The sequence below is a fragment of the Ruegeria sp. AH3 genome (assembly GCF_056536265.1).
The window spans coordinates 398,065-454,472 of sequence record NZ_JBQFJL010000001.1 but is presented as its reverse complement, the minus strand read 5'-3'; the positions used below and the strand labels follow the sequence as shown (position 1 = coordinate 454,472).

The 56,408-nt window shown below is 58.3% G+C and carries 58 protein-coding genes (2 of these 58 only partly in view); 26 read left to right on the top strand and 32 right to left on the bottom strand.

Going from position 1 to position 56,408, the window contains the following annotated elements:
- Both ptsP and ACR3EM_RS02210 read right to left on the bottom strand, forming a co-directional pair.
- Positions 1-71, bottom strand: the beginning of a protein-coding gene (gene ptsP / locus ACR3EM_RS02215; protein WP_480469189.1) for a phosphoenolpyruvate--protein phosphotransferase. 2,173 nt of this gene lie to the left of the window's left edge; 71 of the gene's 2,244 nt are visible here — the first part of the coding sequence; its start codon is at positions 69-71; its stop codon lies beyond the left edge, outside the window.
- Between the two features lie 46 nt (positions 72-117).
- Complete coding sequence (locus ACR3EM_RS02210) at positions 118-1,356, bottom strand: aspartate kinase (protein ID WP_480469188.1); 1,239 nt, start codon at positions 1,354-1,356, stop codon at positions 118-120.
- 165 nt (positions 1,357-1,521) lie between these two features.
- On the opposite strand from ACR3EM_RS02210, the gene ACR3EM_RS02205 reads away from it, so the two are divergent.
- Positions 1,522-1,878, top strand: a complete 357-nt coding sequence (locus tag ACR3EM_RS02205) for a hypothetical protein (protein ID WP_480469187.1) — start codon at positions 1,522-1,524, stop codon at positions 1,876-1,878.
- Here the strand turns inward: ACR3EM_RS02205 and ACR3EM_RS02200 are convergent.
- The 5 genes from ACR3EM_RS02200 to ACR3EM_RS02180 form a co-directional block, all read right to left on the bottom strand.
- Positions 1,872-2,510, bottom strand: a complete 639-nt coding sequence (locus ACR3EM_RS02200) for an SDR family NAD(P)-dependent oxidoreductase (protein ID WP_480469186.1) — start codon at positions 2,508-2,510, stop codon at positions 1,872-1,874. The genes ACR3EM_RS02205 and ACR3EM_RS02200 overlap by 7 nt on opposite strands.
- A gap of 3 nt (positions 2,511-2,513) precedes the next feature.
- On the bottom strand, positions 2,514-2,969 hold the full coding sequence (locus ACR3EM_RS02195) for a DUF1178 family protein (RefSeq protein ID WP_480469185.1): 456 nt from the start codon (positions 2,967-2,969) through the stop codon (positions 2,514-2,516).
- Positions 2,970-3,038: 69 nt separating this feature from the next.
- Positions 3,039-3,524 carry an NUDIX hydrolase gene (locus ACR3EM_RS02190; protein WP_480469184.1) on the bottom strand — a complete coding sequence of 162 codons (486 nt, stop codon included), beginning with the start codon at positions 3,522-3,524 and terminating at the stop codon, positions 3,039-3,041.
- Positions 3,525-3,620: 96 nt separating this feature from the next.
- A complete protein-coding gene (locus ACR3EM_RS02185; RefSeq protein ID WP_480469183.1) occupies positions 3,621-4,370 on the bottom strand; it encodes an EcsC family protein in 750 nt (249 codons plus the stop codon).
- A 53-nt stretch (positions 4,371-4,423) separates the two neighbouring features.
- On the bottom strand, positions 4,424-4,918 hold the full coding sequence (locus tag ACR3EM_RS02180) for a GNAT family N-acetyltransferase (RefSeq protein WP_480469182.1): 495 nt from the start codon (positions 4,916-4,918) through the stop codon (positions 4,424-4,426).
- A gap of 73 nt (positions 4,919-4,991) precedes the next feature.
- On the opposite strand from ACR3EM_RS02180, the gene ACR3EM_RS02175 reads away from it, so the two are divergent.
- Positions 4,992-5,597, top strand: a complete 606-nt coding sequence (locus ACR3EM_RS02175) for a flavin reductase family protein (RefSeq protein WP_480469181.1) — start codon at positions 4,992-4,994, stop codon at positions 5,595-5,597.
- Positions 5,598-5,738: 141 nt separating this feature from the next.
- On the opposite strand, the gene ACR3EM_RS02170 is transcribed toward ACR3EM_RS02175, so the two are convergent.
- Positions 5,739-7,373 (bottom strand): SulP family inorganic anion transporter, encoded by a 1,635-nt coding sequence (locus tag ACR3EM_RS02170; protein ID WP_480469180.1) that lies wholly within the window; start codon positions 7,371-7,373, stop codon positions 5,739-5,741.
- Between the two features lie 205 nt (positions 7,374-7,578).
- On the opposite strand from ACR3EM_RS02170, the gene ACR3EM_RS02165 reads away from it, so the two are divergent.
- On the top strand, positions 7,579-8,451 hold the full coding sequence (locus ACR3EM_RS02165) for an S-methyl-5'-thioadenosine phosphorylase (protein ID WP_480469179.1): 873 nt from the start codon (positions 7,579-7,581) through the stop codon (positions 8,449-8,451).
- A 2-nt stretch (positions 8,452-8,453) separates the two neighbouring features.
- On the opposite strand, the gene ACR3EM_RS02160 is transcribed toward ACR3EM_RS02165, so the two are convergent.
- On the bottom strand, positions 8,454-9,311 hold the full coding sequence (locus tag ACR3EM_RS02160) for an alpha/beta hydrolase (protein ID WP_480469178.1): 858 nt from the start codon (positions 9,309-9,311) through the stop codon (positions 8,454-8,456).
- A gap of 223 nt (positions 9,312-9,534) precedes the next feature.
- On the opposite strand from ACR3EM_RS02160, the gene ACR3EM_RS02155 reads away from it, so the two are divergent.
- Complete coding sequence (locus ACR3EM_RS02155) at positions 9,535-10,551, top strand: DUF418 domain-containing protein (protein WP_480469177.1); 1,017 nt, start codon at positions 9,535-9,537, stop codon at positions 10,549-10,551.
- 52 nt (positions 10,552-10,603) lie between these two features.
- Positions 10,604-11,233: a LysE family translocator gene (locus ACR3EM_RS02150; RefSeq protein WP_480469176.1), complete on the top strand. Its 630-nt coding sequence runs from the start codon at positions 10,604-10,606 to the stop codon at positions 11,231-11,233.
- 2 nt (positions 11,234-11,235) lie between these two features.
- On the opposite strand, the gene ACR3EM_RS02145 is transcribed toward ACR3EM_RS02150, so the two are convergent.
- Positions 11,236-11,409, bottom strand: a complete 174-nt coding sequence (locus ACR3EM_RS02145; RefSeq protein ID WP_480469175.1) for a hypothetical protein — start codon at positions 11,407-11,409, stop codon at positions 11,236-11,238.
- 323 nt (positions 11,410-11,732) lie between these two features.
- Between ACR3EM_RS02145 and ACR3EM_RS02140 the strand changes: the two genes are divergently transcribed.
- Together ACR3EM_RS02140 and ACR3EM_RS02135 are read left to right on the top strand one after the other, a co-directional pair.
- The gene (locus tag ACR3EM_RS02140) at positions 11,733-12,272 is read left to right on the top strand and encodes an adenine phosphoribosyltransferase (protein WP_480469174.1); all 540 of its coding nucleotides are present in this window, start codon (positions 11,733-11,735) and stop codon (positions 12,270-12,272) included.
- Between the two features lie 170 nt (positions 12,273-12,442).
- Positions 12,443-12,925, top strand: a complete 483-nt coding sequence (locus tag ACR3EM_RS02135) for a fasciclin domain-containing protein (protein WP_480469173.1) — start codon at positions 12,443-12,445, stop codon at positions 12,923-12,925.
- 36 nt (positions 12,926-12,961) lie between these two features.
- On the opposite strand, the gene ACR3EM_RS02130 is transcribed toward ACR3EM_RS02135, so the two are convergent.
- From ACR3EM_RS02130 to coxB, 11 genes are all read right to left on the bottom strand, one after another.
- On the bottom strand, positions 12,962-14,377 hold the full coding sequence (locus tag ACR3EM_RS02130) for an FAD-binding oxidoreductase (protein ID WP_480469172.1): 1,416 nt from the start codon (positions 14,375-14,377) through the stop codon (positions 12,962-12,964).
- Between the two features lie 38 nt (positions 14,378-14,415).
- Positions 14,416-15,234, bottom strand: coding sequence for an MBL fold metallo-hydrolase (locus ACR3EM_RS02125; protein ID WP_480469171.1), 819 nt, complete (start codon positions 15,232-15,234; stop codon positions 14,416-14,418).
- A gap of 101 nt (positions 15,235-15,335) precedes the next feature.
- Positions 15,336-15,920: a GNAT family N-acetyltransferase gene (locus tag ACR3EM_RS02120; protein WP_480469170.1), complete on the bottom strand. Its 585-nt coding sequence runs from the start codon at positions 15,918-15,920 to the stop codon at positions 15,336-15,338.
- Entirely contained in the window at positions 15,920-17,182 is a 1,263-nt protein-coding gene (locus ACR3EM_RS02115; protein ID WP_480469169.1) for a M16 family metallopeptidase, read from the bottom strand. Before ACR3EM_RS02115 ends, ACR3EM_RS02120 begins: the two co-directional genes overlap by 1 nt.
- On the bottom strand, positions 17,179-18,567 hold the full coding sequence (gene thrC, locus ACR3EM_RS02110) for a threonine synthase (RefSeq protein ID WP_480469168.1): 1,389 nt from the start codon (positions 18,565-18,567) through the stop codon (positions 17,179-17,181). Before thrC ends, ACR3EM_RS02115 begins: the two co-directional genes overlap by 4 nt.
- Complete coding sequence (locus ACR3EM_RS02105; RefSeq protein ID WP_480469167.1) at positions 18,564-19,241, bottom strand: SURF1 family protein; 678 nt, start codon at positions 19,239-19,241, stop codon at positions 18,564-18,566. The genes thrC and ACR3EM_RS02105 overlap by 4 nt, the downstream gene beginning before the upstream one ends.
- A gap of 157 nt (positions 19,242-19,398) precedes the next feature.
- The gene (locus ACR3EM_RS02100) at positions 19,399-20,214 is read right to left on the bottom strand and encodes a cytochrome c oxidase subunit 3 (RefSeq protein WP_480469166.1); all 816 of its coding nucleotides are present in this window, start codon (positions 20,212-20,214) and stop codon (positions 19,399-19,401) included.
- Positions 20,215-20,236: 22 nt separating this feature from the next.
- The gene (locus ACR3EM_RS02095) at positions 20,237-20,812 is read right to left on the bottom strand and encodes a cytochrome c oxidase assembly protein (protein WP_480469165.1); all 576 of its coding nucleotides are present in this window, start codon (positions 20,810-20,812) and stop codon (positions 20,237-20,239) included.
- Positions 20,812-20,973 (bottom strand): hypothetical protein, encoded by a 162-nt coding sequence (locus ACR3EM_RS02090; protein WP_480469164.1) that lies wholly within the window; start codon positions 20,971-20,973, stop codon positions 20,812-20,814. The genes ACR3EM_RS02095 and ACR3EM_RS02090 overlap by 1 nt, the downstream gene beginning before the upstream one ends.
- Entirely contained in the window at positions 20,970-21,926 is a 957-nt protein-coding gene (cyoE, locus tag ACR3EM_RS02085) for a heme o synthase (RefSeq protein ID WP_480469163.1), read from the bottom strand. Before cyoE ends, ACR3EM_RS02090 begins: the two co-directional genes overlap by 4 nt.
- A gap of 73 nt (positions 21,927-21,999) precedes the next feature.
- A complete protein-coding gene (coxB, locus tag ACR3EM_RS02080) occupies positions 22,000-22,911 on the bottom strand; it encodes a cytochrome c oxidase subunit II (protein ID WP_480469162.1) in 912 nt (303 codons plus the stop codon).
- A gap of 176 nt (positions 22,912-23,087) precedes the next feature.
- Here coxB and tldD point away from each other — a divergent pair, with 176 nt between their 5' ends.
- The 5 genes from tldD to ACR3EM_RS02055 all read left to right on the top strand — a co-directional run bounded on the left by tldD (position 23,088) and on the right by ACR3EM_RS02055 (position 30,106).
- Positions 23,088-24,509 carry a metalloprotease TldD gene (gene tldD, locus ACR3EM_RS02075; RefSeq protein WP_480469161.1) on the top strand — a complete coding sequence of 474 codons (1,422 nt, stop codon included), beginning with the start codon at positions 23,088-23,090 and terminating at the stop codon, positions 24,507-24,509.
- A 240-nt stretch (positions 24,510-24,749) separates the two neighbouring features.
- The gene (dprA, locus tag ACR3EM_RS02070; protein WP_480469160.1) at positions 24,750-25,874 is read left to right on the top strand and encodes a DNA-processing protein DprA; all 1,125 of its coding nucleotides are present in this window, start codon (positions 24,750-24,752) and stop codon (positions 25,872-25,874) included.
- A gap of 181 nt (positions 25,875-26,055) precedes the next feature.
- Positions 26,056-28,683: a type I DNA topoisomerase gene (gene topA, locus ACR3EM_RS02065; protein WP_480469159.1), complete on the top strand. Its 2,628-nt coding sequence runs from the start codon at positions 26,056-26,058 to the stop codon at positions 28,681-28,683.
- A 92-nt stretch (positions 28,684-28,775) separates the two neighbouring features.
- Entirely contained in the window at positions 28,776-29,480 is a 705-nt protein-coding gene (locus ACR3EM_RS02060; protein WP_480469158.1) for a CoA transferase subunit A, read from the top strand.
- Complete coding sequence (locus ACR3EM_RS02055) at positions 29,480-30,106, top strand: 3-oxoacid CoA-transferase subunit B (RefSeq protein WP_480469157.1); 627 nt, start codon at positions 29,480-29,482, stop codon at positions 30,104-30,106. The genes ACR3EM_RS02060 and ACR3EM_RS02055 overlap by 1 nt, the downstream gene beginning before the upstream one ends.
- A gap of 46 nt (positions 30,107-30,152) precedes the next feature.
- Here ACR3EM_RS02055 and ACR3EM_RS02050 read toward each other — a convergent pair whose 3' ends face one another.
- Complete coding sequence (locus ACR3EM_RS02050) at positions 30,153-31,025, bottom strand: lytic transglycosylase domain-containing protein (protein ID WP_480469156.1); 873 nt, start codon at positions 31,023-31,025, stop codon at positions 30,153-30,155.
- Between the two features lie 351 nt (positions 31,026-31,376).
- On the opposite strand from ACR3EM_RS02050, the gene ACR3EM_RS02045 reads away from it, so the two are divergent.
- The 14 genes from ACR3EM_RS02045 (at position 31,377) to pdeM (ending at position 46,479) form a co-directional block, all read left to right on the top strand.
- Positions 31,377-31,622 carry a Flp family type IVb pilin gene (locus ACR3EM_RS02045; RefSeq protein ID WP_480469155.1) on the top strand — a complete coding sequence of 82 codons (246 nt, stop codon included), beginning with the start codon at positions 31,377-31,379 and terminating at the stop codon, positions 31,620-31,622.
- Positions 31,623-31,884: 262 nt separating this feature from the next.
- Positions 31,885-32,766 carry a Flp pilus assembly protein CpaB gene (cpaB, locus tag ACR3EM_RS02040; RefSeq protein WP_480469154.1) on the top strand — a complete coding sequence of 294 codons (882 nt, stop codon included), beginning with the start codon at positions 31,885-31,887 and terminating at the stop codon, positions 32,764-32,766.
- Between the two features lie 194 nt (positions 32,767-32,960).
- Positions 32,961-34,367 (top strand): type II and III secretion system protein family protein, encoded by a 1,407-nt coding sequence (locus ACR3EM_RS02035; RefSeq protein ID WP_480469153.1) that lies wholly within the window; start codon positions 32,961-32,963, stop codon positions 34,365-34,367.
- A gap of 18 nt (positions 34,368-34,385) precedes the next feature.
- Positions 34,386-35,009 carry an OmpA family protein gene (locus tag ACR3EM_RS02030; protein WP_480469152.1) on the top strand — a complete coding sequence of 208 codons (624 nt, stop codon included), beginning with the start codon at positions 34,386-34,388 and terminating at the stop codon, positions 35,007-35,009.
- A gap of 201 nt (positions 35,010-35,210) precedes the next feature.
- The gene (locus tag ACR3EM_RS02025; RefSeq protein ID WP_480469151.1) at positions 35,211-36,446 is read left to right on the top strand and encodes a CpaE/TadZ family protein; all 1,236 of its coding nucleotides are present in this window, start codon (positions 35,211-35,213) and stop codon (positions 36,444-36,446) included.
- A gap of 18 nt (positions 36,447-36,464) precedes the next feature.
- Positions 36,465-37,904, top strand: a complete 1,440-nt coding sequence (locus tag ACR3EM_RS02020) for a TadA family conjugal transfer-associated ATPase (RefSeq protein ID WP_480469150.1) — start codon at positions 36,465-36,467, stop codon at positions 37,902-37,904.
- Positions 37,905-37,916: 12 nt separating this feature from the next.
- The gene (locus tag ACR3EM_RS02015) at positions 37,917-38,885 is read left to right on the top strand and encodes a type II secretion system F family protein (RefSeq protein WP_480469149.1); all 969 of its coding nucleotides are present in this window, start codon (positions 37,917-37,919) and stop codon (positions 38,883-38,885) included.
- 10 nt (positions 38,886-38,895) lie between these two features.
- Positions 38,896-39,870, top strand: coding sequence for a type II secretion system F family protein (locus tag ACR3EM_RS02010; protein WP_480469148.1), 975 nt, complete (start codon positions 38,896-38,898; stop codon positions 39,868-39,870).
- A gap of 73 nt (positions 39,871-39,943) precedes the next feature.
- Positions 39,944-40,486 (top strand): tetratricopeptide repeat protein, encoded by a 543-nt coding sequence (locus tag ACR3EM_RS02005; protein WP_480469147.1) that lies wholly within the window; start codon positions 39,944-39,946, stop codon positions 40,484-40,486.
- A gap of 13 nt (positions 40,487-40,499) precedes the next feature.
- Complete coding sequence (locus ACR3EM_RS02000) at positions 40,500-41,351, top strand: tetratricopeptide repeat protein (protein ID WP_480469146.1); 852 nt, start codon at positions 40,500-40,502, stop codon at positions 41,349-41,351.
- A 3-nt stretch (positions 41,352-41,354) separates the two neighbouring features.
- A complete protein-coding gene (locus ACR3EM_RS01995) occupies positions 41,355-41,900 on the top strand; it encodes a prepilin peptidase (RefSeq protein ID WP_480469145.1) in 546 nt (181 codons plus the stop codon).
- 116 nt (positions 41,901-42,016) lie between these two features.
- Entirely contained in the window at positions 42,017-43,324 is a 1,308-nt protein-coding gene (locus ACR3EM_RS01990; protein ID WP_480469144.1) for an ATPase, read from the top strand.
- Positions 43,325-43,363: 39 nt separating this feature from the next.
- Entirely contained in the window at positions 43,364-45,775 is a 2,412-nt protein-coding gene (locus ACR3EM_RS01985) for a ligase-associated DNA damage response DEXH box helicase (protein WP_480469143.1), read from the top strand.
- 65 nt (positions 45,776-45,840) lie between these two features.
- Positions 45,841-46,479 carry a ligase-associated DNA damage response endonuclease PdeM gene (pdeM, locus tag ACR3EM_RS01980; protein ID WP_480471881.1) on the top strand — a complete coding sequence of 213 codons (639 nt, stop codon included), beginning with the start codon at positions 45,841-45,843 and terminating at the stop codon, positions 46,477-46,479.
- Between the two features lie 3 nt (positions 46,480-46,482).
- Here the strand turns inward: pdeM and ACR3EM_RS01975 are convergent, their stop codons facing one another.
- From ACR3EM_RS01975 to tolB, 10 genes are all read right to left on the bottom strand, one after another.
- Entirely contained in the window at positions 46,483-47,220 is a 738-nt protein-coding gene (locus ACR3EM_RS01975; RefSeq protein WP_480469142.1) for a LytTR family DNA-binding domain-containing protein, read from the bottom strand.
- Between the two features lie 227 nt (positions 47,221-47,447).
- A complete protein-coding gene (gene folD / locus ACR3EM_RS01970) occupies positions 47,448-48,338 on the bottom strand; it encodes a bifunctional methylenetetrahydrofolate dehydrogenase/methenyltetrahydrofolate cyclohydrolase FolD (protein ID WP_480469141.1) in 891 nt (296 codons plus the stop codon).
- A gap of 52 nt (positions 48,339-48,390) precedes the next feature.
- The gene (locus ACR3EM_RS01965) at positions 48,391-48,696 is read right to left on the bottom strand and encodes a chorismate mutase (RefSeq protein ID WP_480469140.1); all 306 of its coding nucleotides are present in this window, start codon (positions 48,694-48,696) and stop codon (positions 48,391-48,393) included.
- Between the two features lie 58 nt (positions 48,697-48,754).
- Positions 48,755-50,431 carry a formate--tetrahydrofolate ligase gene (locus ACR3EM_RS01960; RefSeq protein ID WP_480469139.1) on the bottom strand — a complete coding sequence of 559 codons (1,677 nt, stop codon included), beginning with the start codon at positions 50,429-50,431 and terminating at the stop codon, positions 48,755-48,757.
- Between the two features lie 143 nt (positions 50,432-50,574).
- Positions 50,575-51,162, bottom strand: coding sequence for an MOSC domain-containing protein (locus ACR3EM_RS01955; protein WP_480469138.1), 588 nt, complete (start codon positions 51,160-51,162; stop codon positions 50,575-50,577).
- A 91-nt stretch (positions 51,163-51,253) separates the two neighbouring features.
- Positions 51,254-53,170, bottom strand: a complete 1,917-nt coding sequence (ftsH, locus tag ACR3EM_RS01950; RefSeq protein ID WP_480469137.1) for an ATP-dependent zinc metalloprotease FtsH — start codon at positions 53,168-53,170, stop codon at positions 51,254-51,256.
- 77 nt (positions 53,171-53,247) lie between these two features.
- Positions 53,248-54,501, bottom strand: coding sequence for a tRNA lysidine(34) synthetase TilS (gene tilS, locus ACR3EM_RS01945; protein WP_480469136.1), 1,254 nt, complete (start codon positions 54,499-54,501; stop codon positions 53,248-53,250).
- Positions 54,498-55,322: a tol-pal system protein YbgF gene (gene ybgF, locus ACR3EM_RS01940; RefSeq protein ID WP_480471880.1), complete on the bottom strand. Its 825-nt coding sequence runs from the start codon at positions 55,320-55,322 to the stop codon at positions 54,498-54,500. The genes tilS and ybgF overlap by 4 nt, the downstream gene beginning before the upstream one ends.
- A gap of 4 nt (positions 55,323-55,326) precedes the next feature.
- Entirely contained in the window at positions 55,327-55,833 is a 507-nt protein-coding gene (pal, locus tag ACR3EM_RS01935) for a peptidoglycan-associated lipoprotein Pal (RefSeq protein WP_480469135.1), read from the bottom strand.
- Positions 55,834-55,920: 87 nt separating this feature from the next.
- Positions 55,921-56,408, bottom strand: partial view of a Tol-Pal system beta propeller repeat protein TolB gene (gene tolB, locus ACR3EM_RS01930; protein WP_480469134.1) — the 3' end only. The gene runs 832 nt beyond the window's last position; the window shows 488 of its 1,320 coding nt (coding positions 833-1,320); its start codon lies off the right edge, out of view — the gene reads right to left on this strand; its stop codon occupies positions 55,921-55,923.

Genomic DNA, 56,408 nt, shown 5'->3' with positions numbered 1-56,408 from the left:
GCCTCGCTGGCCATCTCCTCGCGTAACCGCCCGAGCAGCTTGCGGGATTCTGTTTCCGTACCGTCCGCCATGGCCCAACCGTTTTATGGTGTCAGGCGTGACCCTTGGCTGAAACGCTCAGGCCGCCTTGTCCAGTTCAAACGCATCATGCAGCGCCTGAACCGCAAGTTCCATGTATTTCCTGTCGATCAACACGGAAATTTTGATCTCGGAGGTTGTGATGACCTTGATGTTGATCCCTTCATCCGAGAGGATTTTGAACATCTTCGCCGCAACACCGGATTGCGAGCGCATGCCGATCCCCACGACCGAGACCTTGCAGACGTCTTCGTCCGCAACCAGTTCGGCATAGTTCAGCTCACCCTGTTCCTTGATCGCCAGCAACGCTTTTTCAGCGCGGGTCACCTGATTGGTGGGGCATGAGAAGGTCATGTCCGTGCGCCCTTCGTCCGAGATGTTCTGGACGATCATGTCGACGTTGACGCCTTCATCGCTGAGCGCGGTAAAGATGATCGAGGCGATGCCCGGGCGGTCGGCCACGGATACGACGGTCATCTTGGCTTCGTCGCGGGAATAGGCCACACCGGCCACAACATTGGATTCCATGATATCCTCCTCGTCGCAGACCAGTGTACCGGCCTCGTCGGATTGTTCTTCAAAACTTGAGAGAACGCGCAGTTTCACCTTATAACGCATCGCCAGCTCGACCGAGCGGGTTTGCAGCACCTTGGCCCCCAGCGAGGCCAGTTCGAGCATTTCCTCGAACGAAATCCGGTCCAGCTTGCGCGCCTTTTCGCAGATGCGCGGGTCAGTGGTATAGACGCCGTCTACGTCCGTGTAGATATCGCAGCGCTCGGCCTCAAACGCGGCGGCAAAGGCCACCGCCGTGGTGTCCGAACCACCCCGGCCCAGCGTGGTGATGCGTCCTTCGGGGCTGATGCCCTGAAAGCCTGCGACCACCGCGACACGCATGCCTTCGCCGAACTTCTGATTGATGTTTTCAGGCGGGATCTCTTCGATCCGGGCTGCCGAATGCGCGCCATTGGTGATCAGCGGCACTTGCCAGCCCTGCCAGCTGCGCGCCGGGATATCCATTTCCTGCAAGGTCAATGCCATCAGACCCGCGGTGACATTCTCGCCCGAGGACACCACGGCATCATATTCACGCGCGTCATAAAGCGGTGAGATCTCGTCAACCCAACCGACCAACTCATTGGTTTTACCCGACATGGCCGAGACGATGACGATGACGTCATACCCCTTGGCAACCTCAACACCCACGCGCTTGGCAGCGCGGCGGATACGGTCAAGATTAGCGACCGAGGTGCCGCCGAATTTCATCACAAGTACGGGCATGGGGGCAAAAGTCTCCGCGCCAGGGATTTCTGATCCCGTGCCTCTTATGCGAGGGGGGACGCAAGGGCAAGGGCGCAAAGAAGTTTCACCTGCGGCGCAGGGCCGCTTTACATTGCAGCCTGCCGGTGCCAGCCTGCCGGCATCTGTTCGACCATGAGGATTTCCATGTATCGTTTTGCCGCCGCCCTGACCCTGATCTCAACCGCTGCCCACGCGCAGGTCGCGACCCTGTCGGGCACCGATGGCGAGAATTCGCTGGGTACCGTGCCCTGCGCCGCACTTTCGGGCGAGCCGATGGGCAGCTGCCCCGCCGAATTGCGCAAGCGTGAAGATGGAACCGCGACGCTGGCCGTTCAGTTGAAAACCGGAGAGGTACGGCGGATCTACTTTACAAACGGAATACCTGATTCCAGCAGCTCGACCGCGAAGCTGACCTATGAGACGCCGGATGACATCATGGTGATCTTCATCGAACCCGGTGAGGTCTACGAAATTCCCAAGGCAGCATTGGCCAATCAATAGGGATGCGCGCGACCGTCCCAGGTTTCGAAACAGCCTGTGGTCTCAATCGATAGCGCATCAAACCGTTCGAGCAGGCCCTTGGCGGACTGATCGACGGTGATATCTGCGGCATTCGTGCCCATATCTGTCTGGACCCAACCAGGGTGGTAAATGCCGACCGCGATGCCATCACCGCGCAGGTCGGTCGCCAAATTGCGCCCCAGATTCAGCGCAGCGGCTTTGGAAGCCCGATAGATGTAACTGCCCCCCGGCGCGTGGGTGTGCGACGCCATCTGAGACGACAAAATCGCGATTCTGCCCTTTGCTGCACGCAGATTGGGCAGCAAAGACTGAATGGTCAGAAACACGCCGGTCACATTGGCTGAGAAAGTCTGGTCCCACATCTCTGCCGGGTAGCCGTCCAGATCATGGCCTTTGTCCAGATAGACGCCTGCGTTGCAGACCAGCAGATCGACGGGCTGGTCCCGCAATTGTTCAGACATTGCCTGCTGTTGCGCCGGGTCAGAGACATCCAGCCGAACCTCGGCACTGCCGTCGCGGGCCGTGCCGGTAACAGCGTGACCATTGGCACGATATTGTTCTGCAAGGGTTTTTCCGATCCCACGCCCTGCGCCTGTAATCACGATATGCATTGATCAGTTGGTCTTTCGCGAGGGGACAAAAGGCAGGGGAGCCACCGGCACACCGTCTTCGACCAATGCGCGGGCTTCCTCGGGCTTGGCTTCGCCATAGATCGCACGTTCAGGCGCGTCGCCCAGATGTATCTTGCGGGCTTCCTTGGCGAAATCCTGACCGACGTAATCCGAATTCTCTTCGACCTTGCGGCGCAATTCGGACAGAACCTGTTCGACGTCAGGCGACGGGGTAGACATGCTGATCTGATCAGAGTCCGGGCTGGTCGGAACCTGTTCGGCAACCGCCGTGCGCGCAGGCCGGACCCGCGGCGTCATGATCGCCTTTTCCACGTTCTTGCAGCCACAAACAGCGCAGGTGACCATCCCGGCAGCCGACAGTTTGTCGTAAGCGGCTGCGGACTGAAACCAGCTGTCAAAGCTGTGGCCGTTGCTACATTTCAATGCGTATTGAATCATCACAGGTCCAGAATACGGTTGCCGAATAGATACCGACCAACATGGCAAGATCAAGACTTGATATTGCCTCTATTGCGCGAGATGTCCGAATCCCCGCAAGAGTGAAGCCAGTTCAGGCGACCCCACCCGCTGTGCAGCCTTTTTGGGCGACAGCCATTTGCGCCTGCGTTCTCCGGCCTCGGGGAAATGTGTCGCCATCTGCCGCACATGCAGCGGAAACACATCAACCAGACACAACGCCGACGCCTTGTTGGGCCTGTTCTTGACATAGGCGAAACGCCCAAGCCTCTCGGTGCCGCAAACGCCCAGCACACCAGCCTCTTCCCAGGCCTCGCGGGCGGCTGTCTGTGACGGGCTGATCCCGTTGATCAACCACCCTTTGGGAATGATCCAACGCCGCGCCCTGCGTGTCGTTACCAGCAATATCTGAGGCTGGCCCGCATCGACCCGGTAACACAAGGCCGCCGCCTGAGAGTAGATCGGCAGCGCCCCGGAAAGCGAGAGGCTTTCGGTCGAAAGCCCGTCTGTCGTCGCGCGACTGCGCCCATCAAACACGGTCCATACTCACTGCTCGCTCCGCTTATGTTGCGGTTTATACAGTGAAAAATACCACATACGGGGACATAAGCCAAGCTCTTTGCGCGGCTTGCCTCAGGCAGTCATGCGCCCCGAAAGACGTCTCACCAGATCATCATGCGGGATATCCGCGTCGATTGCCAAACGCCGCAGCCCAAAATGGACATGCGCGATCTGCTGATAATACCGCGTGTAAATGAAGTTCGTGCCCCCTCCGGCCAGCGCGCCCAAAAGCGGAACAGACTGAGCCGCAAGTTTCTGCCCAAGAACAACGGACAGACGCGGCGCCACCATGGCAATCAGGCGTTGCATAGCAGGGCCAGTCAGCGTCAGACGCATCGAAAAGAACCCCAGATCAGCGCCATCATCCTTCTCTAGCGGCCCGGCGGCGGACAGCACCCGGATCGAGTCGAATTTCACATTCTCGGCCGTCGGATCAAATCCTTCCCGCGCCGCAGCGCCCTGTATCGCACGCAGGATCATCGCCGTGGTGGCGGGCAACTCGATCAAGGCAGTCGACACGCCCCCAAGGCCCCCGGCGGCACCCATCGCCGTAGTCAACGCCGTATTGATCCAAGGTTTTTGATCCGGCACGGCACGACGCGAGCCCTCGGCGGCATGCATCGCAAGCCAAAGCGCCTGCTCGGTGGCCTCGGTCAGGCCAAGCCGCACCGGTTCGGGCAGCTGTTCCAGCAAAGACTCCGCCGATCCGCCCAGCTTGTTCAATAAAGTAACCCCGGAGCCTCCGGCAGAGGCATAAAGCTGCGCCAAGCGGTCAAGCTCGGCCTCGGGATCAAGTTTTTCGACAAGAACTACGTCCTGCATCAGTGCCCTCCTGTCTTAAAAACATCGGCACTTTGCAGAGGCTTTTCAATAGCTCAATGGCTCCAACGAGTGACAAGCCCTTGAATTCCAGACCAAACCCCGGGGTTGAGCTCCAGCCCTAGTACCCGCTCCGGGTTTGTAGGCGGCGGCATCTCAACACCTGTGAGCCGAGAGAAACCAAACCGCGCATAATAGGGTGCATCGCCCACCAGCATGACGCGATCCCAGCCTTTGGCGCGCCCGGCCTCGACACCCTGATGGATCAGATAACCGCCCAGCCCCTCCCCCTGATGGGTCGGATGCACGGCGACAGGGCCCAGCAATAACGCGTCGTGTTCACCCACATGCACAGGCCAGAACCGGATTGCGCCCGCCAGAATACCCTGCCCGTCGCGTGCGACCTGCGAAAGGCCCGCGACAGGCGGCACATCATCGCGCAAACGGTAGGATGACAGCGCCTCGCGCCCGGGCGCAAAGCACAGGTCATAAAGGGCCTCGACCTCCCACCAATCATCCGGCGCCTCCGGCCTGATCCTGAATTGCTGCACGCGCGCCCTCTTTTCCTTGCTGGAATTCGCCCTAGCACTTCGATACGCCTTGGGCAAATGCTTGGAGACCTTGATGTTCTATCGCCCCGAAGACGGCCACGGCCTGCCGCACAACCCTTTCAACGCCATCATAACGCCCCGTCCGATCGGCTGGATATCGACGCGCGATGCTGAAGGGATCAATAACCTGGCCCCCTATTCCTTCTTCAACGGGGTCGCCTATACACCGCCGCAGGTGATGTTTGCCTCAACCGGCACGAAACACGATCAGAATGGCGGCAAGGACAGTATCGCCAATATCGAGGCCACGGGCGTATTCTGTGTCAACATCGTGGCGCACGCGCATCGCGACGCCATGAATGCCAGCTCGGAAGGTCTGCCGAAGCATATCGATGAGTTCGCCCATGCAGGGCTGACACCGGTTGAATGTGAAACCATCAGTTGCGCGCGGGTTGCAGGGGCACCCGCGGCGCTGGAATGCAAGCTCACGCAGATCGTCACGCTTCCCGGTGAGGCCAACCGGGTGGTGTTCGGAGAGGTCACCGGCGTGCATCTGCACGACGATCACATCATCGATGGCAAGTTTGACGTCACCTCGTTCAACCCCGTCGCCAGATTGGGCTATCGGGATTATTCAGTTGTGACGCAATTGTTCTCGCTCAACCGTCCCGACGATTGAAAGGTTGGAAATGGGGGCTCTGCCCCCGCCGCCCCTCGGGCGTCTCCCCCGAGATATTTATAGCCAGATGAAGCGGGGGATCCGTTCTTCATCTGGCCCCAAAATATCTCGGAGCGCGAGGCAGAGCCTCGCAAAATATCATCAATGGCCGCCCAAAATGCCGGTTCGGACAGAATAATCAACAGCCAGTTCGTAATCCGGGTCGTCATCGCTGTCGACCATCAGGTGGCCGGCCTTGTTCAGCAGCTTATGACAGTCGCGGCTCAGGTGCCGCAGCATGACGCGCTTACCGGCCGCCTCGTATTTGGCGGCAATATTCTCGATGGCCTGAAGGGCGGATTGGTCGACCACGCGGCTGGCTGCAAAGTCGATGATCACGGTTTCAGGGTCATTGGGTACGTCAAACAGTTCCACAAACCCTTCGGACGAGCCAAAGAACAGCGGACCCTGGATTTCGTAAACCTTTGCGCCCTCTTCGGTAGCGGAGTCCCGAGTGACGGCGTGGATGCGTTTGGCGTTGTTCCATGCATAGGCCAGGGCCGAGACAATCACACCAACCACAACGGCGACAGCAAGGTCTTCCATCACCGTCACCACAGTCACCAGTACGATCACGAACGCGTCTGTCAGAGGCACTTTGCGCAGGATATTCAGAGAGTTCCAGGCGAAGGTTCCGATCACAACCATGAACATCACACCCACCAGCGCGGCCAGCGGGATCTGTTCGATCAGGGATGACCCAACGAGGATGAACAGCAGCAGGAATAGCGCCGCAGCGATGCCTGCGATACGCGTGCGCCCGCCCGATTTCACGTTGATCATCGACTGACCGATCATCGCGCAGCCGCCCATGCCTCCGAAGAAGCCGGTAACCACATTGGCGGTGCCCTGCGCGATGCACTCCTGCGAGGCACCTCCGCGTTTGTTGGTAATCTCACCCACGAGGTTCAGGGTCAGCAGGGATTCGATCAGGCCAATGGCAGCGAGGATCAGGGCATAGGGCAGGATGATTTCGAAAGTTTCCCAGTTCAGCGGCACCATCGGGATGTGGAAACTTGGCAAGCCACCCTCGATCGAGGCCAGATCGCCAACGCGCGGAACGTCCAGCCCGACGCCGATGACCAATGCGGCCACGACCACAATGCCAGCCAGAGGCGCTGGGATGATGCGGGTGATGCGGGGCATGACCCAGATCACTGCCATGGTCAGCGCGACCAGACCCAGCATGGTATAAAGCTGCATGCCCGAGAGCCATTCTCCGCCGCCCATACCGTGGCCCGTGTTTTCCATGGTGCCGGGGACTTTGAACTGACCCAACTGCGCCAGAAAGATTACAATCGCCAGGCCGTTCACAAAGCCCAGCATCACCGGATGCGGAACAAGGCGTATGAAGCGGCCCCAATGCATCGCCCCCGCGATGATCTGCATGATCCCCATCAGCACTACAGTCGCGAACAGGTATTCGACCCCGTGCTGCGCGACCAGAGCGACCATGACCACGGCCAGCGCGCCGGTTGCGCCTGAGATCATGCCCGGACGACCACCAATCAGCGCCGTGATCAGGCCCACCAGAAAGGCGGCATACAGGCCGACCAGCGGGTGCACCCCAGCGACAAAGGCAAAAGCCACGGCTTCGGGTACGAGCGCCAGAGCAACGGTAAGACCTGACAGCAGCTCGATCCGCAGGCGGGAGAAGGTCAGCCCTTCGTCAGGCACCCAGCGCAGATCGGGTATGGCTAGGCGATTGGCAAAGCTTGCCAGCAAGGCTCGGGGCATGGATCAGTCCTGTCGGTCGGTTATGTTCGCGCGAAAGGGGCCTTCTAGCGGCCAAAAGCATCTTGAGATACTGCGTCTGGCGGGACCCAGACATGCGCCAGACGCATAGCTTGCACGAAATACGCGCAAACCGTTGAAGCCACTTGTCAAAAACGGCTGTGGCCCGCAGAACTCTGTCAGCAGGAATTTTCAATGGAGAACGATTGTGACCCAAACAAAAATCGCCGTCATCGGAGGATCGGGCATCTATGACATCGATGGTCTGGAAAATGCCGAATGGGTTACGGTGGAAACGCCTTGGGGCGCGCCGTCGGATCAGATCCTGACTGGATCACTGGGCGGGGTTGAGATGGCGTTCCTGCCGCGTCATGGGCGTGGCCATGTGCACTCCCCTACCGAGGTGCCTTATCGCGCCAATATCGACGCGCTGAAGCGGTTGGGGATGACGGATGTGATCTCGGTCTCGGCCTGCGGATCGTTTCGCGAACATATGGCACCGGGCGATTTCGTGATCGTGGATCAGTTCATCGACCGGACCTTTGCGCGGGAAAAGAGCTTTTTTGGAACCGGCTGCGTTGCACATGTCAGCGTGGCGCATCCCACCTGCCCGCGCCTGTCTGATGCCTGTGAGACTGCGGGCAAGGCCGCCGGCATTACCATCCATCGCGGTGGCACTTATCTGGCGATGGAGGGGCCGCAGTTTTCCTCGCTGGCGGAATCCAAGATGTATCGCGAGCAATGGGGGTGTGACGTGATCGGCATGACGAACATGCCCGAAGCGAAGTTGGCCCGCGAAGCCGAGCTTTGTTATGCCTCAATCGCCATGGTCACCGACTATGACAGTTGGCACCCGGATCACGGCGAGGTCGACGTGGCCGCCATCATCGCCACGCTGACCGGCAATGCCGAGAAAGGCCGGGCGCTGGTCAAGGGCCTGCCCGCCTTACTGGGGGCCAAGCGTGAGCCCTGCCCGCATGGCTGTGACCGGGCATTGGAATATGCCATCCTGACCGCCCCTGAAAAACGCGACCCGGCTTTGCTGGCCAAGCTGGATGCGGTGGCTGGGCGGGTGCTCTAACCTCAGTTTTGCGATAGGGTTTGCTGTACGTTATCCCACAGGCCATGTGACCAGAGGTCGTTATGGGTGCCGCCGGGGATCACATAAAGCTGCGCGGTGTCGGACATCTCGGCCAGGGCTTGTCCGTGGTGCAGAGGGATGGTCTCGTCCATGGTGCCATGGAAGATCAGCGTTGGCACTGTGATCTTTTCGATCAGATTGCGCGTTGCAAATTGATCTTTCATCAGCGCTGAGACCGGCAGCAGCGGGTAACGTTCAGCCGCGACGTCGACGGTTGCGGTGAACGGAGCCTCAAGTATTAACAATTCTGCGCCGGGCCGTTGCTGGGCTACGGCAGCAGCGATGCCGGTGCCGAGGCTCTGACCATGCAGGACCACTTTCTCGCCTTCTCCGATCAGCCTATCGTAAAGCTGAATACCGTCAGAGATCAGAGCCAGTTCAAAGGGTTCGCCCTCGCTACCCGGAAATCCGCGATAGCTGGGCGCAAGCAGTCCGTATCCTGAGTTGAGGATCTCACGCAGCCGGTCGGCCCGGTCGCCCAGATTGCCGCTTTGACCGTGGAAGAACAGAACCGTCGGCGCATCAGCGATTGCAGCAGGAGCAGCCCAGACAGTCAGCACGGTGCCATCGGCCATTGGCAGCGACAACGCATCGACATCCGCCAACCCGACAGAAGCCGGATCAGGCAACTCGCCATCGGGCTTGTATAGCAGCGATTGCTGGTTGAAATACATATAGCCAAGGACAGAGGCATAGATAACGGCCCCGGCCAGCAGGAGGCCAAGCAAAACGCGTTTCGCGCGCCCGACACCGAAATGGACGTTGCCCAATCTCGCATCTGAATACTGCGTCTCTGCCATCGCCTCTTCCTTTGGGTTGCACTGCGAGTCTGGGGGCTCATAGGGAGGTTTCAAGATATATGAATCAAGCTTCATCCAGTCTTAAGCCTATTGCGCTGGTGTCAGAACACCCGGCTATTGCGCTCGTAAAAGGTTGAATTGGCCTCATGCCTTGCCATGTTGATGCTGAATATCAGAGAAAGAGCAGGCACTTAGCCGCCCACCACCAAATTTGCGAGGTCTGATGAAACGATTAGAGGCGTTGGACGCGGCCCGGTTTTTGGCCTTTTGCGGCATGGTTTTGGTGAATTTCCGCATCGCCGCTGAGGTTGCACCAGGCACAGATTGGGCCTCGATCCTGATCAATGCACTTGAAGGGCGCGCAGCGGCTTTATTTGTTGTTCTGGCGGGGATCGGCATCGGGTTGTCGCGCATCCCGGCGGGAGTGCTGCTGTGCCGTGCTGCGTTTCTGTTTGTAATCGGCCTGATCAACATGACAGTGTTTGATGCCGATATCCTCCATTTCTACGCGCTCTATTTTGTGGTGGGGGCGATGTTTCTGACAGCCTCGCAACGCGGGTTATGGCTGGGCGCGCTGGGGATCGTTATGCTCGCGGTGATCGCCAATCTGGTTCTTGACTATGACCGGGGCTGGGATTGGCAGGCACTGGTTTATACCGACCTCTGGACCCTGCCCGGTTTTCTGCGCAACACAATGTTCAACGGCTGGCACCCGGTGCTGCCTTGGGCCGCTTTTCTGCTGATCGGGATGGCGATTGCGCGATCCGATATCCGGACGCTTTGCATTCAGCATCGGTTGATCATGTGGGGCTTTGGCGCTGCGGTGCTGGCGCTGTTTCCACAGATGATGACATCAGACCCTGAATTGGTCGCCTATCTGGGAACCGCATCCATCCCACCCGGACCGTTCTATATCGTGGCGGGGACCGGCACAGCCTGCGTCGTGATCGGTCTGCTGCTGAAACTCTGGCCAGTGGTCGAGCGCAGCCGGATCGGTCCGTTCCTGACCGCACCGGGGCGGCAGAGCCTGACGCTTTACATGGCGCATATTCTGATCGGGATGGGCCTGTTGGAAGGGTTAGGGTTGCTCGACGGGTCGCTGAGCGCACCGCAGATTGCGCTACTCGCGCTGCTTTTTTGCGCGCTGTCTTCAGTTTTTGCACGACTTTGGTCCCTTAGATTCAAGCGCGGCCCGTTAGAGGCGGTGATGCGGCGTGTGACCGAGCGCGCAAAGGGTTGACGTTGCCGTCGCAACGGGGCTTGGTGTCGGAAACGCACCGATAGGATAACCCATGTCGTTAGAACTCTGGCTGGCTTTTGTGGCCGCATCGACAGCGCTGCTGCTGATCCCCGGCCCCACCGTGTTGCTGGTACTCAGCTATGCGTTGTCGAAAGGGCGCAGCGTCGCCGTTGCCTCGGCGACCGGCGTGGCTCTGGGTGATCTGGTGGCGATGACTGCGTCGCTATTGGGATTGGGCGCGCTGGTGCTGGCCTCAGCCACTTTGTTCACTGTGCTGAAATGGGTTGGTGCTGTTTATCTGGTTTGGCTGGGCATCAAGCTGCTGCGCAGTGCACCTTCGGGCGGGTTGCAGGCTGTCGAGACCAAACGCGATGTCACCGCCCGCAGCGTTTTTGGCCACGCCGCGGCGGTAACCGCATTGAACCCGAAATCCATCGCGTTCTTCATCGCGTTCGTGCCGCAGTTTCTGCGCCCGGCGGACCCGCTCGGCCCGCAGTTCGCGATCCTGATTGCCACTTTTGTTGGCCTAGCTGGGCTGAACGCGCTGGCCTATGCGCTGCTGGCGGACCGGTTGCGCCGCATGATCGGGCGCGCAAGCGTCATCACCGCCATGACCCGGTTCGGAGGATTGACCTTGATCGGAATGGGCGTCGCCACCGCAGTCCTGCGTCGCCCGGCCTGAACTTATTCTTCCGCGTTTTCCTTCATGAATCCCCGGATGAACCGGCGGATTTCGCGGGCGGCTGACGTGTCCAGTTCCTTACACAGCTCTACAAATGCGTCCCGCTCATCCTTATCGAGACGCAGGACCAACTGACTGTTTTTCTTTGTGGATTTCTTTCCGTCTTTCTTAGCCACGCGCCCTGACCCCGTTCAGACCTTGATTCATATCGCGATGCAATGTATATACATAGCATAGAAAATGTAGATATCGGGCACATAACAACAAAAGTGAGATTAAAGCAATGAACCTTCATGTCGCGCAGGCTTTTCTTCTTCGGGATCAACGCAACTGGCGTAAACCGCACCTGTCATGGTTGCCGGACGCCTTGTATCGGTACTATGGCCTGCCAAACGTCATCAGCCGCCGCCGCAAGTAGCCGCAGGGCCCAAAGTTCTCTTGCATGACCGTCCCTGATGGGCCAAACACCCCCGCGTGTTTGATGCCAAAAGGGTGACCCATGTCCAGAAACAAAACGGTCAAGGATTACATTCGGACCATCGTCGATTTCCCGCATGAGGGGATCATGTTCCGCGATGTCACCACCCTGTTTGCCGACCCGCGCGGGTTCCGCATGGCGATTGACCAGATGCTGCACCCCTATGCGGGCGAACGGATCGACAAGGTTGTGGGCCTTGAGGCACGCGGCTTCATTCTGGGCGGCGCCATAGCGCACCAACTGAGCGTTGGTTTCGTGCCGATCCGCAAGAAAGGCAAACTGCCGGGCACCACGATCAGTCAGGATTATAAGCTGGAATATGGCGAGGCCATCGTGGAAATCCACGACGACGCCATCCAGCCGGGCGAGAAGATTCTGGTCGTCGACGATCTGCTGGCCACCGGCGGCACAGCTGCAGCCGGGATCAAACTGATCGAACGGCTGGGCGGAGAAATCATTTCCTGCGCGTTCATCATTGACCTGCCCGAATTGGGCGGGCGCAAAGTTCTGGAAGATCTGGGCATGGACGTGCATGTTCTGTGCGAGTTCGAAGGGCTCTGACCGTCACGCTTTTCACAAACTTGTGATTGGAATTTGGGCGGCCCGATGGCTTAGCGCGCAAGCCGCCTAATTCAAGAAACAAAAGCGTTCAAAATCTGTGATCCCCCAGCGACCCGACTGCGTAGATTGGTTGATGCCACTTAGGGCATTCTCAACCAGGGAACCTTATCATGTTGCGCAAATACGCTGTTGCCGGAGTAGCTGGCATTCTGTTGTCCACCGCAGCCCTCGCGGACGGCCACTCCAAAGATATCGTCGACACTGCGGTGAACGCGGGCAGCTTTGAAACGCTTGTTGCCGCGGTTCAGGCCGCCGAGCTGGTCGATACTTTGAAGGGTGAAGGCCCTTTCACTGTCTTTGCCCCCACCGATGAAGCGTTCGCTGCCCTGCCCGAAGGTACGGTGGAAAACCTGCTGAAGCCGGAAAACAAGGATCAGCTGGTCGCCATTCTGACCTATCACGTGGTGCCGGGTAAGGTGATGTCGGGCGATCTGTCCGACGATATGACCGCTGCAACCGTTCAGGGCGGAGATATCACGGTGGATCTGGATAACGGCGTGATGATCAATGACGCCAACGTCGTCCAGGCCGATATCGAGGCTGAAAATGGCGTGATCCATGTGATCGACAAAGTCATTTTGCCAGCGTCCTAACGCAGGATCGCGGCCTGGCCCTGTCCCGGGCCGCGGTCACCCCGGCAATACGGCGCCGGGGTTCATGATCCCGAGCGGGTCCAATGCATCCTTGATGGCACGCATCGCGCTCAACCTGACCGGATCGCCATACCGCGCCAAATCTTCCGTCTTCAGACGCCCGATACCATGTTCCGCGCTGACCGAGCCGCCAAACGCATGCACAAGGTCATGCACGGCGCGTTTGATTGCGGCCCTTTGCCCAACGTATTCCGCCCGGTCATGCCCCGGCGGAGGAAATACGTTGTAATGCAGATTACCGTCCCCCAGATGCCCAAAACAATTCAGGCGAAAAGACCCCAGCGCGGCGACGACCTTTTCACCCTGCCGAATAAACTCGGGGATGTCAGAGATCGGAACCGATATATCATGGCTGGACACGGACCCGATCAACCGGTTGGCTTCCGGTATGTTCTCGCGCACGGCCCAAAGCTCGGCACGTTGTGCCTCGCTCTGGGCAATCACGCCGTCATTGACCAACCCGCGTGCCTCGGCATTCGCATAGAGCATCTCAAGGATCTCAGAAGGGTCCTGCCCCTCTGACAGGCCGAGTTCGATCAGAACGGACCATTCGGGCTGCTCCGTAAAGGGTTGCCGGACATCAGGCAGAACCTCGGTCAGAAATTGCAAACCTTGCCGGTGGATCAGCTCGAAGGTACTGACAGCCTCGCCCACCCGATCGCGCGACAGTGACAGCAGGTCAATCGCCGCTTCAGGTGATGCCACCTGAAACATCGCCGTTCCGACCGCATTAGGTCGCGGAAACAGCTTCAAAGCCGCTGCGGTTATGATGCCCAGCGTTCCTTCTGACCCGATCAGAAGGTTGCGCAGATCAAAGCCGGTGTTGTCTTTGCGCAACCGGCTCAGCCCATGCCAGATCTCGCCACTGGGCAAAACCGCCTCAAGCCCTAGGCACAGATCGCGCGCGTTGCCATAGCGCAGCACGTTCACTCCGCCCGCATTGGTGGCCAGATTGCCGCCGATCCGGCAAGAGCCCTGCGCCGCCAGCGACAGCGGGAACAACAGGTCAGCCTGTTCTGCTGCGGCCTGTATATCCTCCAGGATCGCACCACCCTCGGCGATCATTATGTTCTCGGTTGGATAGATCGCACGGATCGCGGTCATGCGCTCCAGTGACAGGATCAAGGGCACGGGACCCTCTGCCATCACTTGACCGCCAACCAGCCCGGTCCCGCCGCCATAAGGCACAACCGGGACTCGCGCTTCATGCGCATATCGCACAAGCGCCGAGACTTCCTCGACCGAGCGCGGCATCGCCAGCAAACCGCCCTGACCGATAAACCGACGACGCGGTTCTTCAAGATAGCGATCCTCAAGCGGGCGCAGCACATCGTTGCCGAGCGCATTGCGGATAACGCGGGCAAAATTTTCATCGGCAGGATTCAGTTCCATACCCCATCCCTGCCAAAGGCAATCACCAGCGGCAAGCCCTATTCCAGATCGATCAGATATTGCGGCTCCAACACCACCACGGTGGGACGGTCCGGCAAGGTCCGCAGCGAGACGACGATCTCGGACACCCCATCGCGCTGCACCGGAAACGTATCCCGGATATCCACCAGAAACCGCTCCAGCGAAAATCCCGAGAACCAGTGCATCGGTATGATCACCGAGCTTTTCAGCCGTTTCAGCACCTCGATCATCTCGGGCAACGGCATCGTCGTGCCGCCATCCACCGCTGCCATGACCACATCCAGCCGCCCAAGCGCCGCAAACTGCTCGTCCGAGGGGATATGATGCAGATGACCCAGATGCCCGATACACAGCCCCTCTACTTCGAACACGAAGATCGAATTCCCGCGTTCCTCGACCCCACCATAGGTTGACCGAATGTCGGTCGAGACATTGCGCACCAGCATCTCACCCAGATCGAGGTAGTGGTCGACCCCCTGCCCGAACTCGCCCCAGCCCGGCAAGACATGTGGAATAGCTGGATCAGGGTACGCCGTCCAATGGGTGCTATGCGCGTGATTCATGGTCACCACATCCGGAATCAGATCGGCGCCTCCGATGAACCCGGTAAAATCCGTAACCGCATTCAACCCGCCCTGTGTCTGGATCAGAAACGAGGCATGGGCGACATAGCTGATCCGCACCGAAAACTCGGGCACCGGATCCTGCCAGGCCGCCTTGTGCAGATACTCGATCCCGGGCGCCGCATCCGCGATAGCTATGCAATGGCTTGGCCGACGCTCCTGCGCCACCGCCCCGCCTGCAAACATCATCAGCCCAAAAACAATCCACCGCATGAAGGGAGTGTAGCGCAGAACGCAACCAAGTCATGCCCCTTGTTCATCTGGCCAAAAATATCCCGGGGGAGACGCGGCTTGCCGCGGCGGGGGCAGAGCCCCTACCCAGCGTCCGTCTTGCCCCGCCGATCGGACCGCAAAGAGGCATAGAGTACATGCGTCCGCCACCGCCCATTGATCTGCAGATAAGACTGCGCCACGCCTTCGTATTTGAACCCCGAGCTTTCCAACAACCCGCGAGAGGCCTTGTTTTCCGGAAGACAGGCCGCCTCGATCCGGCTCAGATCCAGCCGGGTAAAGGCGTAATGCACAACCGCCCCGATCGCCTCACGCATGAAGCCCTGCCGCGCATAGGTCTCACCGGTCCAATAGCCCAGCGTTCCCGCCTGCGCCGGACCCCGCCGTATATTGTCCAGCGTGATCGCCCCCAGCAGCACATCATCGCTGCGGCGGAACAGAAACAACGGGATCGCCGTTCCACTGGCCACGGAACGCTGCGCCCAATAGACCCGGTTAGTAAACGATTTGCGGCTCAGATGATCGTTGGCCCAGACCGGCTCCCACGGCACCAGATAATCTTTCGACGACCGCCGCAGCGCGGTCCAGTCGTTGAAGTCGGAATGTATGGGCGGGCGCAGAGTCAGGCGCTCGGTTTCGAGTTTCAGCTTGCGTCTGCCTAACAGCATCACGCCGCACGCCTCTCCTGCAATTCCGTCAGTGTCGGTGCACCCGAGACCGGACCATAAAGCGCCAGCGCGGCCGGGGCCTGTACCGCCATGCTTTCGGCAAAGGCGCGCACATCCTCGGTGCTGACCGCATCGATTTTGGCCACAGTATCGTCAAGCGAGGGCACCCGCCCCCAAATCTGCACCAGACGCGCCAGACGTTCGGCCCGGTTCGACGGGCTTTCCAGCCCCATCAGCATCCCGGCCTTCATCTGCGCGCGGGCGCGGGCAACCTCTTCAGCGCTCATGTCTTCGGCTGCGCGCTTCATTTCATCGATGGTGATGGTGGCCAATTCCGCGACCTGATCCGCAGATGTCCCGGCATAGATCGTCGTGGTACCGGTATCCGCATAGGCCCCGGTCTGTGCGAAGATCGTATAGCACAGCCCCCGCGTTTCGCGCACTTCCTGAAACAGGCGCGAGGACATGCCGCCACCCAGAGCGGTCGAGTAAATCTGGGCCGTATAGATCGCATCATCGCGATAGCCCGGACTCTCCAGGGCCAGCGCAAAATGGGCCTGTTCCAGCTCCTTCTCCTGCCGTGCCTCACCGCCGGTGAACCGGCCCGCCTCGGGGACAAGGCCCTTTCTCGGCTGCAGATGCCCGAACATCTCTTCGGCCATTTTCTTCAGCGCATCGTGGTCCACAGCTCCAGCTGCAGACAGGATCATCTGTTCCGGCCCATAGTGCTCAGCCACAAAACCCGACAAGTCCTCACGGGAAAACGCACTGACGCGCTCGGTCGGGCCCAGAATGGTGCGGCCAAGGGGTTGGTCGTGATAGCTCTGCTCTTGCAGCCAGTCAAAGATCACATCGTCAGGTGTGTCATAGGCCTGACCGATTTCCTGCAGGATCACGCCGCGCTCGACCTCGATCTCACGCGGATCAAAGACCGGGTTCAGAACGATGTCGCCGATCACGTCCATCGCCAGCGCCACGTCGTCCTTCAGAACGCGCGCATAATAGGCCGTCACCTCGCGTGAGGTATAGGCGTTGATATAGCCGCCCACATCCTCGATCGCCTCGGCGATTTGCAGCGCGGAACGGCGCTCGGTTCCCTTGAACGCCATATGCTCAAGGAAATGGGCGATGCCATTCTGCTCGATCCGTTCATGCCGCCCACCGGCGGTCACCCAGATGCCGATGGCCGCAGATTGCAGCCCCGGCATATGTTCACTGACGATACGAAAGCCGTTCTTCAGTTGGTCCTGTCTGACTGTCACTCAGCGATATGCCTTCTGATATGATCCTCAAGGGTGCCCAGATCGTTGGCAATCCGTGTCACCCGTTCCGGACGTTCATACAGATCAGACATGCGGGATGGAAGAGGCGGATGTTCGCCGCTTGCCTTCTCGACCGCCGCCGGGAATTTCGCGGGGTGCGCGGTGGCCAGAGTGATCATCGGAACGTCTGCGGAGCGATGTTCTTCGGCGACCTTGATCCCAACGGCGGTGTGCGGGCAGACCAGTTCCGCACTGTGAGCCAGCGTGTGTTTGATTGTCTCAAGCGTTTCATCCTCGGACACGCGACCCGAGTCGAAGCTCTCACGCAGCGCTTCCATCGCGCCTTGGCTGACGTTGAAGCCACCGTTCTTCAGTTCATCCATCAACTGAGCAACGGCACCGCCATCCTCGCCATAGGCATAATACAGCGCGCGTTCAAAGTTCGAGCTGACCTGAATATCCATCGACGGGCTGATTGAGGGGATCGTATCGCCCTTGAAATACCCCTCGCCCGAGAGGCAACGGTGCAGAATGTCGTTCTGGTTGGTCGCCACCACCAGACGATCGATGGGCAGGCCCATACGCTTGGCCAAGTAGCCTGCAAAGATATCGCCAAAGTTGCCGGTCGGCACGGTAAAGCTGACCTTGCGATGCGGCGCGCCGAGGCTGACGGCGGCCGAGAAATAATAAACGATCTGCGCCAGCACGCGGGCGAAGTTGATCGAATTGACGCCTGCAAGCTTCACACCGTCGCGGAATTCGAAATCGTTGAACATGTCTTTCAGCGCAGCCTGACAGTCATCGAAGTCGCCATCCACGGCCAAAGCGTGCACATTGCTGTCGGCGGGCGTTGTCATCTGACGGCGCTGCACCTCGGAAACACGGCCATGCGGGAAAAGGATGAACACATCCACCGCATCCAACCCTCGAAACGCCTCAATAGCAGCTGAGCCGGTATCGCCGCTGGTCGCGCCCACGATGGTCACGCGATCCCCGCGGCGTTTCAGGGCCACTTGGAACAGCTGACCAATCAGCTGCATCGCAAAATCCTTGAAGGCCAATGTCGGGCCATGGAACAATTCCAGCAGGAAGTGGTTCTCGTTCAACTGCTTCAACGGCGCGCGGGCGTCATGGCCAAAGCCTTCGTAAGCGCGGGCAATGATCGCCTTGAACTCGTCCTCGGCGAATGAGCCGCTGACATAGGGCCACATGACGCGAAACGCGATTTCCTCGTAAGGCAGACCGGCCAGAGCGGCGATCTCGTCCTGTGTCATCACCGGAATCTCGGCGGGCAAGTACAGGCCCCCGTCACGGGCAAGCCCGGTCAGCATCGCCTCTTCAAAGGTCAGTTCGGGCGCTTGCCCACGGGTCGAGATGTATTTCATATCGCGTCACTCTCAGAATTGGCGCGGTTGCGCCACAGGAAGTATCCGGTCATCGCAGCCCAGACCAGGGCCAGGCCAAACCAGGTGATTGCATATTGCAGGTGATCGTTCGGGATGCCCGCCGTGTCCACAGGCAAAGGCGTCACATTCGGGTCGGTTTCAGACCGGGCAATCAGCAGCACAGGCTCGGTCTTCAACGCCGCAGCCAGAGAGGGCGCATCCCGCGCGAACCAGATGTTGCTGCTGGTATCCGCCTCGGGGGTATAGCTGTCCACTTCATCCGGCCAGTGCAGGTTTCCCGTGATCTCCATCGGCCCGGTCAGCCGTTCGGTCTGTTTCGCGGTCGTCGGTACAAAACCCCGGTCCACCAAGATTGCCCGATCTTCGCTGCGGAAAGCCTGAATGATCCGGTACCCTGCCCCCACCTGCTTGACCGAAACCAGGACATGGATTTCACCCGGAAGCATCTCGCCGGTTACGGTCACGGGCAGGTACTTGTCTGCATCTTCCGAAACCGCTTCGGGCAAGGTCACCGGAGCTGCCGCGATACGGGCATCGATCTCGGCAAGTATGCTCTGTTTCCATGCCAGTCGCTGAATCTGCCAGGTGCCCAGCGACAGCAATATGCCCAATCCGGCAAGGCCGATGATCAGCAGGAACAGGGTGCGGCGCATGTCAGGGTAAAACCTCGTATCGGGAACCGGCGTCTTGTTAAGGCGCGCGCGGGCTGAATTGCAACCATGCAATTGTACGGGGCGCAATCTTGCGCCCCTAATCGAGAAAAAGCCGCCCCAGAGGGGCGGCTTTTGCAATTGAATCACCTGACGCGACTTACATCAGCGGGGCCTGACCCCAGATGTAGACGGCGAAGAACAGGAACAGCCAGACGACGTCGACAAAGTGCCAGTACCAGGCCGCAGCTTCGAAACCGACATGTTTCTCGGGGGTAAAGTCACCTTTCAGCGCCCGGATCAGGCAGACCGACAAGAAGATCGTCCCGATGATCACATGCGCACCGTGGAAACCGGTCGCCATGAAGAAGTTCGAGTAGAACTGGTCGCCACCAAACTTCCAACCTTCATGAGCCAGCAGTTCGTAATATTCGAATCCCTGCAGCGCGGTAAAGGCGATGCCCAGCGCGATCCCGATCGCCAGACCCTGCACCAGCGCCTTGCGGTCATTGTTATGTACCAGCGCATGGTGCGCCCATGTGATCGCACAGCCCGACAGCAGCAGGACCAGAGTGTTGATCAGCGGCAGGTGGAATGGGTCGACCGCATGGATGTCCGGCTGGATGTACTCGGTGCCAGCATAGTCGTACATCGGATACATGCGGTGTTTGAAGAACGACCAGAACCAGGCGAAGAAGAACATCACCTCGGACATCACGAAGAGGATGAAACCATAGCGCAGGCCGATGCGCACAACCGGCGTATGATCGCCCTGGCGGCTTTCGACCACCACTTCGGACCACCAGGCAAACATGGTGTACAGAACACCGATCAGCCCCATCCAGAAGATCCACGGAGTCACCCCGTGCATCCACAGAACAGCTCCGAACAGCATCACAAAGCCGGCCGCCGCGCCGACCAGTGGCCAGATCGACGGGTTCAGAATGTGATAATCATGGTCTTTTGCGTGTGCCATCAGCGTCCCTCACCTACAGGCGTTAGTTCTTGTTTGTATCAGCCTGCACGTCAAGGGCGGCATAGCCCTCGGGCAGGTCAATTTCGTAGAATGTATACGACAGCGTGATCGTATGAACATACTTGGCTTCCAGATCTTCGACCATTTCGGGGTCGACGAAAAAAGTCACCGGCATCTCAACCCGTTCACCGGGTTGCAGTACCTGCTCTTCAAAGCAGAAACAGGCGATTTTCTGGAAATATCCACCCGCCGAATAAGGCGCGACATTGTAAGACGCCTGCCCGGCAATCGGGCGATCGGTGGGGTTGTAGGCCTCATAGAAGGCCAGACCGGTCTCACCGATACGCACCTCCATTTCGCGCTCGACCGGCTTGAACTCCCAGTCCATGTCCTTGGCCTTTGAGGCGTCAAAGCGCACGGTGATGGTGCGATCCAGAATATCCTCGGGTGCTGTTTCTGCCACGCCGGTGGTGCCACCAAATCCGGTAACCCGGCAGAACCAGTCATAGAACGGCACTGCCGCCCAAGCGAGGCTGCCCATCAGCACCACAACACCCACAGTCTGGGCAACGGTCTTCTGAGGACCCGAAAGCGCCATCAGTTCTGCACCTCTTGCGTCGCCATGTTGAAATCCGTGCCCGACACCTTCACGACGGTCAGACCAAAGATGATCACGATGAAGGCTGCCAGCGTCAGGCCTACGCCCAGATTGCGGCTAAACCGGCGCTGGTGAAGCTCATGGGTTTTGCGCAGGCTCATGACCAGCCTCCCAATCCATAGGGTTTCAGCAGGGCCTCAACGAGGATCGCACCGAAATGAAGGAAGAGATACAGCAGCGACAGCTTGAAGAAGCTGCGCTCCACCTTGAAATTGTCAGCCTCTGAGTCATCCTCGCTGCGGCGGGAAATCAGCCACGCACCGCGCAGGAACAGAGCGTTCATCACCACGGCAACAGTCAGGTAGATCGGCCCGCCAATGCCCGAGAAGGCTGTGCCGACGGCCAGCAGGGCCAGCAGAGCCGTATAGACCAGAATATGCCAGCGCGTCGCCCGACGTCCATGAGTCACAGTCAGCATCGGCACGCCCGCATCGTCGTAATCCGAACGCATGAACAGCGCCAACGCCCAGAAATGCGGCGGCGTCCACATGAAGGTCAGAGCAAACATCAGCCACGGTTCGATCGACATTGATCCCGTCGCGGCGACCCAGCCGATCACCGGCGGGAACGCCCCGGCCGCGCCACCGATCACGATGTTCTGCGGGGTCGAGCGCTTGAGCCACATGGTGTAGACGGCGACATAGAAGAAAATGGTGAAACCCAGGAACGCGCCTGCAAACCAGTTCGTCGCCAAGCCGAGCATGATGACGGACAGGCCGGACAGAGCCAGACCCAGCGCCAATGCCTCACCCTCTTCGACCTTGCCGGACGGGATCGGGCGGCCTTTGGTGCGCTTCATGACACGGTCGATATCCGCGTCCCACCACATGTTCAGCGCACCCGATGCGCCGCCACCGATAGCAATGAACAAAATGGCGCAAAACCCGACAAACGGATGCACAGGAACCGGCGCGGCCAGCAGCCCGACCAGAGCGGTGAACACCACCAGCGACATCACGCGCGGCTTCAGCAAGGCGAAATAATCACCAAAGCCCGCCTCATCCGCACGGGGTTGTGCAGAAACGGTGCTGGCATTGAAGCTTGCGTCGCTCATATCCGGTCCTTCTGGGGCAAAAGCCGCGCGATTACCGCGCAGCCCGCTTGTGTTTACCTAGCCCGCGATGGGCTTAGTTCGAGGCCACCTGGTAAGCAGCAGGCTGACCTGCATACTCTTCCAGAGCACCTTGCAGCCATTCTTCATAGGCTTCTTCGCTGACCACTTTCACCGTGATCGGCATATAGGCATGGTCCTTGCCGCACAGTTCCGAGCACTGGCCGAAATAGACGCCTTCCTTGTCGGCCTGGAACCACAGCTCGGCCAGGCGACCTGGTACACCGTCCTGCTTCACGCCAAAGGAAGGGATGGCCCAAGAGTGGATCACGTCCGACGCCGTGACCTGCATCACGATGATCTTGCCAACCGGTACGACAACAGCCGTGTCGGTGGCCAGAAGCCATTCATCGTCGCCATAACCGGAATCCGCGAGCTTCGCACGCATCGCATCGTCCAGAACAAACGGCGTTACGTCGGCATCCGCCGGGCGCGCGCCCTCATCCAGAGTGGCCGGATGGCCCAGAAGATAGCTGTCGAAGGCAAAATCGTGATCCACATATTCGTAGGTCCAGTACCACTGGTTGCCCACGACTTTGATCACCACGTCACCTTCCGGAATTTCCTGCTGCTTGAACAGCACCGGCAGCGAAAACGCTCCGATAAAGACCAGAATCAGGATCGGGCCAAGCGTCCACGCAATCTCAACCGGGGTGTAGTGCGAGAATCGCGCAGGATTCGGGTTGACGCGCTGGTTGTAGCGCATGATGCAGTACACCAGCAGACCCGCGACCAGCAGGCAGATTGCGGTGATGATCACGAGAATCATTCCGTCCAACCGCTGGATACCTTCCGCGAGGCTTGTCGCGGCAGGCTGGAAACCCATGCCACCATCGACCGGCTTGCCAATAATCTCAAGCTCCTGAGCCATGGCTGGAAGGCTGGAGAGGGCTGTTGCAAGCCCCGAAAGCATCAAAGCATTCTTCATGTTCTGTCCTGATCGTTTGATCTTTGCGTCCCTGGCGAAAAGGTGTGAATCGGTCGCACCTCTCCCGTTGTCTTTGGCCGCGTTAAAAACCATATTCCGGGAGGTAGATAAAGCAAAATGCTTGCGTCAAACAGACGCTATTTTTGATCTGGATCAAACCCGAAAGGTCGCAACCCATGACTCAGGCCCCATTTCGCCCTTTTGAGAGCACTCTTCCGCAAGACGAAGCGCTTGCTGTCTTGCAGTCCGCAACAGCCGGGGCCGAAGACGGAGAGCTTTTTGTCGAACGCCGAAAGTCCGAGTCTCTGGTGTTCGATGACGGGCGTCTGCGCACAGCATCTTATGACGCATCCGAAGGCTTCGGTCTACGCGCTGTTCAGGGCGAAGTGGCGGGATATGCTCATTCAACAGATGTTTCGATCCCTGCCCTGAAACGCGCCGCGGAAACGGCACGCCTTGCGGTAGGTGATGGTGGCGGTACGTTGGCTGAGCCTCCGCGATCAACCAATATCCGGCTTTATACGGATGAAGATCCCATCGAATCTGCCGATTTCCCAGTCAAGATAGAGACCCTGCGTGCGGTTGACGCCTTTGCCCGCGATCTGGACCCGCGCGTGGTGCAGGTCAGCGCCACCATCGCTGCCGCAGTTCAAGAAGTTGAAATTCTGCGCCCCGACGGTGTGCTGGTGCGCGATGTGCGCCCGATGACACGCCTGAATGTTTCGGTCATCGTCGAACAGAACGGACGACGTGAGAGCGGCTCGGCCGGGGGCGGAGGTCGTGTGGGGCTGGACGGCCTGATCGACCCTGCTGACTGGCAGGACAAGACACGCGAGGCGCTACGGATTGCACTAGTGAACCTAGATGCAATCCCCGCACCCGCCGGTGTGATGGAGGTTGCGCTTGGCCCCGGCTGGCCCGGTATCCTGTTGCACGAAGCCATCGGCCACGGGCTTGAAGGCGATTTCAATCGCAAGGGAAGCTCGGCCTTTGCTGGTCTGATGGGGCAGCAGATTGCCTCAAAGGGCGTCACTGTGGTGGATGATGGCACCATCGCTGATCGGCGCGGCTCGATAACCGTGGATGACGAAGGCACACCAAGCTCGCGAACGGTGCTGATTGAGGACGGTATCCTGACCGGTTACATGCAAGACCGCCAGAACGCCCGCCTTATGGGGGTATCACCTACCGGGAACGGGCGCCGGCAGAGTTATGCGCACAAACCCATGCCACGCATGACCAATACCATCATGCTCGGCGGTGACTCCGATCCGGCGGCGCTGGTCGCCGATATCAAGGACGGAATCTGGGCCGTGGGATTCGGCGGCGGTCAGGTCGATATTACCAACGGCAAGTTCGTCTTCTCCTGCACCGAGGCCTACCGCGTCGAAAACGGCAAGATCGGCGCACCCGTTAAAGGTGCTACGTTGATTGGCGACGGGCCCTCGGCATTGAAGCGTATCCGCGGTCTGGGCAATGATATGGCATTGGATCCCGGCATGGGGACGTGCGGCAAAGACGGGCAATGGGTGCCGGTCGGTGTCGGGCAGCCAACCGTTTTGATGGATGGCCTGACTGTCGGTGGGTCTGCCGCCTGAGTCGGACCCAAGAAAAAATACATGGGCGCACCGTTAACACGTTACCCTTCCAATTCGCCTGAGCGCAATCCGTCCGCCAACCGGGCCAAGAAAATTCGCACGAATTTTCTCATCTATTTTCAAAACCATAGATAGATCTTCAACCAAATTCCTTCAACAAATCGCATCTAATTTTCCGCAATTTACAGGCTGTTAACCCCCGAACCCGTAAACCAGTTCTGCAATCAGGCGGAGCACCGGATGACCGAGGAGCAGCTTTCTTCCAATCACCCCCCACTCCCACCCACCACGGAAGAGGACCGGTTTTCGTGGCTTCGCCTGTTGCGCTCACGCAAGGTTGGCCCAGCGACATTTCGCAGGCTGCTGCGTGAACATGGATCGGCGCAGAACGCGCTGGTCGCGCTGCCCGAAATGGCACGCGCTGTCGGAATAGAAGGGTATGAAATCTGCCCTCCCGGCGTCATCGAGGCGGAGCTCAAGGCTGCAAAAGCCGCCAAGGCGCGGCTTTTGTGCCTTGGGGCCGCCGATTTTCCTGCTGCCTTGGATGATCTGAACGACGCTCCGCCCTTGCTATGGGCCGTCGGGGACATGTCGCTTCTTCAAAAACCTGCGATCGCCATGGTGGGAGCCCGCAATTGCTCCTCTCTTGGCGCGCGCATGGCGCGGGGGTTAGCCTCTGATCTGGGCAACAAAGGACATACCATCGTCTCAGGGCTGGCGCGCGGCATCGATACCGCAGCGCATCTGGCATCGTTGGAGACCGGCACAATAGCGGTCATGGCCGGGGGCGTTGATGTGATTTACCCGGCAGAGAACACCGATCTGGCGCATGATATCGCCCGCAAGGGTCTGCGCCTGTCCGAACAGCCGATGGGTATGACGCCCCAGGCGCGCCACTTCCCCCGCCGCAATCGCATTATATCGGGGCTGGCACAGGCGGTTGTCGTGGTTGAGGCTGCTGCCAAGTCAGGAAGCCTCATTACCGCCCGGGACGCTCTGGATCAGGGGCGCGAGGTGCTGGCTGTTCCAGGTCATCCTTTTGATGCAAGAGCCGCTGGATGCAATTTATTGATTCGCGACGGGGCAACGCTCGTGCGGTCCGCCGACGATGTTCTCGAAGCCCTGCCAGCACAGGTCGCGCATTTCTCGGAACCTGAAACGCCAACCGCAGCCCCCAAACGCAACCCTGTGCAGGCAATTCATGCGCAGATCCTCGATCGCCTTGGCCCTTCACCTATTGCCGAGGATCAGTTGCTGCGCGACATTGCCGCCACCGCCGGAGAGCTGGGCCCTGCACTGGTTGATCTTGAGCTTGAGGGGCGGATCCAGCGCCAACCGGGCGGGCTATTATCCCTGGCGAGCTGAGGCGCGTCCTTTGAATCGGCTGATGTTTTGATGCGCGCATATCGCTCAAATGCCCCCTAGCATGCTGAAATCACGCCGCTTTTCAGGCGGTAAAAGGAACGCATTGACAATTCTGTCTTGCCCCACACATTTTGCACCACCATAGAAGGCGCCCAATTCGTCGAGCGAGGTTTCCACTTAAATGCCTGTAGTTGTTGTAGAATCTCCGGCCAAAGCAAAAACAATCAACAAATATCTCGGCCCCGACTACACGGTTTTGGCCTCGTACGGCCATGTGCGGGACCTGCCGCCGAAAGATGGTTCAGTCGATCCTGAGCACGAGTTTTCGATGAAATGGGAGGTCGGCAATGACAGCAAAAAGCATGTCAAAGCCATCGCAGACGCTCTCAAAGAAGACAACGCTCTGATCCTCGCAACTGACCCTGACCGCGAGGGCGAAGCGATCAGCTGGCATCTGCAGGAAGCGCTTACCAAGCGCCGCTCGATCAAGAAGGACACGCCGGTCAGTCGTGTGACGTTCAACGCCATTACCAAGGACGCCGTGACCGAGGCGATGCAGAACCCGCGTGAGGTCGATATGCCTCTGGTCGAGGCCTATCTGGCCCGCCGCGCGCTGGATTATTTGGTGGGCTTCAACCTGTCGCCCGTTCTGTGGCGCAAACTGCCGGGAGCGCGTTCGGCGGGGCGCGTGCAGTCGGTTTGCCTGCGCCTGATCGTCGAACGCGAGATGGAGATCGAAGCCTTCAAGCCGGTCGAATACTGGTCGGTCAAGGCTGTGTTCGAGACGCCCCGGGGTCAGACCTATGAGGCACGTCTGGTCACTCTGGCCGGTAAAAAGCTGGACAAGCATGATCTGACAAACGCAACGCAAGCTGAACTGGCCGTCCAAGCCATCACCAGCCGCGATCTAAGTGTGTCGTCGGTCGAGGCCAAGCCTGCCGCCCGTAACCCCTCTGCCCCGTTCATGACCTCGACCCTACAGCAGGAAGCTAGCCGCAAGTTCGGGATGGGTGCACGCCATGCGATGCAGGTGGCGCAGCGTCTCTATGAGGCGGGATACATTACCTATATGCGGACTGATGGCATCGACATGGCCCCCGAGGCCGTGGCTGCGACGCGCGATGCGATCACCGACCGTTATGGTGCGGAATACGTGCCGGACAGCCCGCGCATCTACAAGAACAAAGCCAAAAACGCGCAGGAAGCGCACGAGTGTATTCGCCCGACAGATATGTCGCGCGATGCCAAGGCGCTGAAGGTGACCGATGAGGATCAGCGCAAGCTCTATGATCTGATCTGGAAGCGCACCATCGCCTGCCAGATGGCCGCCGCGCGGCTGGAGCGTACGACAGTTGAGATCACCAGCACAGACGGTCAGGTTGGTCTGCGCGCCACTGGTCAGGTGGTGCTGTTCGACGGTTTCATGCGTGTTTATGAAGAAGGCCGCGATGACGTTGTCGACGATGACGACAAGCGCCTGCCACAGATCATGCAGGGCGATCCGGCGCGTTTTGCCAAAACATCGCTGCGCGATCAGTTTACCAAGGCCACCGGCGACTCGGACAAAGCCGCGATTCTGTCTGACAAAGAGGCCGTGCTTGCACTGCAGCACCATACTCAACCGCCTCCGCGCTATACCGAGGCCACCCTGGTCAAACGTATGGAAGAGCTGGGGATCGGGCGGCCCTCGACCTATGCCTCGATCGTCACCACGATTCAGGACCGTGAATATGTGCGCAAGGACAAGAACCGGCTGATCCCTGAGGAGAAGGGCCGGATCGTGACGATCTTCCTTCTGAACTTCTTCCGGCAATATGTGGGCTATGAGTTCACGGCCAATCTGGAGGAGGAGCTTGACGACGTCAGCGCAGGGGATCGCGATTACAAAGACCTGCTGGGCAAGTTCTGGCGTGATTTCTCGGCGGCGATTGGCGAAACGTCGGAACTGCGTATCTCAGAGGTGCTGGACAAGCTGGACGAGGCGCTGGCACCGCAGCTGTATCCGCCGCGCGAAGACGGCTCTGATCCGCGCATCTGCCCGAAATGCGGTGTCGGTCAATTGCACCTGAAGACCTCTCGCACCGGTGGTTTTGTGGGCTGCGGCAACTACCCCGAATGCACCTATACCCGCCCCATCGCGGGCGAAGGCGCAGAAGGCGACGAACGGCTGCTGGGCGAGGATGCGGGCGATGAAATCTGGTTGAAATCCGGCCGGTTCGGGCCATATGTTCAGCGCGGCGAACCCACGCCCGAGAATAAGAAGCCCCCGCGTGCGTCCCTACCCCGCGGCTGGAGCAAGGATGACATGGATTTGGAGAAAGCGCTGACGCTGCTCAGCCTGCCGCGTCAGATCGGGGAACATCCTGAAGGCGGTATGATCACGTCAAACTTTGGCCGCTTTGGCCCGTACCTGATGCATCAGCTCGCCGACGAGGCCAAACCGGTCTATGCCAACCTCAAAGACCCCAATGATGTGTTCGAGATCGGCATGAACCGCGCCGTGGAGCTGCTGGCCGAAAAGCGCGCCAATCCGGGACGCGGACGGCGCGCAGCGGCAAAACCGTTGAAAGAACTAGGTGAGCACCCCGGCGGCGGCACAATGCAGGTTCTGGACGGGCGCTATGGGCCCTATGTGAAGTGGGAAAAGGTCAATGCGACCATCCCCAAAGACATCAAGCCCGAGGATGTGACGCAGGAAATGGCTATCGAACTGGTCAATGAACGCGCGGCCAAGAAGGGTACCAAGAAAAAGGCAGCGCCGAAAAAGAAGGCGGCGGCCAAGAAAACCACCAAGAAGGCGGCGGGCTAGGTAGAAATACCACCCTCGCCCGGGTTTCATTGACTTCCCAATGACGTGACGGCACAACTCGGCCCAACACCATGTCATTGGGGGAGTTTTCCATGAAGAAAATCTATGACAATGCCGATGAGGCGCTCGATGGGGTGATCTCGGACGGCATGCTCATCGCGGCGGGCGGCTTTGGGCTGTGCGGTATCCCGGAGATGCTGCTTGAGGCGATCAAGGCCTCGGGTGCCAAGGATCTGACCTTTGCCTCGAACAACGCAGGTGTTGATGATTTCGGTATCGGCATCCTGCTGCAGACCAAGCAGGTCAAGAAGATGATCAGCTCATATGTCGGGGAAAACGCCGAGTTTATGCGCCAATACCTGAGCGGTGAACTTGAGCTGGAATTCAACCCACAAGGCACACTGGCCGAGCGGATGCGCGCCGGTGGTGCTGGCATCCCCGGGTTCTACACCAAGACAGGTGTAGGCACGGTGATTGCGGAGGGTAAAGAGCACAAGGAATTCAACGGCGAGACCTATATCATGGAGGAAGGCATCTTCGCCGACCTCGCCATCGTGAAGGCGTGGAAAGCCGATGACACCGGGAACCTCGTGTTCCGCAAGACCGCTCGTAACTTCAACGTGCCCGCCGCGACCTGCGGTAAAATCTGTGTGGCTGAGGTCGAAGAGATCGTCCCGCGCGGCTCACTTGAACCGGATTCGATCCACCTGCCCGGCATCTATGTGCATCGCATCATTCAAGGCAGCCACGAAAAGCGCATCGAACAGCGCACCACCCGCAAGAAGGAGGACGCATAATGCCCTGGGATCGCAATCAGATGGCCGCACGCGCGGCAGAAGAGCTGGAAGATGGCATGTATGTAAACCTCGGCATCGGGATTCCGACGCTGGTGGCGAACTATGTGGGTGACAAGGATATTACGCTGCAATCCGAGAACGGCATGCTGGGCATGGGCCCCTTCCCGTTCGAAGGCGAGGAAGACGCGGACCTGATCAACGCAGGGAAACAGACAATCACCGAACTGTCCCGCACGTCCTATTTCGATAGCGCGACTTCGTTTGCCATGATCCGGGGCGGTAAAATCGCCGCTGCGATTCTGGGTGCTATGGAAGTGGACGAGAAAGGCGATCTGGCGAACTGGATGATTCCCGGCAAGCTGGTCAAAGGCATGGGCGGTGCGATGGATCTGGTGGCCGGTGTGGGTCGCGTGATCGTGGTCATGGATCACACCAACAAGCACGGCGATTCAAAAGTGCTGAAAGAGTGCACTCTGCCACTGACTGGCCAGGGCGTCGTTGATCGCATCATCACCAATCTTGGCGTGCTGGATGTGGTCGAAGGCGGGCTTAAGATCGTAGAGCTGGCCGATGGTGTCAGCGAAGAGGATATGCGCGCAGCCACTCAGGCGACGATTGTCGGTTGAGTGCCCCATCTATGAATCGGAAGGCCCGCTGCTATGCGGGCCTTTTTTAGTTAGCGGTCTGAAAGACGCAGGGGTCCGAGACAAATTGAGGCGTCGTCGTACATAAGGCGCTGGCAACCTGAAACGCCGCAAGGACCTTTGGCACATAATCCCGCGTTTCGGCGTAAGGCGGCACACCACTGTGCTTATGCACGGCACCCTCACCCGCGTTATAGCCCGCCAGGACCAGAATCGGATCCTGCCCGAACTCTTCCATCAACCAATGCAGATACCGTACGCCGCCCTCGATATTCTGTTCGGGCTTGAAACTGTCTTTTACCCCAAAGCGCTCGGCCGTCGCCGGCATCAGCTGCATCAGGCCCTGTGCACCCGCAGAGCTCACGGCCTCAGTCTTTCCTGCCGATTCCACCGAGATCACGGCCAGCACCAGCGCGGGTGACACATTGGTGCCCACGGTAGATCGCAGAATATCAACACCCCGCTGATTGACGATTTCCTGCAATGTCTGCAGGCGTGGCGCAGCAACACCCGTGACGGTCAGCGCCTGCACAGCCTCACGCAACCGCCCTGCATTTGCCTGCGCCAGTTCGGGGGACACCCGATTCCAGAACGCCTTGTAGGATCCAACAGGCTTAGCGATCCCGGTCCCGGCAATCTTGGGCGGTGTCGATGCGGGCACCTTCGCCGGCGTCACGTCGTCTGGCACCTCAAGCAAAGCTCCGGTGCTGGGGGCCGAAGGAGCAGTCGCATGCTGTTCTGGTGTGATTTGGATGGTGACTCGCACGCGCGCTCCCGGCTTGGGGGCTGAGAGCCGCTTGTAAACACCGCGCGGTTCTTGCTCGGTCGCAAAGACTTGCGCTGCGCCACCTATTAGCAACGCGACCGCGCCGGCGCATATAAGTGCGTCCCGGAGATACATTTGCCTGCCTCGATTTTTATCTTTTGGAACAGTTTGAACCTGAGAACAGCTCATTACACCAGAAAAACAACGCGAATTGGGGCAATTTCGCCTCATTTGCCGCTATTTTGCATCGCTCGTGGCGGGTGGAAGTAAAAAGGAGATATTTTTTTTCGTTTATTTTCCGTATGTTACAATATTTCTCATCAAAAAGTTAAGCTTTGAGTGAAAAAAATCGCGATTGGCCCAATTCCTGCCACGCACAAGGGTCAAACATATATCCATGCCGAGACGATCGGGAGCGGACTGAGAGAGAAAGCTCTGGAAGACGCCGAGGTTAATTACTTTTTGATCCTTTAGGAGGGACGTAACATGATCAAGTTCATCAAGAACTTCCGCAAAGACGAAGACGGCGCCGTAACTGTAGACTGGGTCGTTCTGACCGCAGCTGTTGTGGGCCTGGCAGCTGTTGCATACAGCGGCATCTCAGGCGGTGCTTCGGGCATGGCTGACAATGTGGAAGCAGCGATGACCGGCGCAACTGTAAGCACCACATCGGCTGGTGGCGTTACCGGAGCAACAAGCGCTGACAGCTCTGACAGCGGCACCGGCGGCTAAGATATCGAAGCACGGCTAGTGCTAAGCCAAATCTTGGAGCCATATCAGAGAGATCTGATGTGGCTCTTTTCTATTCTTTCTTAGCGGCAAACAACTGGGGCGATTGGTATACGACCTCAATACGACAATGAATTTGTTCTTATTGTCCCTTATTTCGACACAATTCAAAGCTAGCGTTGATCGCGAACACGTTGGGGTACAATCAAAACATCCCATCCGCTTTGAATACTCATCCGCGCGACGATGAACGTGAGGTAATAATATGCGAGCTATGTTTGGTCTTGTCTTAATCATCGGCGTCGTCCTGGCAGGCGGCGCAGTTTATATGGCGCGGGGCTATATAACTGAGCATCAGAGTGCACTTGCCCGCGAGCGGCTGGCGGCGCAAGAGGCGCTGGCCAGCGCCAAAGAAGGCGTTGTTCCAACCGTCGGCGTAGTCGTATCGAATCGTAAGCTAAGATATGGCGAACCTCTGTCGCAAGATGATGTCCGTATGGTTCAATGGCCTGAATCAGCAGTGCCTGAAGGCAGCTTCACTGACATAGCCGTACTTTTTCCTGAGACCGATGACAGCGAACGCTTCGTTCTCAGAGCGATGGAAAAAGACGAAGCACTCATGAAGGTGAAAGTTACAAGGCCCGGTGAAGCCGCAGGCCTTACGTCGCAACTTGAAAAAGGAATGCGCGCGTTCGCCATCAGTGTTGACGTCGCCTCCGGCGTATCGGGCTTTCTGCGCCCTGGAGATAACATTGATGTCTATTGGACAGGCTCGTTGCGTGGCGCGGTTGAAGGCGCTCAGGGGGAAATCACGCGCTTAATTCAAAGCAAGATCCAGTTGATCGCGGTCGATCAAATCGCTGGATCGGACATAACCGGTGCGACGATTGCACGTACGGTCACTGTTGCAGCGACACCTGAACAAATTGCAGCGCTCGCGCAAGCCCAAAACACTGGACGGCTATCATTGGCTCTGGTTGGAGCGCAGGATGAAGCGGTTGCGAGCGCTATCGAAGTCGATCAACGAAAACTGCTTGGAATCAAAGAAGCAGCCCCGGCGCCGCAGGCACCCAAGAAACAAGTCTGCACCGTCCGAACTCGACGTGGGAACGAAATCGTCGAAACCCCAATCCCTTGCACAAACTAACGTCAATTCAGTCTGTTACGGACCAAAGGCCGCGCATTACGCGCGGCCTATTTCGTTGTGATGTTGCGCATTGTCCACATAAAGAAAATTCCAGAAACCATTGATTATTGCAATAAATCCGGTTTTCGCGCAGGGTTTCCGGATAGAGGGCATAAGACCCATAAAATCGAGTGGTGATCGGAGAGGCAGGTCACATGACAATACGTTCCTGGATCAGCGCAACCCTGCTGGGGTTGACGCTTGTAGTGAGCTCAATCGGCGATGCCGCTTGGGCCCAAAATCTTCGCGTGGTCAAGAAAGGGACGGCAGAATCGCTGGACGTCCCGGTCAACCGCGCAATCGTTGTGGAGAGCGAAGAACCGTTTGCTGAGATCAGCATCGCAAATGCGGGAATCGCGGACGTTTCGACGCTGTCGGATCGGACAATCTATGTATTAGGTCGCGCCCCAGGCATGACCACGCTGACCCTGTTCGACGGAGCGGGCAACCTTCTGACCAATGTACGGGTACGGGTTGCACCGGATGTCACTGAGTTCAAAGAAAGGCTGCGCCAGATCCTGCCAAATGAGCAGATCGAAGTGCGCACGGCCAATGACGGCATCGTCCTGTCGGGCACAGTCTCCAGCAGCGCTCGTCTTGCACGCGCTCTTGAGCTGGCCGAACGCTACGCGCCTGAACGTGTATCAAATCTGATGAATGTTGGCGGCGTGCAGCAGGTCATGTTGAAGGTGCGCTTTGCAGAAATGAATCGCTCGGTCGCGAAGAACCTGTCTGCTTCGCTGGGCTTTGGCGGCGGCGACGTAACTGCTGGTTTCAATACCTTGAACAACCAGGGTTCGCTGACCAACGCTTTGAGCAACAACATTCCGCTGGTGCAAACCAATACCGGCGCCATCCTCTTTGGTTTCGGGGCGGGCTCCACTCAGGTTCGTCTGCTGTTGGAAGCGCTTGAATCCAAAGGGTTGGCCCGAAGCCTTGCTGAACCGAATCTGTCAGCCCTGTCAGGTCAGGAAGCCGAATTCCTAGCAGGTGGCGAGGTTCCGATCCCTGTACCGCAAGATGATGGGGTCGTCGCTATCGAATATCGCCAATTCGGCGTGCAGGTTCTGTTCGTGCCTCGTGTGGTCGACGGTAATCTGATCAATCTCGAGATGGGGGCAACAGTTTCGAGTATCGACCCGAACTCTAACTTCACCATCAACGGGGACAACGTTCCAAGCTTCATCGTGCGTCAAACCAAGACTACTGTCGAGCTTCGCGATGGTGAGAGCTTTGCAATCGCGGGTTTAATCCAGGATGATTTCGCCGATCTGAGTAACCAAGTACCTTGGCTGGGTGATGTACCGGTTTTAGGTGCCCTGTTCCGCAGCGCTCAGTATCAACGCGAACAAAGCGAACTCATCATCATTGTCACCGCACATCTGGTATCACCAACGCGTGGCGAAGCTCTGGCTCTGCCAACTGACCGGGTAAAACCACCGAGCGAGTTTGATCTCTTTGTAAACGGCAAGGTCGCCCGAACAGAACGTGCTGGAAACGGTGCCGCGTCCGAAGTAGCCAAGCAGGATTTCGGTCAGTCTTATGGCTACGTCCTGGATTGATAGGAGAGGATAGAACCAATGGATAAGTGGATCATTACACTGGCTCTTTCGGTTGCTGTCGCAGGTTGTACACGCGAAGCCGGATATGAGATCGATGCTGGCACCTTCGGCAATGCGACCTTGAACAACATCCAGGTCATGAATGGCGAACTGACGTATAGCCAGATTCTGGCACAACGGTTCGCAGCTGAAGTTCCAACACAGATCAACTTTGCGTTTGATAGTGCAAAGCTTGATGTCTCGGCGCAGCGAATCCTACTGCAGCAAGCGGCTTGGATTAAGCAATTCCCCGAGGCGCGCTTCCGCGTTTATGGTCATACGGATGCGGTTGGATCTGACTCGTACAACAAGCGTTTGGGGCAGCGGCGTGCGAACGCCGCCGTCGCTTTCCTGACACAACAAGGGATTTCACGCTCAAGGCTTGAAGCAGTTGTTTCCTTTGGAAAATCCAGACCACTTGTGGCGACACCAGATCGCGACCGACGCAACCGTCGCACTGTAACCGAGGTATCCGGGTTTGTGGATCGTCATCCGAACCTGCTGGACGGAAAATATGCCCGCGTGATCTATCGAGAATACATCGCGAGCGCCACTCCACTGAGCTATATTCAGCGCGACGGCGACACCAGCGGCAGCGAATAATACTCAAGTCATGGGCGGCATTGTCGCCCATTTCCCTACAATTGGTTCTTTTGCGCCCAATTCTTGCCCAACTTCCAAGCGACGTTGTGAACAATTGGGTGACCTGCGGCCAAAATTGACCGCACCGGGCGACAGCAAACCAGAACTGACCTTCCACGCGTTCAATCGGTTTGCTCAGCCCTCTCGACGAGGATTGTGTTAATGACGAGCGCGACGCCGCAAGACGAAAATACCGCCATTCTGGCTTGCACCATAAGCCGGGATGTTCAGAACTTCGATCTTTTGATCGAAGATATGGAAGCCGCGCTGGGTGAGCGCTGGGGCGATCTTGGATTTGCAGAAGCGCTTGCGTTTTTCAGTCAACCGGAAGCTCAATCGCTGCAATTCGTGGCACTGGCACTGGACGGTGATGACGAAGACAATCTGACGCTGATGGGCGAGATCATCGTGCGGGCCAAAGAAAAAGGCATCAAGGTTGTCCTGATCGCAGAAGATGTCACGCCGGCCTCGCTGCATCAATTGCTGCGCAAAGGCGCCGACGAATTCGTGCCCTACCCCCTTCCAGAGAATGAATTGCAGGAAGCAATCGACCGGATGAACAAACCTGATCCGGTTGTTGCACCTCAGCCCGCCGCTGCACCTCTTGCCAGTGGCGCATCAAAGGAAGGTGCACTGTTTGTGGTTCAAGGGCTTGCCGGAGGCGTTGGGTCGACAACTATGGCTGTAAACCTCGCCTGGGAATTGGCAACCGTTTCGGCCAAGGAAGCGCCCAAGGTTTGTCTGATCGATCTGGATCTGCAATACGGCACGGTTTCCACCTACCTGGACCTGCCACGCCACGAAGCGGTTTTCGAAATGCTATCGGATACCGACTCGATGGACGAAGAATCCTTTGGTCAGGCACTGCAGAATTTTGAGGATAAGCTGCAGGTATTGACCGCCCCTTCGGACATGATCCCGCTCGACATCATCACTCCGGAAGATATTCAGCGCGTGATCGATACCGCGCGCGCGCATTTCGACTATGTGGTGGTCGACATGCCCAAAACGCTTGTTCAGTGGTCCGAGACGATCCTGAATGCGGCGCATGTCTATTTCGCCCTGATCGAATTGGATATGCGCTCGGCCCAGAATGCGCTGCGCCTGAAACGCGCGCTGCAAGCCGAAGAGCTGCCTTTCAATAAACTGCGCTTTGCAATGAACCGGGCGCCTAAATTCACCGATCTGAACGGCAAGAGCCGGGTCAAGCGCATGGGTGAAAGCCTGGGCATTTCGATCGACTTGCTTTTGCCCGATGGCGGCAAATCGGTCATGCAAGCCGGTGATCATGGCCTGCCGCTGGCCAGTTCAGCAGCCAAGAACCCGCTCCGTCGGGAAATCGCCAAACTGGCTCAATCGCTCCATAGCCTCGGCAGCAGCGACGCCGAAGCCGCATAACACGAAGGGGAGCTGCCCGTGTTTTCAAGATACAAGAAACAGCCCTCGGCTCAGCCGGTTGAAGCCAAAGCGCCCGCCGCTGCCCCCGCGGCCGCGCCCGCTGCACCCCCTACTGCAACGGCCGTCGCCCGCAAACCGGTGCAGAAGAAAGCAGCCGAGGTTGTAAGTAACGACAAAGAGCGCAAACGCAAAGAACGGTTGGGCGAGATCAAGCTGGAACTGCACCGCGAACTGCTTGAAAATCTCAATCTCGCAGCCCTCGAAAAGGCCAGTGAGGCCGAGCTACGCACCGAGATCAGCGCAATCGCAAGCGAAGTTCTGGAAGCGCGCAACATCGTTCTGAACCGAGAAGATCGCAGCCAACTCAACAAGGAACTGTACGACGAGGTCACGGGCCTCGGCCCGCTTGAGACGTTGCTGCAGGATGACACGGTCAACGATATTCTGGTGAACGGACCGCAGCAGATCTTTGTGGAACGTGCGGGTAAGCTGGAAATCAGCGACATCACCTTCAAAGATGAAAAGCATCTGATGCGGATCATCGACAAGATCGTCTCCGCCGTGGGTCGTCGCGTCGATGAATCGAACCCTTATGTCGACGCCCGCCTTGCTGACGGATCGCGTTTCAACGCAATGGTGCCGCCGATCGCGGTGGATGGTTCTCTGGTTTCCATTCGTAAGTTCAAAAAAGACAAACTGGGCATCGACGATCTGGTCAATTTCGGCGCGTTTACCGAAGAAATGGCCGCTTATCTTCAAGCCGCAGTGTCGACTCGACTGAACATCATCGTTTCGGGCGGTACAGGTTCGGGTAAAACAACAACACTGAACGCCCTGTCCAGCTTCATTGATGACGCTGAACGCATTCTGACCATCGAGGATACGGCGGAACTTCAGCTGCAGCAGACCCATGTGGGCCGGATGGAAAGCCGTCCGCCCAACGTGGAAGGCAAAGGCGAGGTCAGTCCACGCGACTGTCTGAAGAACGCCCTGCGTATGCGCCCTGACCGCATCATTGTGGGCGAGACGCGTGGTGCCGAGGTGATTGACATGCTGCAGGCCATGAACACCGGTCACGACGGCTCGATGACCACGATCCACGCCAACTCGGCCCGGGACGGCATCTCTCGTCTGGAAAACATGATCGCAATGGCAGGCATCGAGATGCCGATCAAGGCGGTCCGCAGCCAGATCTCATCGGCTGTGAACCTGATCGTACAGGCCAGCCGTCTGCAGGATGGTTCACGTCGTATGACTTCGATCACCGAGATTACCGGGATGGAAGGTGATGTGATTTCGATGCAAGAAATCTTTAGGTTTCAACGGGTTGGACTGACACCTGACAACAAGATCATCGGCCATTTCACAGCCACCGGCGTGCGCAGCCACTATTCCGAACGCTTCCGTCTGTGGGGCTTTGACCTGCCACCGTCGATCTACGACCCAACCACGATGTAGGAGACCGGAGAAATGCAACTGCCCGTTGAGGCTCTTATCTATATCGGTATCTTCGTCGGGGTTCTGGCCCTGGTCGAGGGCATCTATCTGGTTGCCTTTGGTAAGTCGATCAGCCTGAACAGCCGCGTCAACAGACGCCTGGACATGATCGACAAAGGTATTGCGCGGGATCAGGTTCTCGAGCAGCTGCGCAAAGAAATGCAGCAGCATATGAAGTCGCAGACGATACCTCTGTATTCTCTGCTTGCTGATAAGGCCCAAAAAGCTGCAATTGCCTTTTCGCCCAAGCAGTTGATCTTGATTATGGTTCTGGTCTCAGTCCTTGCCTTTCTGGGGCTGAGCATAGGTACGGCCACTGAGACATCACTTCGCGTCGCCATCTCTATCGCGATCGGGGTTGGCGCTGTCTATGCGTGGGTAAACAATAAGGCAAAGAAGCGTATGGCGCTGATTGAAGAGCAGTTGCCCGACGCCGTTGAACTGATGGTGCGATCACTTCGTGTCGGTAACCCGTTTGTGTCTTCCGTGCAGATCGTTGCCAACGAGGTAGAAGACCCACTTGCGACCGAGTTCGGTGTCATATCGGATGAATGTGCTTATGGCCGGGATGTCGGCGAAGCGCTCAAGGATCTGGCGGAGCGTCTGGACATGCAGGATTTACGTTTTCTGGCGGTTGCTGTTTCGATTCAACAGCAGTCCGGTGGTAATCTTGCCGAAATTCTCGCGGGTTTGGCTAAAGTCATCCGCGCCCGGTTCCGCCTATTCCGACGCGTCAAGGCGATCACTGCAGAAGCGCAATGGTCGGGCAAATTCCTGTCGGGGTTTCCCGTGTTCTGTCTTGTCTTTATTATGGTCAAAGACCCCGGCTATTACGACAACGTAATTGACCACTCACTTTTCATACCGGCCTGTTTCTTTGTCGGTATCATGCTGACGCTGAACCTGATCGTCATGCGCATTCTCACGAACATCAAAGTCTGAGGACATATCAATGGAATTTCTGACCCAAATAAACGATATGCTCACAGAAAATCTTGGCGAATTCGGGCCTTTGATCGTCGCCGGTGTCCTAGGGCTGTTCATGATACTGGTCACAATCCCGCTAATACTGAATCAGCCGGAAGATCCGCTAAAGAAGCTGCAGCGATCGACGGCAGCTCCCAAAAAGACCAAGAAAAATAAAAAGGACCGGTTGAGGGCGGCAGGGCGTAACGAACAGCTTGAGAAATTCGCAAATTTCCTCGAGCCGCAAAACAAAGAGGAATATTCAGCGGTTCAACTCAAGCTCCGCCAGGCCGGGTATCAATCGAAAGACGCAGTCCGCTTCTATCACTTTGCTCAATTTGCTCTTGGAATTATCGGAGTAATCCTGGGTGTTTTATTCGTGACCGTCTTCTCGAATGGAGAAGAACTGACAACTCAAGATATGGCCATCCGCGTGCTTGTCCCGGGTGCAATCGGCTACTTCATTCCAAAATACTGGATCACTCGGCGCGTGGCTGAACGCCAAGAGGCTATTACCGCTGGATTTCCGGATACACTCGATTTGATGCTTGTCTGCGTCGAAGCTGGGCAATCGTTGGATCAGGCGATCGTCAGGGTCGCTGCAGAAATGAAAGCTTCATACCCCGACATTGCGGATGAGTTCGAGGTTGTCGCTCACGAGATGAAAGCTGGTAAAGAGAAAGACGTCGTCCTGCGCGATTTCGCGACACGATGTGGTGTCCAGGACGTGAGCGCGTTTGTCACAGTCATGATCCAATCTGCCTCATTTGGTACTCCAATCGCCGATGCGCTCAGGGTTTATGCCGATGAAATGCGCGACAAGCGCGTGATGCGCGCAGAAGAGGCCGCCAACAAATTGCCTACCAAAATGACACTCGCAACTATGACTTTGACCGTTCCTCCGCTATTGGTGATCCTTGTTGGCCCTTCGGCAAAAGGTATCGCGGACTTTGGGAACTAGGGTAGAACAATTCCCGATCAAGCAAGGCAATCGGCGCTCTGATCGGAGCCTTCGCAAAACGATATTGGCCACCATGGTTCTTGCCATGGTGGCTTCTTGCACTGAAACGCCCTCTGCCAATGGTCCGTTTGCACCGGGGGTTGATCCCGATGGTCCTGCGGTAGATGAGGTTGCGATCGGCAATCGGCTGATGGCAGCGGGTGAGTATGAACTGGCGCTGGAATCGTTCACACGTGCTGCCCTTCAGCAAGGCATGACCCCGGAAATCCTGACCTCGCTCGGAACTGCCAATCTGGGTCTGCGCCGGATTGGGCAAGCAGAACCCCTGCTGCGCCGTGCGGTCGAAGATGATCCGGACTGGCCTGTCGCCTGGAACAATCTGGGCGTTTTCCTGATGGAAACTGGGCAATATGCCGAGGCCTCGCAGGTGTTCCGCAAGGCCTTTGCGCTGGACAATGGCGAAAGTGACGCAATCCGTGACAATTTACGGTTAGCACTCGCAAAAATGGAAAATCCTGTTAATAATACCCCTCAAGAACAAGAATTTGAGCTGGAGCAGCGCGGTAACGGAGAATTCGTTCTGCGCAGAAACCCGGCAACAGAGGCAGAGCAGTAAAAGGACGCAAAAAATGCGCCACCCCTTCTTGATTCCGACGATGTTTGCGTGCGGGTTGGTTTTGACCGCCTGTGCCAAAGAAACCGAAGAGGAAAAGGTCGAGCGCACCTTTCAGGAAGTCAACGTCATCGACGAGACCAACCTGAATGACGTGATGCTGAACGCGGCCGACCCCAACGAGGCCGCTACCTATTTCCAAGGTGCAGCTATCAAGAACCCCGACCGCATCGATCTGCAACGCGGGCTGGCGATCAGCCTGACCCGTGCAAAGCGCAATACCGAGGCCGCCGCCGCGTGGAAACGCGTGCTGACCATGAAGGGTGCCAACAACGCTGACCAGGTTGAATACGCGGACGCACAAGTGCGCAGCGGAAACTGGAACGGCGCGAAAGCAACTCTCGATAGCATCCCCCCGACTTATGAAACCTTCAAACGTTATAGGCTCGAAGCGCTGGTTGCTGATTCCAGAAAGGATTGGAAAAGCGCCGACCACTTCTACGAAACGGCTGTTGGTCTGACGACCCGCCCAGCAGGTGTGATGAACAACTGGGGGTATTCCAAGCTGACTCGCGGACAATATGCCGAAGCAGAACGGCTTTTCACAGAAGCCATCCGTCATGATCAGTCTTTGTTCACCGCAAAGAACAACCTGGTATTGGCGCGCAGCGCGCAAGGGAATTACAGCGTACCTGTAGTGCCCATGACTCAGGCCGAACGAGCGAGGCTGCTGAATACGCTGGCAATTTCTGCCGTCAAACAGGGTGACATCAACCTCGCCAAAAACCTGTATCGCGAAGCCATCGCGACCCATCCACAGCATTTTGACGAGGCCGTCCGTTCGCTCCGCGCGCTTGAGGAAGCCTGATCCATGATCATCCCAGCGGCAGCAGCGGCGTGGTTTTTGCCTTTCGTGCTGCCGATCTGTTTCTATGTCGCGTTCACGGATATGCGCGAGATGAAGATCAAGAACCACGCAGTCATGGCGCTGGCCTTGGTCTTTGTTGTTGTCGGACTCTTTGTCCTGCCGCCATGGTCCGGTGACTGGGTGGCTGGGAGCTTTGGCCCGCTGTCAGTGTCACTTCCGGTCTATGGTTGGCAACTGCTTCACATCATTGTTATTTTGCTGCTTGGCATTGTCCTGAACGCCGCCGGGGTGATGGGTGCTGGAGATGCCAAATTCTGCGCTGCCGCTGCGCCGTTTATCTGGACGGGAGACCTGATGTTTGTGATAGTGATCCTGACCGCGACAACGCTTGGCGCCGTTACAGCCCACCGATTGGCCAAGCACACCAAGTTACGCCAAGTCGCGCCGGACTGGGAAAGCTGGGATCAGGGTAAGAAGTTTCCTATGGGCCTCCCTCTGGCAGGAAGTCTCGCCATCTATCTGATCTTGGGCATAATTCACGGATCGTAAACAATCATCTGTGCGCCTTGCCCGCGCCTTGGTCCTGCCACAAAGCCGCGTCAAATTTTCCTCAAACGGCCCTTTAGGGGGCCTTTGGTGTGAATATTGACAGACGAGCCCCGCTCATGAACATGCAGACGACCTCCGTTATGGCCCCCCCTGCCCCCAAAGGGTTGGCTGAGATGCAGCTTCCGCTGGTGATGATGCGTGACATTCTGCTGAAAACGATCTTTCGCAAGAATGTAGACACAGTCACCGAGATCGCGGCGGCAATCTGTCTGCCCGGTTCGGTCACGCAGGAACTCATCGATATTGCGCGCGAACAGAAACTGCTGGAGGCGACGGGCACCCTGAATGCCAACTCAGGCAATGAGATGGGTTATCAGTTGACTGATGCAGGCAAGGCGCGTGCTTTGGACGCCCTCAGCCAATCGGAATATTTCGGCGCGATGCCCGTGCCGCTGGACATCTATCGCGAGCAAGTCAAACGCCAATCGATCCGCAATATTCAGGTCACACGCGATCAGCTGACCGGGGCGATGGGCCATCTGGTTCTGCCCGACAGCCTGCTGGATCATCTGGGCCCAGCGGTGAGTGCTGGCCGCTCGATCCTGATGTATGGCCCGCCGGGTAACGGTAAGTCCTCAATCTCGAACGGGATCCGGGACGCGCTGGGTGACAATGTTTATGTCCCGTGGGCTATCGAGTATGCTGGACAGGTGATTACGGTTTATGACCCGATCGTGCACACCGCGATTGAACAAGAAGCCGACGACCCCAACAGCCTGCGCCGCCGCAAACGCTTCGATACACGGTATGTGCAATGCGAACGTCCCACCGTTGTAACCGGTGGTGAACTGTCGCTGAGCATGCTCGACCTCGTCTATAACCCCACCGCGCGGACCTATCAGGCCCCCCTGCAATTGAAGTCCACCGGTGGCATTTTCATCGTGGACGACCTTGGACGTCAGGCCGAACCCCCTCAGGCCCTGATCAACCGCTGGATCGTTCCGCTGGAAGAAAGCAAGGATATCCTTGGTCTGCAATCGGGTGAAAAGTTCGAGGTTCCCTTCGATACGCTGGTCATCTTCTCGACCAACTTCCACCCGAACGAGATCTTCGACCAAGCGGCCCTGCGCCGGATCTTCTTCAAGATCAAGATCGATGGTCCGAACCAGGAGAACTTCCTGAAGATCTTCGCCATGGTGGCCCGCAAGCGCGGGATGCCACTGGACGAGGCCGCACTGGTGCACTTGTTGAAGGTCAAATACCCGACGATCAACAACATTTATGCGAACTACCAGCCGATCTTCCTGATCGATCAGATGATCTCGATCTGCGAATTCGAAGGCATCCCCTACCAGATGAACCCCGATCTGATCGACCGCGCCTGGGCGAACATGTTCGTCAAGGAAGAAAAGATCATTCACTGACCCCCTGTCCTTCTGATCCCGGGCGGGTAATCTGCAGCGATGAAGCAGATTCCCGCCCGGATCAACGATTGGTTTGTCGCCAAAGGATGGTCCATCCATCCGCATCAGCAAGCGATGTTCGACCGGTCACAGGACCCGGCGACGCTGCTGATTGCCCCTACAGGGGGTGGCAAGACGATGGCGGGGTTTCTGCCCTCCTTGTCCGAGCTGTCCGACGGTGCCCATGGCGGGCTGCACACCATTTATGTCTCTCCGCTCAAAGCGCTGGCGGCTGACATTCGCCGCAACCTGCGTACGCCAGTGGATGAGATCGGACTGCCCATCCGGATTGAGGACCGCACAGGCGACACGTCTGCAACCCAAAAGAAACGTCAACGCGCCGATCCTCCACATATCCTGCTGACCACGCCCGAAAGCCTTGCTTTGCTGACTTCGTACGAAGACGCCCCACGCATGTTTGCTGGCGTACAGCGCATTATTGTCGATGAAATCCATGCTCTGGCCGAAAGCAAACGCGGCGATCAGCTGATGCTGGCACTGGCGCGGTTGCAGACGCTCTGCCCCGATCTGCGCCGCGTAGGTCTGTCGGCAACCGTGGAAGACCCGGGGGGCATTGCGCGCTTTCTGGCCCGTCATCCAGACCCTTGCAGGATTATTCAGGCCGATCCAGGCCCCGATCCCGATATCGCCATGCTGCAGACCGAAGAAATGCCCCCTTGGTCTGGCGGTGGCGCCGCCTATTCCATCCCCGCAGTGTTGGAGCAAATCAGGCAGCACAAGACCACTTTGATCTTCCACAACACCCGCGCGCAGGCCGAGATATTCTTCCACAACCTGTGGCTCGCCAATGACGAGGGTCTGCCGATCGGCATCCATCACGGCAGTCTGGATCGGCAGCAACGCGAGCGGGTCGAGGCCGCGATGGTGCGTGGTGATCTGCGCGCCATCGTTTGCACAGGCAGCCTCGATCTCGGGATCGATTGGGGTGACGTCGACCTGGTGATACAGATCGGTGCGCCAAAGAATGTCAAACGGCTGGTGCAGCGGATCGGGCGGGCAAACCATCGCTACAACGCACCATCGAAGGCTCTTCTGGTGCCTGCCAACCGGTTCGAAGTGGTCGAATGCGTCGCTGCGCTGCAAGCGGTGCAAGAGCATGATCTGGACGGCGAACCTCGCGGACCGGGCCCTCGGGACGTGCTCTGCCAACATATTCTGATCGCCGCTGCAGCAGGGCCATTTGAGGCCGATGCGCTTTTCTCTGAGATGACCGCAGCGGGCCCCTATGCCGCGCTCACCCGCACCGCGTTTGACGCTTGTCTGGATTTCTGCGCAACCGGAGGGTACGCCCTGCGCGCCTATGATCGTTGGCAACGCCTGCAGCAGCGGCCTGACGGGCGCTGGCAGCTGCGTGACCCGCGCGCCGCACAACGCATCCGGATGAATCTGGGTACGATCCAAGACACCGATACCCTGAAAGTTCGGCTGAGACGCAATCGCGGCGGCAAACCGTTGGGTGAGGTGGAGGAAGGCTTTGCCGCGTCTTTGACACCGGGCGACACTTTTCTGATCGGCGGCCAGATCGTCCGCTACGAAGGTCTGCGCGAGATGGTGGTTGAGGTCAGCCGTCGCGCGGACAAGAAACCCAAGATCGCGACCTTCATGGGCACGAAATTCGCCACCTCGACACAGCTGAGCGATCGCATTCTGCGCATGTTTGCACAGCCCGATTGGCCTCAGTTGCCCACCCACACTGCCGATTGGCTGGCTTTGCAGCGCGACGTTTCGCGGCTGCCACAACGCGACCGCCTGTTGATCGAGAGCTTTCCTGATAACGGGCGTGAACATTTATGCGTCTACGGTTTTGCCGGTCGTAATGCGCAGCAGACACTGGGGCTACTGCTGACCAAGCGGATGGAGGAAACAGGGCTCGCCCCTCTGGGCTTTGTCGCCACCGACTACGCCACGCTGATCTGGGGCTTGGATGCAGTGACCGATCCGTGCCCTTTGTTCCAGCTTGATGCGCTGCGAGACGGGCTGGAAACGTGGTTGGCGGGCAATGCGGTAATGAAGCGAACATTTCGCGCCTCAGCCACCATTGCGGGCCTGATCGAACGCAACTCCGGCGGGCAACGCAAAAGCGGGCGACAGGCGACGTTTTCATCCGATATCCTGTACGACACGCTACTGAAATACGACCCCGACCACCTGCTGATGCAGATCACTCGCGAAGAGGCCATGCGCGGGCTGGTCGATTTCGGGCGAATCGAAGCGATGATCGCTCGGATCGGGGATCGTGTTGATTTGTTACGATTGAGTCGGGTCTCACCATTGGCCGCACCTCTGTTTCTCGAGGTCGGCAAAGTCCCCGTCAAAGGTGAAGCCGAAGAGCGTCTTCTGGCCGAAGAAAGTGCCCGACTGATGCAGACAGCTGGCTTGATGCCCGGTTGATTCCGCTTGCACGAAACGCGAAAACACGCAAAGAACGGATCATGAACACGCTTGACTTCACGTTCATGAATCATGGGTTGTCTGCCCTGGGCTCTGGCGCCTTGTGGTGGCCAGATCAGAAGCTTTTATGTGTCTCAGACCTGCATCTGGGCAAGTCCGAGCGGGCAGCCCGCAGGGGTGGGCCTGCCCTGCCCCCGTATGACAATCGCGAAACCCTGAACCGACTGACAACTGATTTGGCGCTGACGAATGCGGCCATCGTCATCTGTCTGGGCGACAGTTTTGATGATCTGCGTGCTTCTCAATCACTACCACGGGAAGACCGGCTGCAGATCGCCTCCCTACAGGCCGGACGGCGCTGGATCTGGATTGAGGGCAATCACGACCCCGGTCCGGTTGAACTGGGTGGAACGCATCTGGCCGAGTGGTCTTGCGAGGGGCTGACATTCCGTCATATCGCCGAGCCCCTTGGGAAGGGTGAGATCTCGGGGCATTATCATCCCAAAGTCGGCCTATCCGTGCGTGGCCGTCACGTCACCCGCCCAGCTTTCCTTATCGATCATAAACGCCTGATCTTACCGGCCTATGGCACTTATACCGGTGGGTTGCGCAGCTCAGATGTTGCGCTGTCCAATCTGATGGCTACAGATGCACGGGCGATCCTGACCGGGGCTCATCCGCGGATGGTTCCAATGCCAAGGTGAGGATCAGAGAAGCCCGTCCTCTTCCAGCATTGGTTTGTATTTCCGGCTAACCGGAACAAGATCATCATTGCACAAACGCAGGAAAGTCTTGCCGTTCTGCCTCTCAATCCCGGTAATTGCCGCATCCACGATCCAATGCGACCGATGGGTACAATGGCCCGACACGGGCTCCATCTCGGCAATCGCGTCCGTAAAGCGTGAGCGGATCGTGAAGGTCCCCTCTGACGTCACAACGTCGACCGAGTGATCGCGGACGGTTAGCCGATAGATCTGACCCTGAAAACCAGACGGTAGCCGACTGCACAGGCGTGGTTTGACCTCTTCCTCCAGCACATCGGGCTGATCCCGCTCACGAACCAGCAACAGGCCCGTAGCAAACAGCACACCATATGGCACAACCACCAACAATCCGGGCGCCATCAGACCGTTGAGCGTGAACAGAACCCAGGTCAGCCCCCATAACGCCGGGGCGAAGAGTATCAGGATCAACAGCGCAAACGCGAGGTCACGCAGCAACAGGCCTGCGCGCAGCAATCGGTCGCGCACCAGCTTGCCCGCGGCCCAGGTCGCCGCCAGGGCCAACAGCATGACACCCGACCAGAACACCAGTCGTTCGACGAAAGATAGGGTCATGTCCCGAAATGGCGCGAATGAGTAGGCCATCAACGGAATGAATACGAGGCCAGCCAGAATGCGCTGCAGGTAGACCTGCGCCAATATAGGTTCCAGTTTAGATCTCATACAAACCCGCGCGCCCCTAACGCATTCTCGAATTCGCTTAGTTGGAAGGCATCTTATCCTCCTAACCAGCTGGAGCAGAAGGCTTATCACCGGTTGACGTTAAGTCAAACCCGTTAATATGCGAATTAATTTTCTGGGATGCAGATGCAAAACGGGCCGAAAAGCGCAGGTGCTTTCCGGCCCGGATGAGATGTCAGGGGTTGCGTCGAAGCCCCTGTAAAGCAGAGTTACGCTGTCAGGCCTTCTGGTTCGGGCAGATCATTCGCGCGGCAGCAGGCGGTCAGAGTGTTGGCCAGCAGGCAGGCAATGGTCATCGGACCTACACCACCCGGAACCGGTGTGATCGCGCCCGCGCGTTCGGCGGCGCTGGCATAGTCGACGTCGCCAACCAGTTTGTTCTTGCCGTCACGTTCGATCCGGTTGATGCCCACGTCAATGACGGTCGCGCCTTCCTTGATCCAGTCGCCCGGAACCATCTCGGGGCGGCCAACCGCGGCCACAACGATATCGGCGCGGCGCACAACATCCGGCAGGTCCTTGGTGCGCGAATGCGCGATGGTCACCGTACAGCTGTCGCCCAATAGCAGCTGCGCCATCGGTTTGCCCACGATGTTCGAACGACCAATGACAACCGCATCCATGCCCGACAGCGAGCCGTGGTAATCGCGCAGCATCATCAGGCAGCCCAGAGGGGTACAGGGGACCATCGACTTCTGGCCAGTGCCCAGCAAGCCCACGTTCGAGATGTGGAACCCATCGACATCCTTGGCCGGGTCGATCGAATTGATCACCAGATCCTCGTTCAGATGCTTCGGCAGCGGCAGCTGTACAAGAATGCCGTGGACGGCAGGGTCGTTGTTCAGTTTGTCGATCAGGGCCAGCAGGTCCTCTTCCGAGGTGTCGGCATCTAACTTATGCTCATAAGAGTTCATGCCGACTTCAACGGTCATCTTTCCCTTCGAGCGGACATAAACCTGGCTCGCCGGGTCTTCACCCACCAGCACCACAGCCAAACCAGGCGTGATACCGTTTTCTTCCTTCAGCTTTGCCACCTGATCGGCCACCTGAGCGCGAACCTTGGCCGCAAAAGCCTTACCGTCGATAACCTGCGCTACCATCCTTTGATCCCTTCTTTCAAAAACGGATCGGGCGCCGAAAGCGCCCGGGTCTTCAGTCGGGGCCGAGCACACGCTCTTCGCGAGCGATCGACCAATCAATCAAGATGCGCCAGAGTTTCTCTGCAAGATCGGGATCCATACCCAATTCATCCGAACTCTTGCGCACGCGCTGCACCACATCTTCGACACGTTCCGGGATGCGGGCGGGCAGCCCCTCGCCGGGTTTCAGCTCGGACGCGCGGTCGATGTAGCTTGCGCGCGTTACCAACAATTCGATCAGTTGGCGGTCCAGCATGTCGATCTGAGGCCGCAATTCCTGCATCGTATGACAGTCTTGCGGCGGTGTCAGAGTGGGCATTCTATTCTCCTCACGGCCCGGGGAAGTCCCCGGACCACGAGATGTATCATTCAGGCGCTTAGAACAAGCCCTCGATCTGGCCTTCTTCGTTGAGGCGAATCGTCTCAGCGGCTGGCTTGCGCGGCAGTCCGGGCATGGTCATGATCTCACCACAGACAACCACGATGAAGCCAGCACCGGCGCTCAGGCGAACCTCACGTACAGGAACCGAGTGACCGGTCGGCGCGCCGCGCAGGGTCGGATCGGTCGAGAACGAGTACTGCGTTTTCGCCATGCAGACCGGCAGGTTGCCATATCCGGCTTCTTCCCATTCGCGCAGCTGATTGCGGATCTTGTTGTCGGCCAGAACTTCGTCGGCACGATAGATACGCTTGGCGATGGTTTCGATTTTCTCGAACAGCGGCATCTCATCTGGATAGATCGGCGAGAAGTTCGCGGAACCACCTTCAACGATCTCGACAACCTTCTCGGCCAGCGGCGCAGAGCCTTCCGAACCCAGTTCCCAGTGGCGCGACAGGATCGCTTCAACCCCGTGCTCACCGCAGTAGTCTTTCACCGCCTGAACTTCGGCATCGGTATCGGTGACGAAGTGGTTGATGGCGACAACAACCGGAACACCGAAGGATTTCACGTTCTCGATGTGACGGCCCAGGTTGGCGCAACCCGACTTCACGGCGTCGACGTTTTCAGCACCCAGATCGGCCTTGGCAACGCCGCCGTTCATCTTCATCGCGCGAACGGTGGCAACCAGAACCACTGCCGACGGGGCGATGCCTGCCTTGCGGCACTTGATGTTCATGAACTTTTCGGCACCCAGATCGGCACCAAAGCCCGCTTCGGTCACGACGTAGTCGGCCACTTTGAGAGCGGTTTTGGTTGCGATGACCGAGTTACAGCCGTGCGCGATGTTCGCGAAGGGGCCACCATGGACGAATGCCGGATTGTTTTCCAGCGTCTGTACCAGGTTCGGCTGCATTGCGTCTTTCAGCAGAACGGTCATTGCGCCTTCTGCTTTGATGTCGCGGCAGTAAACCGGGGTCTTGTCGCGGCGGTAGGCAACGATGATGTCACCCAGACGCTTTTCCAGATCTTTCAGGTCGTTTGCCAAGCACAGGATCGCCATAACCTCGGAGGCCACGGTGATGTCAAAGCCTGCCTCACGCGGGAAACCGTTCGACACGCCGCCCAGAGACGCCGTGATCTGACGCAGAGCGCGGTCGTTCATGTCGACCACACGACGCCATGCAACGCGGCGGGTGTCGATTTCAGCTTCGTTGCCCCAGTAGATATGGTTGTCGATCATGGCCGACAGCAGCGAGTGGGCCGATGTGATGGCGTGGAAGTCGCCGGTGAAGTGCAGGTTCATTTCCTCCATCGGAACAACCTGTGCGTAACCGCCACCTGCAGCGCCGCCCTTCATGCCGAAGTTCGGGCCAAGCGAGGCTTCACGGATACAGATCATAGCGTTCTTACCGATGCGGTTCAGGCCATCACCCAGACCAACGGTGGTGGTGGTTTTGCCTTCGCCCGCCGGGGTCGGGTTGATCGCGGTCACGAGAATCAGCTTGCCATCTTCGCGGTCCTGAACCGAGTTGATGAAGTCCTGGCTAACCTTCGCCTTGTCGTGGCCATAGGGCAGCAGATCCGCAGATTCGATGCCGATCTTTGCACCGATTTCCTGAATCGGCTTCTTGTTCGCCTCGCGAGCGATTTCGATGTCGGATTTATAGCTCATTGGCCGGAGTCCTTAGTTGAATGCCGTGCAAAACCGACGCAGGGCGTCGGCGCTGCGCAATCCATACCGTTGTGTACCATTCAGATAACTCTGGTTTCCGACATTCTGGTGTCGCGAAGCGTCGTAAGATCAATCAACAGTTTCTAATCGGAAACCACAGGCGCCCACGGGCGCTGGTCTGGAACGAACAGTTTCATTTTCTCGCCGACACGCAGAGAGCCGGGGCGTTCCACCCAAGCGGTTACACCTCGTCGGTCCTTTGCGGCAGGTTTGAACGCCGCGCCCTTACCCGGTGTTTCCGCTTCGATCTCGCGCCCCGGCAAAACACAGGGGCGGTTTTCCATGTCGATCACGATAGTCAGCCCGCTCTCTGCCTGCAGCCGTGAAGACGGGGGAACATGGGTAAAATCCGGGATACCGCGCAACACGATGCTGGCCCCCATCAGGGCCGGGTCCAGTTGATCCAATCCCATGTCATCCGCAATCATCTGCACCTCTTCCGCAGAAAGAACCGACAATTGGCGCACGTTGCGAATTTCTGTGCCCTCGGGATACAGATTCTTGACCCGCACGCAGGACGCTCGTGTCTCTCCCTCATGCCGCGCGCCGTGGTCGCCCGAGAAGCCGAGCGTCAATGCCTCGACAGGTTGCGCCTTCAGCGATTGACCCGCTGGAACATGTCCCAGCCAGACAGCTTCGGCCACAAACTCGGTTTCTATCAGGACCGGCATGGTACCCCTCTCTCATCGCGTATGAATGCGCCAGAGATCACCCGGCGCAGATTGAAAAGAAAAACCCGGGTCAGGGCCCGGGTTTTTACGTTTATGTCGAAGGTTCCGGCTCCATTCCGCCCTCAGGCGGAGATTTCTTAGCCTTGGTTTTCGGGATCGCGGTGACGCTGGGCGCGTTGCCCTCGTCCGGCTTATCGCCTTCATCATCGCTTTCGCTGGGCGGTTCGCCATTCATGACCCGCTTGATCTCATCCCCGGTCAGGGTTTCGTATTCCAGCAGACCTTGCGCCAGACGCTCCCATTCTTCGTTCTTTTCACTCAGAATCTGGTGCGCGCGTTCATAGCCTTGTTGGATCAGGCGCTTCACTTCTTCCTCGATCAGCTCTTTGGTATGAGCGGACACCGAGAAGCCGGCTGTGTTGCCCTGATAGCCTTCATGGGCTTCGGCATAGTCGATATTGCCGACCTTGTCCGACATACCCCAACGCATCACCATGGCACGCGCCAACTGGCTGGCCTGCATGATGTCACCGGCTGGGCCGTTCGAAACGTGATCTTCACCGTATTTGATGACCTCGGCGGCCTTGCCTGCCATGGTCATGGCCAGCTTTTGCTCACACTCGTCGCGGTGATAGTTCAGACGATCCATTTCAGGCAGCGATACGACCATACCCAGCGCACCGCCGCGCGGAATGATCGTCGCCTTGTAAACCGGATCGCACAGCGGCAGTTCCAGACCAACCACGGCGTGACCGGCCTCGTGATAGGCGGTCTTTTCCTTCTGGTCTTGGGTCAGCACCATCGAGCGGCGTTCGGCCCCCATCATCACCTTGTCCTTCGCGTTCTCGAAGTCTTCCATGGTGACGAAGCGGCGGCCCACACGTGCGGCCATCAAAGCGGCCTCATTCACAAGGTTCGCCAGATCGGCACCCGAGAAGCCCGGAGTACCACGTGCGATAATGCGCAGATCGACATCGGGGCCCAAAGGTGTCTTGCGCGCGTGAACGCCCAGAATTTTCTCGCGGCCTTTGATGTCTGGGTTGCCCACAGTGACCTGACGGTCGAACCGGCCCGGACGCAGCAGCGCGGGGTCGAGAACGTCCTTACGGTTGGTGGCCGCCAGAATGATCACGCCTTCATTGGCCTCGAACCCGTCCATCTCAACCAGCAACTGGTTGAGCGTCTGTTCGCGTTCATCATTCCCGCCGCCGTAACCGGCACCACGATGGCGACCCACGGCGTCGATCTCGTCGATGAAAACGATACAAGGCGCGTTCTTCTTGGCCTGCTCGAACATGTCGCGCACACGGGATGCACCGACACCGACGAACATCTCAACGAAATCCGAACCCGAAATGGTAAAGAATGGCACGCCCGCCTCACCCGCAATGGCGCGGGCGAGCAGCGTCTTACCAGTCCCCGGAGGGCCAACGAGCAACGCGCCTTTGGGGATTTTGCCACCAAGGCGCGAGAACTTCTGCGGGTTGCGCAGGAATTCCACGATCTCTTCCAGCTCTTCCTTGGCTTCGTCGATGCCTGCCACGTCATCAAACGTCACGCGGCCATGCTTTTCGGTCAGCATTTTGGCCTTGGACTTGCCGAAGCCCATCGCGCCACCTTTGCCGCCGCCTTGCATCCGGTTCATGAAATAGACCCAGACACCGATCAGCAGCAGGAAGGGCAGAAGCGTGATCAGGAACGACTGGAACCCGGATTGCTGCTGCTTTTCAGCACGCACGGGGATGTTCTTGTCGATCAGCAGCTTGGTCACCTCGGCATCGCCGGGTTTGATGGTGACATAATCCTGATTGTCATTCGTGCGATAGCGGATCTGTTCGCCATCCAGCGTCACGCTGGTGACGTCTCCGGCGTCCACGGCGCTGACGAATTCGGAATAAGTGCGTTCGTTGTTCTGAAGCGATCCGCTGGGGCCACTGAACAGGTTAAACAGTGCCAGGATCAGCAGAAACAGAACGACCCAGAAGGCGATGTTGCGAGCGTTGCCCAAGGAAATTCTCCTAGAAGGTTTCGGCGGATGGGGACCCGCCGGGGTTGTTCCTTAAAATAGAGAGGATTGTGGCAGGTTCAATGAGATAAAATTGCGGCATAGAAGTCAGGCCTGCCAGAGGGAGCATTTACCGTCCATCCATTGGAAAAACCGGCCAATGGGGCGGCCAGAACGGTTTCATCGACCCAAACAGCCGGTGTCGACATCAATACCGCGCGGGGCTTGGTCACCAACCGCCAATCCGTCAGTTGCAGGATGCCATCCTCACCCAGAGGGCGAATTTCAGCACCGGATGCTTCGGGTCCTGTCAAAACCCAGCGCCCATCCCACACGGTGCCGGGACGTGTTGTCTGGGCGCTGACGGCATTTAGCTCTCTGCAAATCCACGTATTTTTACCATCCGGAATCAGGTGACAGCCGCTCAGAGTGGTCGCCTGACCTTTCAGCAGCGCCTGCACCGCCTGATCAATGGCGCTTTGACGGGGTGGATAGTCTTTGTTTGCCTGCCACATGACCGCAGCCACCAAAAGACGCCGTCGAATCTCGTGCGGCAACGCCGTGGCACCCTCTCGATCGAAACACAAATCGCCGTCCACAACCTTCACATGATGACGGGCGGATTCCTGCGCGTATCGCGCCAAAGCCTCGCGAGCTTGTGCGAGATTGTCAGCAACGCGCGAAAGACCTTCAGCCGTAATACCGATCTGATCCAGCCGGGTCAGTGCGTCGCGCGCCTTGATCCGATCAAAGCGCGCGTCCTGATTCGAAGGGTCGTCGATCCATTTGATCCCCTGCGCTGTCAGGTAGTCGCGCAGCCGCGCACGCGTGATCGAAAGCATCGGGCGTAGCAAGGAGACACCGCCCTCAGCACGTTCTCCCGCCATGCCGGACAGGCCAGAAACGCCCGCCGACCGGGCAAGCCGCATCAGAACGGTTTCAGCCTGATCATCTGCCGTATGTCCCAATGCGATAGCCTCAAGCCCAAGATCATCTGCCCATTCCACCAACAACCGATATCGCGCTCGTCGCGCTTGATCCTGCAGATTGCCGGACCCGTCCCAATCTCGCCACTTCAAGGTTTGATGCGGAATGCCCCAGCTTTGCGCCAATACCGCAACCGATGCAGCCTCGGCAGCCGATTCGGGCCTCAGCCCATGATCAATAGTTGCTGCAAATAACGCGACCTGCGTTTCCCGAGCGATGCTTGCAAGCAGATGCAACAGAGCCGTCGAATCGCTGCCACCGGACACGGCCACACCCAGACGGCGCGGCAGCGGGTCTGGCAGGCGTGCCAGAATTTCGGACCGAAGCGTATCGGTGTCAGAGGTCAAGAACAGCCCAGCGCCGCCATTTCCTGCGTGGCCGAGCTTGCCGGGGCCGAGCTTGGGAAGCGCACGCCAACCTCGCCGAGCGTGATGCAAGCCTGATCGGTCTGGCCCAGACGTCCAAGCGCCGCACCCAGCTCAAACAAAGCTTCGGGGGCCAGCGGTCCTTCGGAATCACCGGTGAAGCTGGCCAGGAATGCCCGGGCAGCCTCGCGCGTATCACCCAACCCTTCCAAAGCCTGACCGCGCCGCAAGTTGGCCTGTGCCGCCAGCGGGCTGCCCGGGTAGGCCTGATCAAATTGCGAGAACAGATTGGCTGCGGTCTGGAAATCCCCATCCACGAGCGCTTGTGAGGCCGCATCGAAATCTGCCTGCTCTCCGATCGCCAACTCACCTTGTTCAGTCACCTCGGGCTGGGGGGGCGTCGGGGCAACTGCAACCTCGGTCGACGTCTCACCACCCAGCGTCGAGGTCTCACCCAGTGTGCTGAGATCGCCACCTTCCAGTTCGACCAGACGGAACTCCAGATCGCCGATACGGTTGGTGCCATCGGTAACGATATTCTGGACCCGCTGGTTCAATTGCTCGGTCTGACGCGTCAGGCGCTGCAGTTCCGCCTCGATGGCGTCAACGCGCTCCAGCACGGAACTGCCGGATAGGTTGGGCGCGGGCGAACCAGTGGTCGAGAACTCGCGCTTGAGGCGCTGGATTTCCACATGCAGCACCGTCAACTCCTGACGGATATCCGCCAGCGTTTGCTGATCCTGTGCCCGTGCCACACCAGCGACGGTCACTACCGTCGCCAGAACCAATCCTGCAAATCGCATCATCTTACCCCAAGGTTGAGCCGGTCAGCACCGTCACCGCGCGGCGGTTCTTGGAATAGCATTCCTCGGTGCTGCAAATTTCAATCGGGCGCTCTTTACCAAAGCTGACCGTGGTCAGACGGTTGCCCGCCACCCCGCGCGAGATCAGATATTCACGCGCCGCATTCGCCCGGCGCGCGCCCAGGGCAAGGTTATATTCCCGCGTGCCCTGCTCATCCGCATGACCTTCGATGTTGGCCACAAAATCGGGGTTGGCCAGTAGCCAGTCGGCCTGCCCTTGCAGAACGGTCTGGGCCTGCGGGCTGAGCGTGGATTGATCGACCGCAAACAGAACCCGATCTCCCACGGTCTGCTGGAAATAGGCTGGCGAGCGCGGATCGCTCGGCGAACCCGGCACCAGCGCTCCGTTGGCGCCGGGACCACCACCGCCCAATGCGGAAGGATCATTGTTGGAACATGCGGCGATCAGGGTCAGCGCCCCGACAGCCGCGATTTTGCTCAATAGTTTCATTTCAGGTGCCTCGTGTTTCGTTTGTTTATTGGCGCGTTTCTATCACACCGCATCTTCGTTGTGAACGTTATCCACAGCCAGCACAGATCAATTCTGCAATGGACCCCAGGATGGATCGCTACCCCCGTCCGGCGTGCGGACCGGACGTAGATTACGGCCCGATATATCGACCGAATACAGTGTCGAGCGACCGCTGGCGCCCTGCGTTTCGCGCGTGAACATGATGACACGGCCATTGGGTGACCACGTCGGCCCCTCATCAAGGAACGAAGCGGTCAGCAGACGTTCCTCGTCTCCGTTGGTGCGCATTACACCGATATGGAACCGGCCTTTGTTCTGTTTGGTGAACGCAATCAGATCGCCGCGCGGGGACCAGACGGGCGTGCCGTAGCGACCTTGCCCAAAGCTGATCCGCGTTGCCTCACCTCCGTTTGCGGGCATGACATAGAGCTGCGGCGTCCCCGAGCGGTCGCTTTCAAACACGATCTGGCTGCCATCCGGCGAATAGCTGGGCGCGGTTTCAATGGCCGGCGTATTGGTTAAGCGCGCGCTTTGGCCCGAGGCCAGATCCATTT

What these genes read in the sequence shown, in the direction of transcription:
- ACR3EM_RS02210 (WP_480469188.1), bottom strand. Translation starts at nt 1,356, where the DNA reads ATGCCCGTACTTGTGATGAAATTCGGCGGCACCTCGGTCGCTAATCTT.
- ACR3EM_RS02205 (WP_480469187.1), top strand. Translation starts at nt 1,522, where the DNA reads ATGTATCGTTTTGCCGCCGCCCTGACCCTGATCTCAACCGCTGCCCAC.
- ACR3EM_RS02200 (WP_480469186.1), bottom strand. Translation starts at nt 2,510, where the DNA reads ATGCATATCGTGATTACAGGCGCAGGGCGTGGGATCGGAAAAACCCTT.
- ACR3EM_RS02195 (WP_480469185.1), bottom strand. Translation starts at nt 2,969, where the DNA reads ATGATTCAATACGCATTGAAATGTAGCAACGGCCACAGCTTTGACAGC.
- ACR3EM_RS02185 (WP_480469183.1), bottom strand. Translation starts at nt 4,370, where the DNA reads ATGCAGGACGTAGTTCTTGTCGAAAAACTTGATCCCGAGGCCGAGCTT.
- ACR3EM_RS02175 (WP_480469181.1), top strand. Translation starts at nt 4,992, where the DNA reads ATGTTCTATCGCCCCGAAGACGGCCACGGCCTGCCGCACAACCCTTTC.
- ACR3EM_RS02170 (WP_480469180.1), bottom strand. Translation starts at nt 7,373, where the DNA reads ATGCCCCGAGCCTTGCTGGCAAGCTTTGCCAATCGCCTAGCCATACCC.
- ACR3EM_RS02160 (WP_480469178.1), bottom strand. Translation starts at nt 9,311, where the DNA reads ATGGCAGAGACGCAGTATTCAGATGCGAGATTGGGCAACGTCCATTTC.
- ACR3EM_RS02155 (WP_480469177.1), top strand. Translation starts at nt 9,535, where the DNA reads ATGAAACGATTAGAGGCGTTGGACGCGGCCCGGTTTTTGGCCTTTTGC.
- ACR3EM_RS02150 (WP_480469176.1), top strand. Translation starts at nt 10,604, where the DNA reads ATGTCGTTAGAACTCTGGCTGGCTTTTGTGGCCGCATCGACAGCGCTG.
- ACR3EM_RS02140 (WP_480469174.1), top strand. Translation starts at nt 11,733, where the DNA reads ATGTCCAGAAACAAAACGGTCAAGGATTACATTCGGACCATCGTCGAT.
- ACR3EM_RS02135 (WP_480469173.1), top strand. Translation starts at nt 12,443, where the DNA reads ATGTTGCGCAAATACGCTGTTGCCGGAGTAGCTGGCATTCTGTTGTCC.
- ACR3EM_RS02130 (WP_480469172.1), bottom strand. Translation starts at nt 14,377, where the DNA reads ATGGAACTGAATCCTGCCGATGAAAATTTTGCCCGCGTTATCCGCAAT.
- ACR3EM_RS02125 (WP_480469171.1), bottom strand. Translation starts at nt 15,234, where the DNA reads ATGCGGTGGATTGTTTTTGGGCTGATGATGTTTGCAGGCGGGGCGGTG.
- ACR3EM_RS02120 (WP_480469170.1), bottom strand. Translation starts at nt 15,920, where the DNA reads ATGCTGTTAGGCAGACGCAAGCTGAAACTCGAAACCGAGCGCCTGACT.
- thrC (WP_480469168.1), bottom strand. Translation starts at nt 18,567, where the DNA reads ATGAAATACATCTCGACCCGTGGGCAAGCGCCCGAACTGACCTTTGAA.
- ACR3EM_RS02105 (WP_480469167.1), bottom strand. Translation starts at nt 19,241, where the DNA reads ATGCGCCGCACCCTGTTCCTGCTGATCATCGGCCTTGCCGGATTGGGC.
- ACR3EM_RS02100 (WP_480469166.1), bottom strand. Translation starts at nt 20,214, where the DNA reads ATGGCACACGCAAAAGACCATGATTATCACATTCTGAACCCGTCGATC.
- ACR3EM_RS02095 (WP_480469165.1), bottom strand. Translation starts at nt 20,812, where the DNA reads ATGGCGCTTTCGGGTCCTCAGAAGACCGTTGCCCAGACTGTGGGTGTT.
- ACR3EM_RS02090 (WP_480469164.1), bottom strand. Translation starts at nt 20,973, where the DNA reads ATGAGCCTGCGCAAAACCCATGAGCTTCACCAGCGCCGGTTTAGCCGC.
- cyoE (WP_480469163.1), bottom strand. Translation starts at nt 21,926, where the DNA reads ATGAGCGACGCAAGCTTCAATGCCAGCACCGTTTCTGCACAACCCCGT.
- coxB (WP_480469162.1), bottom strand. Translation starts at nt 22,911, where the DNA reads ATGAAGAATGCTTTGATGCTTTCGGGGCTTGCAACAGCCCTCTCCAGC.
- tldD (WP_480469161.1), top strand. Translation starts at nt 23,088, where the DNA reads ATGACTCAGGCCCCATTTCGCCCTTTTGAGAGCACTCTTCCGCAAGAC.
- dprA (WP_480469160.1), top strand. Translation starts at nt 24,750, where the DNA reads ATGACCGAGGAGCAGCTTTCTTCCAATCACCCCCCACTCCCACCCACC.
- topA (WP_480469159.1), top strand. Translation starts at nt 26,056, where the DNA reads ATGCCTGTAGTTGTTGTAGAATCTCCGGCCAAAGCAAAAACAATCAAC.
- ACR3EM_RS02060 (WP_480469158.1), top strand. Translation starts at nt 28,776, where the DNA reads ATGAAGAAAATCTATGACAATGCCGATGAGGCGCTCGATGGGGTGATC.
- ACR3EM_RS02055 (WP_480469157.1), top strand. Translation starts at nt 29,480, where the DNA reads ATGCCCTGGGATCGCAATCAGATGGCCGCACGCGCGGCAGAAGAGCTG.
- ACR3EM_RS02050 (WP_480469156.1), bottom strand. Translation starts at nt 31,025, where the DNA reads ATGTATCTCCGGGACGCACTTATATGCGCCGGCGCGGTCGCGTTGCTA.
- ACR3EM_RS02045 (WP_480469155.1), top strand. Translation starts at nt 31,377, where the DNA reads ATGATCAAGTTCATCAAGAACTTCCGCAAAGACGAAGACGGCGCCGTA.
- cpaB (WP_480469154.1), top strand. Translation starts at nt 31,885, where the DNA reads ATGCGAGCTATGTTTGGTCTTGTCTTAATCATCGGCGTCGTCCTGGCA.
- ACR3EM_RS02035 (WP_480469153.1), top strand. Translation starts at nt 32,961, where the DNA reads ATGACAATACGTTCCTGGATCAGCGCAACCCTGCTGGGGTTGACGCTT.
- ACR3EM_RS02030 (WP_480469152.1), top strand. Translation starts at nt 34,386, where the DNA reads ATGGATAAGTGGATCATTACACTGGCTCTTTCGGTTGCTGTCGCAGGT.
- ACR3EM_RS02025 (WP_480469151.1), top strand. Translation starts at nt 35,211, where the DNA reads ATGACGAGCGCGACGCCGCAAGACGAAAATACCGCCATTCTGGCTTGC.
- ACR3EM_RS02015 (WP_480469149.1), top strand. Translation starts at nt 37,917, where the DNA reads ATGCAACTGCCCGTTGAGGCTCTTATCTATATCGGTATCTTCGTCGGG.
- ACR3EM_RS02010 (WP_480469148.1), top strand. Translation starts at nt 38,896, where the DNA reads ATGGAATTTCTGACCCAAATAAACGATATGCTCACAGAAAATCTTGGC.
- ACR3EM_RS02005 (WP_480469147.1), top strand. Translation starts at nt 39,944, where the DNA reads ATGGTTCTTGCCATGGTGGCTTCTTGCACTGAAACGCCCTCTGCCAAT.
- ACR3EM_RS02000 (WP_480469146.1), top strand. Translation starts at nt 40,500, where the DNA reads ATGCGCCACCCCTTCTTGATTCCGACGATGTTTGCGTGCGGGTTGGTT.
- ACR3EM_RS01995 (WP_480469145.1), top strand. Translation starts at nt 41,355, where the DNA reads ATGATCATCCCAGCGGCAGCAGCGGCGTGGTTTTTGCCTTTCGTGCTG.
- ACR3EM_RS01990 (WP_480469144.1), top strand. Translation starts at nt 42,017, where the DNA reads ATGAACATGCAGACGACCTCCGTTATGGCCCCCCCTGCCCCCAAAGGG.
- ACR3EM_RS01985 (WP_480469143.1), top strand. Translation starts at nt 43,364, where the DNA reads ATGAAGCAGATTCCCGCCCGGATCAACGATTGGTTTGTCGCCAAAGGA.
- pdeM (WP_480471881.1), top strand. Translation starts at nt 45,841, where the DNA reads ATGAATCATGGGTTGTCTGCCCTGGGCTCTGGCGCCTTGTGGTGGCCA.
- ACR3EM_RS01975 (WP_480469142.1), bottom strand. Translation starts at nt 47,220, where the DNA reads ATGAGATCTAAACTGGAACCTATATTGGCGCAGGTCTACCTGCAGCGC.
- folD (WP_480469141.1), bottom strand. Translation starts at nt 48,338, where the DNA reads ATGGTAGCGCAGGTTATCGACGGTAAGGCTTTTGCGGCCAAGGTTCGC.
- ACR3EM_RS01965 (WP_480469140.1), bottom strand. Translation starts at nt 48,696, where the DNA reads ATGCCCACTCTGACACCGCCGCAAGACTGTCATACGATGCAGGAATTG.
- ACR3EM_RS01960 (WP_480469139.1), bottom strand. Translation starts at nt 50,431, where the DNA reads ATGAGCTATAAATCCGACATCGAAATCGCTCGCGAGGCGAACAAGAAG.
- ACR3EM_RS01955 (WP_480469138.1), bottom strand. Translation starts at nt 51,162, where the DNA reads ATGCCGGTCCTGATAGAAACCGAGTTTGTGGCCGAAGCTGTCTGGCTG.
- ybgF (WP_480471880.1), bottom strand. Translation starts at nt 55,322, where the DNA reads ATGCGATTTGCAGGATTGGTTCTGGCGACGGTAGTGACCGTCGCTGGT.
- pal (WP_480469135.1), bottom strand. Translation starts at nt 55,833, where the DNA reads ATGAAACTATTGAGCAAAATCGCGGCTGTCGGGGCGCTGACCCTGATC.